At 36.4% G+C, this 57,671-nt stretch carries 48 protein-coding genes and 3 tRNA genes (2 of these 51 cut by a window edge); 23 read left to right on the top strand and 28 right to left on the bottom strand.

Annotated elements, in window-relative coordinates:
- On the top strand, positions 1-313 hold the final stretch of the coding sequence (locus tag LQV47_RS15670) for a sigma-70 family RNA polymerase sigma factor (RefSeq protein WP_230038465.1). Its footprint begins 314 nt before the window's first position; the window shows 313 of its 627 coding nt (coding positions 315-627); its start codon lies beyond the left edge, outside the window; its stop codon occupies positions 311-313.
- Positions 314-410: 97 nt separating this feature from the next.
- Here LQV47_RS15670 and LQV47_RS15665 read toward each other — a convergent pair whose 3' ends face one another.
- Positions 411-1,031 carry a metalloregulator ArsR/SmtB family transcription factor gene (locus tag LQV47_RS15665; protein WP_230038463.1) on the bottom strand — a complete coding sequence of 207 codons (621 nt, stop codon included), beginning with the start codon at positions 1,029-1,031 and terminating at the stop codon, positions 411-413.
- Positions 1,032-1,225: 194 nt separating this feature from the next.
- On the opposite strand from LQV47_RS15665, the gene LQV47_RS15660 reads away from it, so the two are divergent.
- From LQV47_RS15660 to LQV47_RS15645, 4 genes are all read left to right on the top strand, one after another.
- Positions 1,226-1,852 (top strand): superoxide dismutase, encoded by a 627-nt coding sequence (locus LQV47_RS15660; RefSeq protein ID WP_230038461.1) that lies wholly within the window; start codon positions 1,226-1,228, stop codon positions 1,850-1,852.
- A gap of 16 nt (positions 1,853-1,868) precedes the next feature.
- On the top strand, positions 1,869-2,363 hold the full coding sequence (locus LQV47_RS15655; protein WP_230038459.1) for a DUF2480 family protein: 495 nt from the start codon (positions 1,869-1,871) through the stop codon (positions 2,361-2,363).
- A 6-nt stretch (positions 2,364-2,369) separates the two neighbouring features.
- On the top strand, positions 2,370-2,939 hold the full coding sequence (locus LQV47_RS15650; protein ID WP_230038457.1) for an NAD(P)H-dependent oxidoreductase: 570 nt from the start codon (positions 2,370-2,372) through the stop codon (positions 2,937-2,939).
- 220 nt (positions 2,940-3,159) lie between these two features.
- On the top strand, positions 3,160-3,510 hold the full coding sequence (locus tag LQV47_RS15645; protein ID WP_230038455.1) for a 4Fe-4S dicluster domain-containing protein: 351 nt from the start codon (positions 3,160-3,162) through the stop codon (positions 3,508-3,510).
- Between the two features lie 218 nt (positions 3,511-3,728).
- Here the strand turns inward: LQV47_RS15645 and LQV47_RS15640 are convergent, their stop codons facing one another.
- Together LQV47_RS15640 and LQV47_RS15635 are read right to left on the bottom strand one after the other, a co-directional pair.
- Positions 3,729-4,664: a 2-dehydropantoate 2-reductase gene (locus tag LQV47_RS15640; protein ID WP_230038453.1), complete on the bottom strand. Its 936-nt coding sequence runs from the start codon at positions 4,662-4,664 to the stop codon at positions 3,729-3,731.
- Between the two features lie 64 nt (positions 4,665-4,728).
- The gene (locus tag LQV47_RS15635) at positions 4,729-5,310 is read right to left on the bottom strand and encodes a Crp/Fnr family transcriptional regulator (protein WP_230038451.1); all 582 of its coding nucleotides are present in this window, start codon (positions 5,308-5,310) and stop codon (positions 4,729-4,731) included.
- A 743-nt stretch (positions 5,311-6,053) separates the two neighbouring features.
- Here LQV47_RS15635 and LQV47_RS15630 point away from each other — a divergent pair.
- A complete protein-coding gene (locus LQV47_RS15630; RefSeq protein ID WP_230038449.1) occupies positions 6,054-6,833 on the top strand; it encodes an AraC family transcriptional regulator in 780 nt (259 codons plus the stop codon).
- Between the two features lie 27 nt (positions 6,834-6,860).
- Entirely contained in the window at positions 6,861-8,015 is a 1,155-nt protein-coding gene (locus LQV47_RS15625) for an NAD(P)/FAD-dependent oxidoreductase (protein ID WP_230038447.1), read from the top strand.
- Between the two features lie 93 nt (positions 8,016-8,108).
- Here LQV47_RS15625 and LQV47_RS15620 read toward each other — a convergent pair whose 3' ends face one another.
- The 4 genes from LQV47_RS15620 to LQV47_RS15605 form a co-directional block, all read right to left on the bottom strand.
- Positions 8,109-9,554: a tetratricopeptide repeat protein gene (locus tag LQV47_RS15620; RefSeq protein ID WP_230038445.1), complete on the bottom strand. Its 1,446-nt coding sequence runs from the start codon at positions 9,552-9,554 to the stop codon at positions 8,109-8,111.
- 134 nt (positions 9,555-9,688) lie between these two features.
- Positions 9,689-11,110, bottom strand: a complete 1,422-nt coding sequence (locus LQV47_RS15615) for a tetratricopeptide repeat protein (protein ID WP_230038443.1) — start codon at positions 11,108-11,110, stop codon at positions 9,689-9,691.
- Positions 11,111-11,243: 133 nt separating this feature from the next.
- Complete coding sequence (locus tag LQV47_RS15610) at positions 11,244-12,668, bottom strand: tetratricopeptide repeat protein (protein WP_230038441.1); 1,425 nt, start codon at positions 12,666-12,668, stop codon at positions 11,244-11,246.
- A gap of 144 nt (positions 12,669-12,812) precedes the next feature.
- Positions 12,813-14,258, bottom strand: coding sequence for a tetratricopeptide repeat protein (locus tag LQV47_RS15605; protein ID WP_230038439.1), 1,446 nt, complete (start codon positions 14,256-14,258; stop codon positions 12,813-12,815).
- Between the two features lie 993 nt (positions 14,259-15,251).
- On the opposite strand from LQV47_RS15605, the gene LQV47_RS15600 reads away from it, so the two are divergent.
- Together LQV47_RS15600 and LQV47_RS15595 are read left to right on the top strand one after the other, a co-directional pair.
- Entirely contained in the window at positions 15,252-15,737 is a 486-nt protein-coding gene (locus tag LQV47_RS15600; RefSeq protein ID WP_230038437.1) for a GNAT family N-acetyltransferase, read from the top strand.
- A 10-nt stretch (positions 15,738-15,747) separates the two neighbouring features.
- A complete protein-coding gene (locus tag LQV47_RS15595; RefSeq protein WP_230038435.1) occupies positions 15,748-16,191 on the top strand; it encodes a hypothetical protein in 444 nt (147 codons plus the stop codon).
- A gap of 540 nt (positions 16,192-16,731) precedes the next feature.
- Here LQV47_RS15595 and LQV47_RS15590 read toward each other — a convergent pair.
- A tRNA-Lys gene (locus LQV47_RS15590) sits at positions 16,732-16,807 on the bottom strand.
- Between the two features lie 837 nt (positions 16,808-17,644).
- Between LQV47_RS15590 and LQV47_RS15585 the strand changes: the two genes are divergently transcribed.
- Positions 17,645-18,472 carry a matrixin family metalloprotease gene (locus tag LQV47_RS15585; RefSeq protein WP_230038433.1) on the top strand — a complete coding sequence of 276 codons (828 nt, stop codon included), beginning with the start codon at positions 17,645-17,647 and terminating at the stop codon, positions 18,470-18,472.
- A gap of 266 nt (positions 18,473-18,738) precedes the next feature.
- Here LQV47_RS15585 and LQV47_RS15580 read toward each other — a convergent pair whose 3' ends face one another.
- Positions 18,739-19,623, bottom strand: a complete 885-nt coding sequence (locus tag LQV47_RS15580; RefSeq protein ID WP_230038432.1) for an MBL fold metallo-hydrolase — start codon at positions 19,621-19,623, stop codon at positions 18,739-18,741.
- Positions 19,624-19,872: 249 nt separating this feature from the next.
- Between LQV47_RS15580 and LQV47_RS15575 the strand changes: the two genes are divergently transcribed.
- Positions 19,873-20,550, top strand: coding sequence for an alpha/beta hydrolase (locus tag LQV47_RS15575; RefSeq protein WP_230038430.1), 678 nt, complete (start codon positions 19,873-19,875; stop codon positions 20,548-20,550).
- 303 nt (positions 20,551-20,853) lie between these two features.
- On the opposite strand, the gene LQV47_RS15570 is transcribed toward LQV47_RS15575, so the two are convergent.
- From LQV47_RS15570 to LQV47_RS15520, 11 genes are all read right to left on the bottom strand, one after another.
- A tRNA-Lys gene (locus tag LQV47_RS15570) sits at positions 20,854-20,929 on the bottom strand.
- Between the two features lie 211 nt (positions 20,930-21,140).
- A complete protein-coding gene (locus tag LQV47_RS15565; RefSeq protein ID WP_230038428.1) occupies positions 21,141-22,940 on the bottom strand; it encodes a hypothetical protein in 1,800 nt (599 codons plus the stop codon).
- A 293-nt stretch (positions 22,941-23,233) separates the two neighbouring features.
- A tRNA-Lys gene (locus LQV47_RS15560) sits at positions 23,234-23,306 on the bottom strand.
- Between the two features lie 511 nt (positions 23,307-23,817).
- On the bottom strand, positions 23,818-27,303 hold the full coding sequence (locus LQV47_RS15555) for a DUF2723 domain-containing protein (protein WP_230038580.1): 3,486 nt from the start codon (positions 27,301-27,303) through the stop codon (positions 23,818-23,820).
- 150 nt (positions 27,304-27,453) lie between these two features.
- Positions 27,454-28,242 (bottom strand): SDR family oxidoreductase, encoded by a 789-nt coding sequence (locus LQV47_RS15550; protein ID WP_230038426.1) that lies wholly within the window; start codon positions 28,240-28,242, stop codon positions 27,454-27,456.
- An 89-nt stretch (positions 28,243-28,331) separates the two neighbouring features.
- A complete protein-coding gene (locus LQV47_RS15545) occupies positions 28,332-28,721 on the bottom strand; it encodes a RidA family protein (RefSeq protein WP_230038424.1) in 390 nt (129 codons plus the stop codon).
- A 99-nt stretch (positions 28,722-28,820) separates the two neighbouring features.
- A complete protein-coding gene (locus LQV47_RS15540) occupies positions 28,821-29,384 on the bottom strand; it encodes a Crp/Fnr family transcriptional regulator (protein WP_230038422.1) in 564 nt (187 codons plus the stop codon).
- A complete protein-coding gene (locus LQV47_RS15535) occupies positions 29,378-30,091 on the bottom strand; it encodes an SMI1/KNR4 family protein (protein WP_230038420.1) in 714 nt (237 codons plus the stop codon). The genes LQV47_RS15540 and LQV47_RS15535 overlap by 7 nt, the downstream gene beginning before the upstream one ends.
- Before the next feature lie 111 nt (positions 30,092-30,202).
- On the bottom strand, positions 30,203-30,691 hold the full coding sequence (locus LQV47_RS15530) for a hypothetical protein (RefSeq protein ID WP_230038418.1): 489 nt from the start codon (positions 30,689-30,691) through the stop codon (positions 30,203-30,205).
- An 87-nt stretch (positions 30,692-30,778) separates the two neighbouring features.
- The gene (locus LQV47_RS15525; protein WP_230038416.1) at positions 30,779-31,366 is read right to left on the bottom strand and encodes a TlpA disulfide reductase family protein; all 588 of its coding nucleotides are present in this window, start codon (positions 31,364-31,366) and stop codon (positions 30,779-30,781) included.
- Between the two features lie 45 nt (positions 31,367-31,411).
- Positions 31,412-33,220, bottom strand: coding sequence for a serine hydrolase (locus LQV47_RS15520; RefSeq protein WP_230038414.1), 1,809 nt, complete (start codon positions 33,218-33,220; stop codon positions 31,412-31,414).
- Positions 33,221-33,527: 307 nt separating this feature from the next.
- Here LQV47_RS15520 and LQV47_RS15515 point away from each other — a divergent pair, with 307 nt between their 5' ends.
- Together LQV47_RS15515 and LQV47_RS15510 are read left to right on the top strand one after the other, a co-directional pair.
- Positions 33,528-35,858, top strand: coding sequence for a TonB-dependent receptor (locus tag LQV47_RS15515; protein ID WP_230038412.1), 2,331 nt, complete (start codon positions 33,528-33,530; stop codon positions 35,856-35,858).
- A 3-nt stretch (positions 35,859-35,861) separates the two neighbouring features.
- Complete coding sequence (locus LQV47_RS15510; protein ID WP_230038411.1) at positions 35,862-36,680, top strand: DUF4249 domain-containing protein; 819 nt, start codon at positions 35,862-35,864, stop codon at positions 36,678-36,680.
- Between the two features lie 138 nt (positions 36,681-36,818).
- Here the strand turns inward: LQV47_RS15510 and LQV47_RS15505 are convergent, their stop codons facing one another.
- From LQV47_RS15505 to LQV47_RS15490, 4 genes are all read right to left on the bottom strand, one after another.
- Positions 36,819-38,117, bottom strand: a complete 1,299-nt coding sequence (locus tag LQV47_RS15505; protein ID WP_230038408.1) for a TolC family protein — start codon at positions 38,115-38,117, stop codon at positions 36,819-36,821.
- 52 nt (positions 38,118-38,169) lie between these two features.
- Positions 38,170-40,584 carry an ABC transporter permease gene (locus tag LQV47_RS15500; RefSeq protein ID WP_230038406.1) on the bottom strand — a complete coding sequence of 805 codons (2,415 nt, stop codon included), beginning with the start codon at positions 40,582-40,584 and terminating at the stop codon, positions 38,170-38,172.
- A 45-nt stretch (positions 40,585-40,629) separates the two neighbouring features.
- Entirely contained in the window at positions 40,630-41,352 is a 723-nt protein-coding gene (locus tag LQV47_RS15495) for an ABC transporter ATP-binding protein (RefSeq protein ID WP_230038404.1), read from the bottom strand.
- A gap of 78 nt (positions 41,353-41,430) precedes the next feature.
- Positions 41,431-42,672 (bottom strand): efflux RND transporter periplasmic adaptor subunit, encoded by a 1,242-nt coding sequence (locus tag LQV47_RS15490; RefSeq protein ID WP_230038402.1) that lies wholly within the window; start codon positions 42,670-42,672, stop codon positions 41,431-41,433.
- Positions 42,673-42,864: 192 nt separating this feature from the next.
- Between LQV47_RS15490 and LQV47_RS15485 the strand changes: the two genes are divergently transcribed.
- From LQV47_RS15485 to LQV47_RS15475, 3 genes are all read left to right on the top strand, one after another.
- A complete protein-coding gene (locus tag LQV47_RS15485; RefSeq protein ID WP_230038401.1) occupies positions 42,865-44,208 on the top strand; it encodes a sigma-54 dependent transcriptional regulator in 1,344 nt (447 codons plus the stop codon).
- A 113-nt stretch (positions 44,209-44,321) separates the two neighbouring features.
- Positions 44,322-45,635 (top strand): ATP-binding protein, encoded by a 1,314-nt coding sequence (locus LQV47_RS15480; RefSeq protein ID WP_230038399.1) that lies wholly within the window; start codon positions 44,322-44,324, stop codon positions 45,633-45,635.
- 175 nt (positions 45,636-45,810) lie between these two features.
- Positions 45,811-46,206, top strand: coding sequence for a VOC family protein (locus LQV47_RS15475; RefSeq protein ID WP_230038397.1), 396 nt, complete (start codon positions 45,811-45,813; stop codon positions 46,204-46,206).
- 170 nt (positions 46,207-46,376) lie between these two features.
- On the opposite strand, the gene LQV47_RS15470 is transcribed toward LQV47_RS15475, so the two are convergent.
- Complete coding sequence (locus tag LQV47_RS15470) at positions 46,377-46,877, bottom strand: GNAT family N-acetyltransferase (RefSeq protein ID WP_230038395.1); 501 nt, start codon at positions 46,875-46,877, stop codon at positions 46,377-46,379.
- 158 nt (positions 46,878-47,035) lie between these two features.
- On the opposite strand from LQV47_RS15470, the gene LQV47_RS15465 reads away from it, so the two are divergent.
- Positions 47,036-48,064, top strand: coding sequence for a rod shape-determining protein (locus LQV47_RS15465; protein WP_230038394.1), 1,029 nt, complete (start codon positions 47,036-47,038; stop codon positions 48,062-48,064).
- Between the two features lie 38 nt (positions 48,065-48,102).
- Positions 48,103-48,564, top strand: coding sequence for a hypothetical protein (locus LQV47_RS15460; protein WP_230038392.1), 462 nt, complete (start codon positions 48,103-48,105; stop codon positions 48,562-48,564).
- Between the two features lie 222 nt (positions 48,565-48,786).
- On the opposite strand, the gene LQV47_RS15455 is transcribed toward LQV47_RS15460, so the two are convergent.
- The 3 genes from LQV47_RS15455 to LQV47_RS15445 all read right to left on the bottom strand — a co-directional run bounded on the left by LQV47_RS15455 (position 48,787) and on the right by LQV47_RS15445 (position 52,299).
- A complete protein-coding gene (locus tag LQV47_RS15455; RefSeq protein ID WP_230038390.1) occupies positions 48,787-49,185 on the bottom strand; it encodes an ACT domain-containing protein in 399 nt (132 codons plus the stop codon).
- 875 nt (positions 49,186-50,060) lie between these two features.
- Complete coding sequence (locus LQV47_RS15450) at positions 50,061-50,714, bottom strand: response regulator transcription factor (RefSeq protein ID WP_230038388.1); 654 nt, start codon at positions 50,712-50,714, stop codon at positions 50,061-50,063.
- A complete protein-coding gene (locus tag LQV47_RS15445) occupies positions 50,698-52,299 on the bottom strand; it encodes a HAMP domain-containing sensor histidine kinase (RefSeq protein WP_230038386.1) in 1,602 nt (533 codons plus the stop codon). The genes LQV47_RS15450 and LQV47_RS15445 overlap by 17 nt, the downstream gene beginning before the upstream one ends.
- A gap of 566 nt (positions 52,300-52,865) precedes the next feature.
- On the opposite strand from LQV47_RS15445, the gene LQV47_RS15440 reads away from it, so the two are divergent.
- From LQV47_RS15440 to LQV47_RS15420, 5 genes are all read left to right on the top strand, one after another.
- A complete protein-coding gene (locus tag LQV47_RS15440) occupies positions 52,866-53,825 on the top strand; it encodes a helix-turn-helix domain-containing GNAT family N-acetyltransferase (RefSeq protein ID WP_230038384.1) in 960 nt (319 codons plus the stop codon).
- Positions 53,825-54,235: a DUF2000 domain-containing protein gene (locus tag LQV47_RS15435; protein WP_230038383.1), complete on the top strand. Its 411-nt coding sequence runs from the start codon at positions 53,825-53,827 to the stop codon at positions 54,233-54,235. The genes LQV47_RS15440 and LQV47_RS15435 overlap by 1 nt, the downstream gene beginning before the upstream one ends.
- 264 nt (positions 54,236-54,499) lie before the next feature.
- Positions 54,500-55,639: a VWA domain-containing protein gene (locus tag LQV47_RS15430; protein ID WP_230038381.1), complete on the top strand. Its 1,140-nt coding sequence runs from the start codon at positions 54,500-54,502 to the stop codon at positions 55,637-55,639.
- A gap of 85 nt (positions 55,640-55,724) precedes the next feature.
- Entirely contained in the window at positions 55,725-57,179 is a 1,455-nt protein-coding gene (locus tag LQV47_RS15425) for a sigma 54-interacting transcriptional regulator (protein ID WP_230038378.1), read from the top strand.
- Positions 57,180-57,441: 262 nt separating this feature from the next.
- Positions 57,442-57,671, top strand: the 5' portion of a protein-coding gene (locus LQV47_RS15420; protein WP_230038376.1) for a hypothetical protein. Its footprint extends 1,507 nt past the window's final position; only the first 230 of its 1,737 coding nucleotides appear in the window; it begins with the start codon at positions 57,442-57,444; its stop codon lies beyond the right edge, outside the window.

Raw genomic sequence — 57,671 nt, 5'->3', positions numbered from 1 at the left:
TCTGGAAACAAACCTTACAGATACTGAGTATTTTGAAATTCTTGAAGAAAATGAAATTTCTACGTTATTATCCATGATTGACGATGTAGTTTCGCAACTTCCCTCCACAGAGCAGCAAGTCTATGATATGAGGATCCGGAGAAATATGTCGGTGAATGAAACAGCAGAAGCTTTAGGAATAAGCAATAAAACCGTTAGTAATAAATTAAGCAAAGCATTGGGTGAAATCCGGGAAAAACTGAATCCTGAGTATCAGTCCTCCAAAAAGCTGGTATCTATCCTGATGCTTATAGAAATGATGACAAGATATTGATTAAGTGAATAGCCAATTTGCTATGCAGCCAATGCTCAATTATGTGCGCCTTATAAATTCATAGCAGAGCGGATTTACTTTTTCACTATATCGTCAATTAATTGCTGATCTTGTACACGCAACGCTGACCCCCTGAAATAATATGATCTACCCTTTCTACGGTATAGTTTTTTCCGATCAATGATTGAAAATTTGATAATTCAGCCCGGCAAAACCCTTGGCACTCGGTGGCTGCAGCACATATTGGGCAATGGTTTTCAATCAGGAAATAGTCATGTCCTTCTTTTTTCCATTCTGCCATATACCCTTCATCACTGCGGACCTTTACCAGAATTTCCAGCCGTTGTTCAAGAGATTTTGATTTGGCAAGTGCTTTTTCGTACCGGTTATGTGTGTTTTTTTCGCGGTCACTGATCAATAAGTCTAAAGCATTTTCACCTAAAAGATTCTTTACAGACTTTAAAAGCTGGACGGTAACGTCGGCATGGGTATCCGGAAACCGACCCAATCCTTTTTCGGTGAGTATATAATAGGTAGATGGGCGGCCAACTCCCTCACTTTTTACAGTGGATTGAATCAATCCTTCCTGGGCAAGGTTCAGCAAATGCTTTCTCGCACCCTCTTTTGTAACAGTCAGTTCTTCAGCAATAAGAAGTGAAGTTGCCTCTCCCCTCATCTTTAGAAACATCAGGATACGATCTGCTGCCGACTTTTTCATTTGACAATATTTAGGTTGTTTTATTTTTCAACAACAAAGATAGTCATTTTCTATAATCTCAAATAAACAACAATAAAACATTGATTTAAAACATATTATTACAAAAGTATGTCAATTCTATAAAACAACTAAAAAGTTGCTTTATTCAAATATATGTTTACCTTTGTGATACAATAATCAAAAAAATAAATACAATGAAACTGTTTACACTACCTCAGCTTTCTTATGCTTATGACGCTTTAGAACCTTTTATCGATAAGGAAACAATGACCATCCACCATCAGCGCCATCACCAAGCATATGTAGATAATCTGAATGCAGCCCTGGAACAAACCAGTGAAGTCAACCCTGATCTGGATTCACTATTACAAAGAATCAGTGAATATAGTCCGGCTGTAAGAAACAATGGTGGTGGGCACTATAATCATTCTTTATTTTGGAAAATTATTTCCCCGTCACCAAAATTAAGTCCTGAAGGTCCACTGAATGATGCTATTACTGCAACATTTGGAAGCCTTGAAAACCTTAAAACAGAAATGAAAAAAGCCGGACTGGGTCAGTTTGGTTCCGGATGGGTTTGGTTATACATGAAATTCAACGGGACCCTGGCAGTAAGCTCTACCCCTAATCAGGACAATCCAATGATGGATGTTTTATCAATGAACAGAGGCTTCCCAATTCTTGGAATAGATGTTTGGGAACACGCTTATTATCTGGCTTATCAAAATAAAAGAGCAGACTACCTTGATTCATTCTGGTCTGTGCTGGATTGGTCTGCAGTAGAGAAAAAATATGAAGAAGCCCTTTTAAAAATAAGATAATTGATTACAGAAGATTATGGAAACTTTCATCAATAAAGCAGAAGCTTCAGGCATTATTGCTTTAGATCTTTTGGATTATAAACCTACTACAGAAATTGTAGAACTGGATATCAAGGATTATCTTTTTATGGGAATGGTTGTCAAAGAGAAAGAATTTAAAGAATCAATTGCAGCAATCGACTTTTCCGTGTACAACGAAAAAGCTGTCGGAATCATCTGTTCCACCGATGCTATCATTCCACCGTGGGTATATATGTTCCTAATGGAAAAGTTATCACCTTATGCCGTTTATGTGGATTTAAACAATGCCGAAGCTGTTCTTCTTGATCTTTGGAAACGCCGTCTCACTTATGCAGACCTGAAGCATTATAAAAATCAGAAGGTAGTTGTCCGGGCAAGGGCTGACCATGATTCTTCGCTCTATTTACTGGCTGCCGGACTTCTGAAACCTCTTGTTAAAAGCCTGATGTATGGAGAAATAGGGCTACCTAAAGTAATTTTCAAAACATAAAACAAAATGAAAGCACTCATATTCAACGGATCACTGGAAAGAAGAGCGGAATCCACATCAGGACATATTTCCAATTATTTTGCAGATCATCTGAAAACGATGGAAATTCAAACTGAAATTTTCACACTCGCTGATTCCGGGATTCCTTTATTTGATCTCAGTCTTACCAAAACACCCTTGGCTGTGGAGCGAATGGCTCAACTATTTACGGATGCAGATCTTCACATCTGGCTCGCTCCCTTATACCATGGAAGCATTCCCGGAGTTATGAAAAACTGCCTGGACTGGCTTGAAGTAACAGCCGGCAGATATGAACCTTACCTTACAGATAAAACGGTTGGCCTGGTATGCTGGGCCGACGGACTGCAAGCTATGCAGGGAATCAATGCAATGGATGCCATTGCCAAATCACTAAGGGCCTGGCCATTGCCGTTCAGCGTACCTATCGTCCGGTCCGCCTTATTTGACAGTGACCATAAGACAGAAATTTCACCTTTATATTCGGGAAAGTTTGACAAGCTTATCGGCATTGCCACTTCAAAAAGAATAGAAAAAACTACAATAGATCAATCATAACATGATAGAACAAACAGCAGATTAGCCAGCCAGATCTACTTAAACGCAGACATGGATGGACTTGCTGTGAAGATTGCTAAAGATTAACAGCTTCAAAATAAAAGTTTGCACAGTTTATGATGTATAAATTACTGAAACTGTTTTAATTAAGTTTGTAGGGGATTTCTAAAACAGGACAACGTTGAAGAAATCCCTTTTTAAACATATAAATAATAAAAAAATGGCCATAAAAATAACGGATGCCTGTATCAATTGTGGAGCCTGCGAACCTGAATGTCCCAACTCAGCCATTTATGAAGGAGCTATAGACTGGCGCTGGCAGGACAAGACAAAACTTTCAGGCAGAGTAACATTTCCTGATGGTACTGAAGCTGATGCCAATGCCTTTAATCCCGCTGTATCGGATGAGGTATATTATATTGTCTCTGGAAAATGCACCGAATGTAAAGGCTTCCATGAAGAGCCACAGTGTAAGGCTGTATGCCCGGTAGACTGCTGTGTTGATGATCCTGATCACCGTGAATCGGAGGAAGTTCTTTTGAACCGACAGAAATTCATGCATGGAACCTGAGCTGTATATACCGTTTACCACTACAATTCATTTTTATAACATTATTTAAATTTCTTCTAGCTGATACTTTTTTTAAAACAAAATTCAGAACCATCAAAGACAGGGATCGTGAGTTTTAGAATCAAAGAAAATGAAATATAAAATTTCAAATAAATAAGGCGAGTTAAAACCCGCCCTATTTATCAATCATCCACTGGTTTTATCCAAATTTTTTGATATTATTTTGTCTTAATCTCAGTATATATTTTTTGAGTAAATGGAGTCTTTATACCGAGCTCAGCTCCATATTTTAAAATTGCTCCTGCAAATAATTCCAGTTCATTATCTTTTTTCCCGGAATGAATATCCAGCTGTAAAGAAGTTGGGGTTTCAAAAGGAAATGTAGATGCCTTGGCAAAGGTTGCCTCAATAATATCGTCCTGCAAAGGAATTTCCTTCTGAACGGCAATCTGTTGTATTTCTTTCATGATTTCAGAGGCTTCAACTTTCTGCTGCTCATCGGTACACACTGTTCCGATAGATGAATTATGCTTTGCAGTTACCATTCCAAAGCTGGCGATAAAGAAAAACTTGGTCCAGATATCCGTTAACGAGTTGTCTTTAAAATCAAAATCAATTTTACTTTCTTTCAATAGATCAACTATCCAGTTCACATCGCTGGAAAAATGGTCAGGATCCCTACCCACGATCATTTTACCGGCTTTTCCCTTATGTTCTACCGTTCCCCTTTCTTTAATATGGGAAGCTACGTAAATACAGGTTGGCAATACCGTATGATCAGGGATTACCTGTCTGATCCTGTCATAAATATCGGCTCCGTTCATCATCGGAAGCAGTACAGTATCTTCGGTAATGACTTCTTTAAGCTGCCTGCAGACATTTTCAAGGTCATATTCCTTGACACAGATCAGCACAAGATCAGGATTTTTTATATTACTGATATGCTGCTCTACAGCATCAGGATGCGTGCTGTTGTCAGGGTGTTCCGGAGACACTAAGATCAGTCCGTTTTCTTTTACCTTCTTATAGGTTTCTCCCCTGGCCACAAAGGAGACTTTATATTTTCCGGAAATTTCATTAGCCTTATTTATTTTAAATCCAAAATAACCGCCTACACCTCCTAATCCAACAACAACAATATGTTTTTTATTCATGAAATTATTTTTTAGCAAAGATCAGGGATAAGGTATGAAATACCACTTGACAAATGAAAAGAAATTACTTTTTATGGATATCTCTTCTGATCCGGCTCAGTGAACTGTCTTTAATTCCCAGGTAAGAAGCAATTACTTTCAACGGAACATGCTGAAATATATTGGGATCTTTCTTCATCAGATTGAAATACCTTGTAGAAGCCTTTTGACTGGCCATTTCTATCAATCTGTCATGAATATGATAATAGTTAACCACAAAAAGAAGCCTACTGAACTCTCTGAATTCCGGGATATTATGAAAATTGTGTTGTACATTTTCTAAACCTGTCACCCAAAAACTACAGTCTGTCACTGTCTGGTAGACCTCCTTAGTGGGCTGTTGCCTGAAAAAGGATAAAAAGTCATTCACAAAACACGGCGCCGAAAAAATATTAGTCGTAATTTCTTCATTATCTTCATTTAAAATATAAGAACGGACATAGCCTTTTTCCAAAAAATAGGTTTTGGTGCTGATGGTATTTTTATCCAGCAAAATGGTATTCGCCTTTAAATCAAAATGACTGAAGGTTTCTGTAATTTTCTCGACCACTTCTTCTTTGATACTGAATAAGGAGTGAAAATAATTGTTGATTGATGATTTGTCCATTCAATAAGTACTCAACACGAACATTAGGTATTCGGCTAAAGCAAAAGTAATACTTATTAAAGTTTTTTAAAGAAAAGACTGTAGTGAGTTTATCATATTGAACTTGTTTAAGCTTTTATTTTAACTACAAATCGAAGATTCGACGTAGTCAAAAGTCACAATGTTTCCTGAACACTTAAGATTTTTTTTAGTTAATATCATACTGCTGAAAAGTACACATAAGTTTTATGAAAATCTCTGATTTTCTCCTAAAGTGAACTTACTTATATGCAATGATTTTTACACTTGCTTAAGTGAGCTAAAGTGTTAAAATATATGGCATTAAGGTTCTTTTATACGATGTAGTAATAAAAATCTGCTTGATTTGCTGAATCAGCGAGAGAAATATTAACCACAAAAGTCATAAAAGATTTAAACACTTAATAAAGCTGGGAAAATAAGCTCACATAAGTTTTTAAAAAATCAAAGATTTTTTTGCTTAAGAATACTTTTATTTTCAATCCGTTTAAACTTAAAATAACTAAAGTGTTTATAGCTTTTTACTCAGCTTTTGTTACTAAATTTTTAATTAGTTTAAACAGGCTTATTATTAAAACCGCCCCGTCAAAAATTCTTTGAATTTTCACCACCCTTCCAAAGGGAGGTGAATACGTAAACGTAAGAGTCTTCCCGTTTTCCAATATCTATTACGGTATAAAAATTCAACAAATTGGCTTCTGGCTGTCCATTTTTTGTATCTTCATGTGGAAAGCTTATTAAGAACAATCATGGGTAATGACTTCCATTATAACTTCATAGAACCGGATCAGGCAATTGCCGATTTTGTAGAAAATCTGGGGACATTTCAAAATCTTTCTGGCGAACCTAAGGAAGTTGTTATCATTCCTGACGGGCGGGTTGATCTATTTTTCATGCAATCGCCGGCTGAACCTTTTTGTGTTACACTTCTCGGTTTGGAGACCTATCCGGAGCAAAGAGAAATACCTTCGAAAACTACTGCTTTTGTGGTCAGTTTTAAGCCTATCGCTGTGGAATATATTTTAAATACTTCTATTGCCGATGTATTAAATAAGGGAAAAGTACTTTCCGATGATTTTTGGGATTTTAAAGCTGAGGATCTATATGATTTTGAGCTTTGCTGTAAAAAAGCAACGCAAAAAATAAAAGAACTGCTGCCTGAAAAAACAGATGAAAGAAAACGGAAACTTTTTGAACTTATTTATCTATCAAAGGGTGAAATGAGCGTGAAAGATCTTTCAGAAAAAACAGGCTGGAGCAGCCGTCAGATCAACCGCTATTTTACAAAACAATTAGGGTTATCCTTAAAAGCCTATTCTACTATTTTACGCTTCAGAACTTCACTGGAACATATCGCACAGGGGAAACTCTTCCCTGAACTCAATTATACAGACCAAAATCACTTCATCAAGGAAATTAAAAAATTCTCAGGAGTTGCCCCCAAAGAATTATCCAAAAACAAAAATGACCGATTTGTACTATTATCAGTGTTGAAAGGAAAATAAATTTGCATTGTATAATTTAAATTAACAATGCTGATAGACAATACATCAATAGCTATCGTTGGGGGCGGTCCTGCAGGACTTACCCTGGCAAGACTTTTACAATTGAAAAACGCGAACGTAAAAGTATATGAAAGGGATTATAATAAAAATGCACGGGTAAAAGGCTCTCCTCTCGATATGCATGAAAATTCCGGGCTGGCGGCCTTACGTAAAGCTGATCTGTTGGATGAATTCAAAAAGACATTCCGTCCCGGTGCAGATAAGACCCTTATTATGAATGAACAGGCTGAAGTATTTTTCAGCGATCATGAACTAAAGCCTGAGGAAGATTTCGGAGCTGAACACTTCCGTCCGGAAATAGACCGTGGGCCTTTAAGAAATATGCTGCTGGAGTCCTTACAACCTGAAACAGTAGTTTGGGACAGCCATTTTTTATCGATGGAGGCTTGGCAGGGAGGCTGGATGCTTCATTTCAAAAATGGCACTTCCGCTTATGCTGATCTTGTGATTGCAGCAGATGGTGCCCATTCTAGAATACGTCCTTACCTCACAGAAATTAAACCTGTTTATTCCGGAATTATCATGCTTGAAGGTAATGTTTCGAAGGAAGCAGCCCCGCATATTGATGCACAGATCAAAGGTGGTAAAATAATGGCTTTTGGAAATTCTAAAAATATACTGCTTGGTCAGAAAGGCAACGGAGACCTCGGATTTTATGCCAGCTTTAAGGCAGATGAAAACTGGAGTATACACAGTGGCCTGGACTTTTCGGATAAGCTACAGGTTTTGGAATGGTTTAAAACAGAATATGCTGAATGGAACAATATCTGGGATGAATTATTTGAAAATGCCCAGACTCCTTTTATTCCACGCCCGATCTACTCTATACCTTTGGACCAGACCTGGGAAGCAATGCCTAACTTGACTCTGCTGGGTGATGCAGCGCATGTGATGCCTCCCTTTGCAGGAGAAGGCGCTAATATGGCCATGCTGGACGCTTTGGAGCTTAGTGAATGCCTTACAGACAATACGTACCCTACTTTACGGGAAGCCATTTCTGCCTATGAAATCAATATGCGCAAAAGAGCTGCCATTGCCACCCGGGAATCCCTTGAAAATGGTGAACAGATGCATTCTGAAAAAGCCCTGGCAACCATGCTGGCATTTTTTAGCGGACACTAAACCAGCCTAAAAGCTTATTCAACATTCAAATTTTGAGGAAGTACCATCAAAAGCCTGTAAAAAATAGTTCACAAAAACAGCCTGATGGCTTCATCAGGCTGTTTTTATGTCAGTATTACCCAAACCATCAAAAAAATGATAGATATCTGTTTCTGTTGGGATATGGAGTCTTTTTCTGATCCGGTATTTTTTCTGCTGAACAGTCCGGTGTTGGATGAGCGTATAAGCAGCAATTTCTTTGGATGTAAAATGTAATTTGATCATTGCGCAGAATGTAAGTTCAGAAGTTTCAAGATTAGGATTGATATTTAAAAGTCTGTTGATAAAGTTCGGATAAGTTTCTTTAAACCGGTTAAAAAATTCAGGATCATTTTTCCTTGCCAATTCTAGAATTTCGTCCTGTTTACTACCATCTACTCGGGCTTTTAATTTTTCAGTTTCCGTTGTAAGCGCTTCTTTTTTCTTTCGCAATAAGTCTACAATTCTCCAGGTATATATTCCCACCACAGAGAAACCAACAAACGATAAAAGGATCACCCATTGTATATTTTTATCATGTTGTTCGGTATCTTTTTTTGTTTCGCTAATAAAAGACTCCATATCCTGATTAATCGTTTTCATTAACGCAGCATTGGTTTTGCTTTTTGCATTAGCAAAGGTCTGGAGATAAAAATAGGCATTGACATCATCATTTCTCTCTTTATGCAGCCATTTAAAATCATTATAAATATATTTGGTATAATAGGTATAAACATCTCTTGTTTTTTTATCAATTTCTAAAGCACGTTTAAGATTTTTTTCTGCTTTATCATACTGTTTATCCCAAATATAGCATTCAGCTAAAATAGTATGGGCAGTAAGGGCATCAATATCCATTGCCTTTTCTTTATCCGGATCATCAACTACTTTTCTTAAATATATTTCAGCAGAATCCAATCTCTTTTCACCCCATATATAATGTTCTCCAAATATTACATTCAAACGTCTTGAATCATTCAATAATCTGGCTTTATGCAAATAATATAAAGATTTATCAGCCTGTTTGCTAATATCAAGGTAGGCAGCCTTGTTGGTATATATTTCTGACAGTAATTCTTTTTTGAATGGGGATTCATCGATTCTTTTTGAATAATCAAGTGCATAACTATTATATTCGAGCGCTCTATTAAGTTTATGCATCTCTACATCCAACTTGCTGTAATTATTATAAAATATTGCTTTATGAAGATTACTTTTTGAGTCTTTTAAAATTTTTTCGGCCTGATTAAAAAGAACATCCGCTTGCTGGTAATTTTCTGTTGACGTATTTATTTTTGCTAAATTCGTATAACACAAAGCTTTACCTTCCTGATAGCCTATTTTATTAGCTTTTCTATAATAGTTTGTATTCAGGTTAACGAGAGAATCATATTCTCCTAAAAGCCTGAGCCTTTCATTTTCATGTAATAGAGGAATATCAAAACTTTTTTCATACTTCTTATAATTGCGAGTACATGAAACTAAAATAATGAGCAAAATAAATAGAAAAGGACGAATCATAATACTTTTTAATTTTTCATGTATAAATTACAATTAAAAAGTGGTTTTCATATATTTTAACCTTATTATTACTCTTCTCATTTCACAATGAATAAAACTCTTTTTTAAAATTCATCTGACGGCATATAATTTTTTTACCCCAACTCATCAAAAAAATGATAGATATCTGTTTCTGTTGGGATATGGAGTCTTTTTCTGATTCTGTATTTTTTCTGCTGAACGGTCCGGTGTTGGATAAGCGTATAAGCAGCAATTTCTTTGGAGGTAAAATGCAACTTGATCATGGCACAGAATGTAAGCTCAGAAGTTTCAAGATTAGGATTGATACTTAAAAGCCTGTTGACAAATTTTGGATAAGTTTCTTTAAACCGGTTAAAAAATTCAGGATCATTTTTCCTTGCCAATTCTAGAATTTCGTCCTGTTTACTACCATCTACTCGGGCTTTTAATTTTTCAGTTTCCGTTATAAGTGCTTCTTTTTTCTTTCGCAGCAAGTTTATAATTCTCCATGCATAGATACCTAACAGTGAAAAGCCTGCAAGCGTTAAAAGGACTATCCATCTTACTTTTTTTTTCTGCTTTTCCGAGTCTTTTACAGTTTCTTCTATAAATACCTGCATATCCTGATCTATTGTTGCTGATAAAGAATCGAAGGTTTTATTTCTTCCTTCTGTATAGGCATTTAAATAAAAATAAGCTTTTTCCTGATCTCCTTTTTTTTCATACAATCTCCTGAGATCATTATAAATGTATTTTGTATAACCAGCAAAAATACGCCTTGTTTTCTTATCTATTTCCAGAGCCCGGTGAAAAGCATCTTCTGCTTTATCATATTGCTGATCCTCAATATAATACTCCCCCAGGATAGCATATATATTAAGGGTGACACCATCCTTTTTTGTGGTGTCTATTTTGTTATAGGCTCTGAATATATATTTTCTGGCCGAATCTTTGTTTCTATGCATATAAATGTAATCACTTATAGCGCAATCAACAATACCGGACTGATCAAATTTTCCTGCTTTCTGAAAATATTCTAAAGCAATTTTATATTGTTTTCTAATGACATGATATTCTCCTGCCCTGATATATATTTTAAAAAGAATCCTGTTTTTTAATTCAGGATTTTCACTCTTTTTGATATAGCCCATTGCTTTATTATTATACTCTAAAGCTTTATCAATCCTTTTTAATTCTCTATTGAACATGCTATAATTATTATAAAATATAGCTTTGTGTGTATTATCTTTTGAATCTCTTAAAATAACTTCTGCTTTATCAAAAAAAACCTCTGCTTTCTGATAGTTATCACGAGACATATTAACCTGCGCCAGATTTATATAACATAAGGCCTTCCCCTCCTGATATCCCATACTATCTGCTTTTTTATAATATTTTGTATTAAGATTCATAAGAGAGCCATAGTCACCGGCAATCCGGAATTCTTCATTCCGGATCATCAAAGGGGTATCAAATTCTTTTTCATATACTTTAGAATCAGGACTGCATGAAACTAAAATAAGGAACAAAATAGAAAGGAAAATACGTATCATCATGCTTTTTAATATTACCACTATAATTTATGAGTTAAAAATTTTTCTTCAATAAGTAGCATAATATTTACTCTTGACATTTTACCATGAATAAAATTCTTTTTTAAAATTCATCTGACAACATATAATTATTTTTTTAGCCCAACTCATCAAAAAAATGATAGATATCTGTTTCTGTTGGGATATGGAGTCTTTTTCTGATCCTGTATTTTTTCTGCTGAACAGTCCGGTGTTGGATGAGTGTATAAGCAGCAATTTCTTTGGAGGTAAAATGCAACTTGATCATCGCACAGAATGTAAGTTCAGAAGTTTCAAGATTAGGATTGATACTTAAAAGTCTGTTGATAAACTCCGGATAAGTTTCTTTAAACCGGTTAAAAAATTCAGGATCATTTTTCCTTGCCAATTCTAGAATTTCGTCCTGTTTACTACCATCCACTCGGGCTTTTAATTTTTCAGTTTCCATTGTAAGCGCTGCTTTTTTCTTTCGCAGCAAGCTTATAATTCTCCATGCATAGATTCCTAACAGTGAAAAGCCTGCAAGCATTAAAAGGATTATCCATCTTACTTTTTTTTCCTGCTTTTCCGAGTCTTTTATAGTTTCTTCTATAAATGCCTGCATATCCTGATCTATTGTTGCCGATAAAGTATCATAGGTTTTATTTCTTGCCTTTGTATAGACATTTAAATAAAAAAAAGCTTTCTCCTGATCTCCTTTCTGTTCATACAGCATCCTGAGATCATTATAAATGTATTTTGTGTAATTGGCGAAAATACGCCGCGTTTTCTTATCAATCTCTAACGCCTGTTTAAATTCTATCTCAGCTTTATCATACTGTTTATAGGTAAGGTAATATTCTCCCATAATAGTATATATATTAAGGGCATTGGCATCATTTTTTTTCCCCGTAATCATTTTATTATAGGCACTTGATATATACTTATAGGCAGAATCCTTATTTTTACGCATATAGAAATAATCACTAATAATGCAATCTGCAATACCGGTTTGATCAAGCTTTTTCATGTTGTGAAAAGATTCTAAAGCAAGATTATACTTTTGCCCGATCATATAATATTCGCCCTGTGCGAAATAGATGTTAAAAAGAATTCTATTTTTTAATTCAGGATTTTCACTTTTCCTGATATAGTTCATTGCTTCATTATTATACTCAAAAGCTTTATCAAAATTCTTAAATTCTCTATTGAGCCTACTGTAGTTAGCATAAAATATAGCTTTGTGCGTATTATTTTTTGAATTTCTTAATATGATTTCAGCTTTATCAAAAAAAACCTCTGCTTTCTTATAGTTTTCCAGCGATATATTAACCTGTGCCAGATTTATATAACATAAGGCCTTCCCCTCCTGATATCCCATACTATCTGCTTTTTTATAATATTTTGTATTAAGAGTCATGAGGGAGTCATAGTCACCGGCAATCCGGAATTCTTCATTCCGGATCATCAAAGGGGTATCAAATTCTTTTTCATACACTTTAGAATCAGGGCTGCATGAAACTAAAATAATGAGCAAAATAGAAAGGAAAATACGTGTCATCATGCTTTCTATAATTAAACTGTAAAATTATCCGTATCGGTAATCATTAAAACTCGCTTTTTACTTGTCAGTGTTAGATCTTGTATCTCATAAAAACCAAGTGGTCATACAATAATCTTTAATGCCATCTCCATTTTTACAATACTCTTATTCTTTATCTTTTAATTGATCAAAAAAGTCATAAATATCCATTTCCCCCGGAATATTCAGTCTTTTTCTGATCCGGTATTTTTTCTGCTGAACAGACCTGTGCTGTACAAAAGTATAATCAGCAATCTCTTTGGATGAAAAATGCAGTTTCAGCATCGCGCAGAAAGTCAGTTCAGAGTTTTCAAGATCGGGATTAATCTTCAGGAGCGTCTGTACAAAATCCGGATATAATTCCTTGAAATTCAGTAAAAAAGAGGAGTCATTTCTTTTCGCAAGCTCAGTTACTTCCTGAAGCTGCCGGGTAAATACATTGCTTTTCAGCTCATCTGTTTCCTTCACCAATGTTCTTTTTTTCAGCCTCAGCTTATTGATGATCTTCCGGACATAGACTCCTGAAATAGTAAGCGCCGCAATAGACAAAGCAACCCAAAATGGCAGTTTATTTTTGTGCCAGTCTGAATCTCTCTTTACTTTTGAAATAATCTCATCTGTAGCATTATTCATTGTTCTGAATCGCGCACCTGAAAAATTTTCTTCCTCTTCCATATACTTCTTCAGGTAGTAATAGGCTTCTCTTCCTTCATTTTTCTTTTTGTACAGCGTTGCGAGCGATTTATAAACTTCTTTGATGTGGGAAGCATTGGTATATCTTGTTTTTATATTGATTTCCAACGCTTTTTTAAGATTTTTTTCGGCCTCATCATAATTATTAATTTCATTATAATAATAGCCCATCACATAATATACCCAAAGGGATTCTGTATTGCTAATCTTCTGATTCTGTATTTTTTCGCTGGCGTTGGAAACATATATTCCTGCATTATCTATTTGATGCACAGATAAGTAGTATTCCGCAACCAGACTATTACTGAAAGCTGAATTTTCTAATGCATTACCTTTCAAATAACATTTCAAAGCAGCCCCAAGCCATCCTTTCCGGGCTAGAAAGATTCCCTTCTTCAAAAAGAGCTTTGAAAGAAGTTTATCACTGAGTTTAGATTTTTTTGCACCTTTTAAATAACGGAATGCCCTGTCATTATATTCTAAAGCTTTATCATAAAGCTTTAGATGATAGTAATACTTACTGTAAATATCATAAAATAGCGCTTTATGATATGCATTTTTGGAATTAAGCAGATCTTTTTCCGCTTTTTGGAAAAAAAATAGAGCCTTTTCATAATTTCCTGCAGAAACATTCACCCTTGCTATATTCATATAACAAAGCCCTCTACCATCTGTATACCCCATATTTTCCGCTTTTTTCAAATACTCTATGTTCAGACGAACAACAGATTCGTATACACCGGATAACAATAAAGTATCATTTTTGGTCAGTAAAGCAGTATCAAAGGATTCTTTCTGTTCTTCACTTATATTCTGTCTGCATGAGAATAAGACAAGCAATAAACCTATACAAAGGGTATAGATTTTAATATTTTTCATGACTTTTGAATATATAATTTTACTTCTGATAAATTTAACCTATTAGTATTAGTTGAAAGAATTTTTTTCATCCGTTAAGCATTTTATTCCTTTTCAAAATAGTCCATTATTTTTTTCAATTTTTAAACTCATTTATCCGTAACGATATTATTTTTTTCTCTATACCTACCTACACATTATAAAAAATAAATCCGAAAACAGAAATCCAATTAACATAGTATCATATCTTTAGATTATTAATAATTCTCTTTCATAAATATACATAATTTATCGTACTAAGTTGAGATAAGATATTAATTTAACAAACATCATCATTTAAGGTTAATTATTTTCCATTTTTCCTTCTGTTTAATTATAAAATAAACTAAAAACACATCTTTTAACTTGACGGAAAAGCAGGCTATAAACATTAATTTTTTACCAAAATCAAGCGTGAAAGCACAAACATTCTGAAAACTATTCTGTTTTATTATTTGCAGCAGAGTATTTTATAATAGAATGCAACCTATTCAATATAGTTTTTTACTGTGAATTTAAATAACACCGAATGCAGACAATTCTCACACAACACATAAAGCACTACAATTCAATCAACTACAATTTATTATTTTTTAGAGATTTATGTAAAAGTCTGGTTAAACAATTAAAAATTTAGTCACAATGCTGAATGAAACGCGATAAACACTTTAGTTTATTTTAAGTTTAAACTGATTGGAAACAAAAAGAACACTTAAGCAAAAAATCTTTGATTTTTTAAAAACTTACATGAGCTTTAGTGAACTTATTTCCACAGCTTCATTAAACTTAAGTGTTCAAGAAACTTTGTGACTTTTGATTACGTCGAAATAACATTCATCGACTGAAAGGAGATAATCTTCGATTTGTGGTTAAAGTAAAAAGTGTAAACAAGTTCTAAGAAAAAGTATATAACATTTGATTTTAATTGTATCCAAAACTATTTGCATCTTTGTTACTACAATTAAAAACTTATCTATGAATATTGAATATCGAAAACTTCTTTCCGGAGAGAGTACAATGTACAGGGCTATCAGATTGGAGAGCCTGGAAAGGTTTCCTGAATCATTCGGAGCGACCTATGAAGAGGCCAGGAATACGGAAAAACTAAGAATAGAATATGATATAGAAAATCAGACACCGGAAAGGTTTGTCTGGGGAGCATTTGCAGCGGGGGAGCTTATAGGAATCTGTGTTTTTGTGAAAGATGCCGGTTCTTCCGGAAATATCTACCAGATGTATGTAAAAGAAGGATTTCAGGGTAAAAATATAGGGTATGGATTGATTGACGCTGTGATTCGTGAGGCAAGAAAATTATTTCATAGCATCGATATTTTCCTTGATGTGATTCCCACCAATGAAAGAGCTTATTATTTATACAGAAAGATTGGCTTTAAAGAAGTGGAAAAAGAAACAGAAGACAGAAAAAATGATTCTAATATCATTATGCAATATCAACATTAAAACCTTTAGTATGAAAAAAATACAATTTTTACTCTTTTTGTTTTGCTTTTCAGCTGCTTTGGCACAAAAGCAATATAATATAGAACTGCTTTTCCTTACTGACAGCAATGAAGTAGCTCCTCATGTTGAAGTAACTTTTATAAAAGAAAACAAAACCGGCGCTGTAATGGTAAAAAAAGTAAAGGCCGATGATAAAGGTCTTTTAAAACTCAGTCTCTCTGATGCCTATTTTAGTAAAAAAGACTCATTAATTATTCAGAGCTATTATTATACTAAGGATACCTATTACTTTGACTATCATGAAGAGTTGGCAAAAAACCAGTTTCCTTTTAAAAAGACTGTTATCCTTGAGCATATTGTTCCTCCTACACTTGAGGAAATTAACAGTTCCAATGTTCCACCTCCTCCTATGCTTCCCAAATCTTCAAAAAAAAGATCAAAAAATAGCCGGTAGAATGGTTGAATTTTTAGGTTAGGCCTGGACGAAAATCTAATAGAACTCAGCCAGGTTCGCTTTCTGCTGAACGAAATACCACTGCAAACAGAAAATTAAAATCTAAATGAAGCATTGGAAACCCAGCATTGGCATATAATTGGGATCAGGTTGTAAGCTTGGGGACTAAGCAAATTGGATTAAATCTAAAAACCTCTTGTTTGGATAACATTCAGAAATCTATGTATTAAATAAAATATGTGATTTTATATTTGACTTGAAAATAGGATGTAAATACCCTTTTACTTCATGCAAAGGAATGATAATTGGGGTGTTCTATGGTAAGAAAGCAAAGAAAGGCGACTTTGTCGCTGATAAGCGATATAAAAAGTTAGCTTCATCAAAATCGATTTCTAATCGATTCATTCTTGGCTCACTTACAATCAAGCATAATAAAAATAGAACTTGGCGTCAACTTTTTCACAAATCCTAAAATTGCCTCATCGTTTTATTTATTCACAAAAAATGCCATGCAGAAGCCTTTATTTCTACATGGCATTTTGGTGACCCGGCTGGGATTCGAACCCAGGACCCATACATTAAAAGTGTATTGCTCTACCAGCTGAGCTACCGAGTCGGTTATTTACTTTTCTATGTTTCCATTTTCAAGTAAATCCCTTTGTTTAAGGGACTGCAAAGATAGAAAAATACTTTTTAACTCCAACTTTTTTATACATTTTTATTCAATAAATTTCACGGAACAGAAGACGTTCGTTGGTTGATATCAATTCACTGACGAAGTATTTATTTCTAAGTAATTATTTATTAGATAATTACTCAAAAAACACCATGTGAAAGACAGCATATGATATTTAATCAATTGAAACCATTATCTTCTTTCAATCCTGAAAAATTACCAAGATAAGGTGCTTTGTGGTCTTATTTTCCATATCCTATAGCGGAGGGCGATATTTGAGAAAGATAGGTAAACTCGGGCTAGCAATGTTCCATCAGCCAAATCCGATTTTATATGATAAGGGGTTTTCGCTTCCGGTTGCCAATGCTACATGGAAAAATAATCCCTCGAAACATATCTAGTGCCTGCCTCTCACAACATGAAATATATAACAAGGGATCACCAAGTATATCTATCGGTGTGCTGAGAAACTGGATATAATTTCGCTTTATGCAGCAGGTAACTATACTTAAAAAGAAAAAAACTGAGATATTTCAGAATTGGAATCAGGTTCTTGTAAATCCATCAATATATGGCAATAAGAAGCAATCAAGCCAAATGTAGTATATAAGTAGTACCAGCTAATCTTAAAATAAAGGCCGTACCTAACTTTTTATTATATATTTGATAGTCAACAATAATGCAATTAATGTACCGATATGACAAAGATTATATCATAACAAAATGCATTTTGCTTTTTATAGTCTAAAAGACTAATTAACTTAAACACTTAAAATTATGGAATTACACAAGAAAATTCTGCTTGGATCATTTATTTCGATGGCTATGGTATCATGTAGCACTACAAACGACAATGTAGAAGAAAACAGCCCACAAGTACAAGCTGCATCAAACGCAGATACTTCTGCAGGTTTCGAAAACACCCGAATGTGTAAAGATGTTTATCTTCCCGGAGAAGGTTATATTCCCGGAACCGCCTCAAAGGGAGCCGTCCTTACCAGTAAAAAATGGCCGAATGGCAGTGTAATTACTGTAAGCTTTATTGGAGGGAGTACCACAGTTCGCAACAAAGTAATGCAATATGCTCAGGCATGGTCCCAATATGCCAACATTACCTTTAAATTTGTTACCAGTGGAACCGCACAGATTCGTGTTTCCTTCAAATCCGGCCCCACAGATGGATCTTACTCCTATATAGGAAAAGATGCTCTTGGCATCCCCGCTAATCAGGAAACAATGAACTTTGGCTGGTTTACTGATACAACATCTGATACTGAGTTCAGCAGAACAGCCACTCACGAATTTGGACATGCACTTGGTATGATACATGAGCACCAACACCCTTTAGCTGCTATCCCTTGGGATAAACCAAAGGTATATGCCTATTACGCAGCTGCTCCAAATTATTGGACTCAAGCTCAAGTAGACACTAACTTTTTTACAAAATATTCAACTACACAAACGCAATATAGTGCTTATGATAAATTCTCAATTATGCATTATAGCATCAGTTCAACCCTGACAACAAACGGATTTAGTGTTGGCAACAATACTGTTCTATCCCCTACAGATAAGCAGTTTATTGCAACAGTGTATCCAAAATAATAACTCAATCCATTGCAAAAAAGTCTACCTTGTATGCCGAGGTAGACTTTTGCTATGGACTCCATTAACTAACGGATAAATAAATCTTTATTATACTAATTAAATAAGATGACTTTGTAACTTATATATAGCATTGCTCTAAAAAATCAATTATTTCCATCCCATAACTACCTGATCAAGTGGTGACTATTCCAGATCAGCACAGGCTCAACAATTATTTTATAGTCTTACATTATCTTATTCTCAGTCTTATACTAAGATCTTAATTATAATTTTGCTTTAGCTGCTGTTGCTCCACCCCAAAGTGAGCCTGGATTAACACGGTCTCCATGTAGCTCCATCATCCGGTCAAAGAGTTCGCGTGCCGTAGCTGTTTCTTTATTAAGGCGCATAAAATCCTGAAAATAAACCTTGGTTTCCTGAATAATCTTTGGATGGTTTTCAAGTTCCGGACGCCCATGGCCGGCAACTACAGAATGGGGAGCCAGTGATTCGAGTTTGTCAAGTGCTGCAATCCATTGAAGCCAAGTTTCCGGGTTACCTTCTGCCATATAAGGGTGAACACCGTTATACGCTGCATCTCCTGCTACAATCAGACCAATGGACGGTACATGCAGACCTGTTGAAAGAGCTGTATCTGTATAGCCGGTGTCAATGAGAATCAATTTGTTACCTTCCAGTTCAATGAAATTTTCTTCAAGAGGCTCCGGGAGTGTAATTTGTTCAGGAAGTTGACCAGGAAAACGCGTAGTCCAGAAATTATTAAAGAAAGCAGGATTGAGCTCACCGCGCATATGCTCTATAATATCCGGCCTTGCAACGGCCTTTGCCTGAGGAAAATGCTGCCTGAGAAGCTCTATACCAAAAAAATGATCACCATGGCCGTGGGTGATGTAGATTGTAGTAAGGTTCTTACCACTGGATTTTACCCATTCTACTAAAGCCTGTGAAGCTTCAGCAGTAAGGAATGTGTCCACTAATACGGCATCCTTTTCTCCATAGATGAGAGTTGATGAATTGGGCACCCACGCCAGAGATTCATAGCCCGAAGGCAGTTCCCGATTGAGACCGGGACGTTTGGTAATAAATACGGAATACTGTAAAGTTCCGTATTCTGTAATGTTGAAGTTTTCTTTTTGATCTTTTTCCATATTCCTGATGTTTTTTACGATCACAATATAGTATAAATCGTCTGTAAAAAAATGAATAGCCAGGGATTAAATTTTATTTTAAAATATCAATATAACAATGAAATAAATTAACCTAATACACAGCCTTTTAGGATATAGAAAACTATTAAAGTAATTTCAGATAATGCATGCTGTAAAAAGCATTAAAGCGTATATCTGTCCGAATAAAATTTTTATATTAGGATCGAAAATAATTTAAAAAAACACCTTATGAAAAAAGCAAACATTGTATTTGTACACGGGCTTTGGGCAGATGGCTCATGCTGGAATGATGTAATCCCTAGTCTTCTTGCTGAAGGGCATGATGTAATTTCTGTTCAGAATCCTCTCTCAACTTTAGCAGATGATGTAGCTGCCACCAACAGGGCACTGGACAAACTTGAAGGTCCCATTATTCTTATCGGACACTCCTGGGGTGGTGTTGTCATTACCGCAGCAGGGGTCCATCCAAAAGTACGGGCTTTGGTATATGTGGCTGCTATGGCCCCGGACAAAGATGAAACACTTGGCGGATTGACAGAGCATTATCCAACTGCAGCCTTACAGCATTTAGACATCGCTGACGGCTATATCCGGCTCACCAAAGAAGGCATTCAGAAATATTTTGCAAGTGATGTCCCAGAGAAACAAACAGCATTGATGTATACGACTCAAGGTCCTGCCAATGCAGCATTATTTGGTGAAAAAATGGGCACACCGGCCTGGAAAGAAAAGCCAAGCTGGTATATTGTTGCCAGCAAAGACGATGCTATCAGCCCAGAGCTTGAAAGAATCATGGCCAAAAGAATCAATGCAAAAATAACGGAACTGGACACAAGCCATGTCCCTATGATCTCAAAACCCGAGGAGGTGCTGAAGGTCATTAGAGAAGCTATTGCATCTGTATAATGTGAAAAAATTCAAACATTTTAACATTACAATAAGCCAAAATAAATCATGATATAATCAACCTGAGCTTAACAGATAGGCAACTGCCCTTTGATGTTCTATTGTAAGAAAGCAAAGAAGCGACTATAAAAAGTTAGCTACATCAAAATCGAATTCTAATCAATTCATTCTTGGCTCACTTACAATCAGGCATAATAAAAATAGAACTTTGCCTCAACTTTTGCACAGATCCGAGAATTGCCTGATCATTTTATTTATTCACAAAAAAAGCCATGCAGAAGCCTTTATTTCTACATGGCATTTTGGTGACCCGGCTGGGATTCGAACCCAGGACCCATACATTAAAAGTGTATTGCTCTACCAGCTGAGCTACCGAGTCGGCCATCTACTTTTTTATGTTTCCATTTTCAAGTAAATCCTTTTGTTTAAGGGACTGCAAAGATAAAAACTTTTTCTTTATCTCCGTTATTTTATTTAAAAAAAATCATTTTTTTCACCTGATTACAATGGATGCAAATAAGTCTTTCTTCCCTTACCTTTTGGAACAGATTCAAAATCAATATATTTAGAGTTTAAAAACCAAAAAACGTTTAATTGGAAAAATTAACAAAATGAGGAATATCTGTTGCAAAACTATTCATTGGCAAAAGATTATTCCGATTGCTGTTAAAGTCAAAAACTGAATTATTATCGAAAGGAACACGGGGATAATACATGAAAGAAATTTGAATTCTGTTGAAAACCAGAAACGGATTATTGATTAAAACACCAATTCCTATTTTCGTGTTTGCTTTTGTTTTCAGCAGTGTATCATCAGGCATACCCAGCCAGCCGACTGCCGCCGTTAGATAGGGACTGAAATGAAAATTCTTCCAGGTTTTATTGATAAACAGCTGAAGCTGATATCTTAAAACCAATTTTTTTGTTCCGATATAATCCGAATTGTAAACAGGAAATTCGTCTGCAGCAGAAAGATTGATTCTGTCTTTATAAGAATAATTATGTTGTGGATTTCCCAAGGCTAAAGTGGGAGAAAAGAAATGTCTTGCTTTGGCAAATTTCCAATCCATAAGATTCGTAAAATAAGTTCCATCCAGCCGGAAAGATTCACGGTTAGGGTCATCCTCATTAAAAAATCTTCCAAACTGAGCTTTAAGATTGAAATATCCCAACTTTGTAAAGGTACCGTATGACGCAGAAATGCCAAGATAAGGCTTCACATCACTATTTCTTGACAAAGCTCCTGCTGTGAGATTCAACGAGTTACCATATGCAATATCCTCCGGCAAATCATATTGAAAAATATTCTTCTGAACCGAGAAACTTCTGTGAATATATCCTACAGACATCAAAAAACTGTTATAAGAACTGAAATATTTATACTTGTCTATTTCCGGGCTGTCTTTATACTGATAATTCTGAAACCTCCCTATCACGGCAATATTACCGGAAACCTTTTCTTTTGGATCCGATGAAACAGGAATCTGATAACCACCCCATACATCCTGGCTGTAAACTTTGATTTGAACTTCCGGAAAAGTGGTGTCAGTTTCTGTTGGAAGTAAAACATTTCGCATAAAATATTCGAAACTAATACCACCGGCCCATTTCGTTAAGGGGGAGAAAAAATCTCTTCTGACATTGAAATTGATTCTTTCATTTTTAAAAAAATCCCGTTCCCCAAGAACCTGAGCATTGATATAGGTACCAAAAAGATTATAGGCTGTATAGCTCCCGAAAAGATAATCCTGCTTTTCTTTGGAATCATTTCTATACAGGAAATTCAGTTCATGACCTAATCCAAGTACATTTTCTTCCGTCATTCCCAACCCAATTTTACTTCCTGAATAACTGACTCTGGGTTTCAGACTCCAGGAATCGAGAACTTTTACAATAACATCAATAGAATCTTTACTGGAAGTACTGTCGGAAACACTGATATTAACTCTGTTTATAAATGGCATTGTTCTCAGCAAACGCTCAGATTCATAGAGTTTCTGGGCATTATATTCTTCACCTTCCTGAAAAAGCAAATAATTATTAACCGTGGAAATTCTTGTATTAGAATGAAGGTGATTAGTGATCCAATCATACCATTTGGATTTTACTTTATCATCTTTAGAGCCATATCCAAAAGGGTCAATTGTTTCTATCCGGATATTTCTGATGTATTTTTTATTATAAGCTTCCTGCGACAGTTTTTCAGTCCTGCTTTTAACAGAAGTAGAATCTGCCTCTCTACGGAATATAAAACGATGAATAAATTTGGTCACTTTCCTTTGATCTGAAAATTCCTCTATCTTGTAATAGAGCGAATCTTTTTTCTCTTGTGCATTTAAAAAGAAAAAACCACCTAGAAAGAAAAATAAAATTACAATTGATTTAGTCATTAGTCATCAAAAATTCAAAGTTTACAATATCAATTTATAAGCCAATATAGGTTAAAAATACACTAATATCCAGAAAATATCCGTGTAAAAAATAATATGATTACTGCTGTTTTTACATGACTCATCTTCTTACAGAAATATCTTCGGTACAACGGGGTATTTTTACTGTTATTTTCTCTGCTGTTTAAAATTTCAGAACTAAGTCCTGATCCGAACATATAGTACTAATTGGCCATGCTTTATAAAACAAAAAAACGGATAAAGCAGTTATAAAAACGCTTTATCCGTCCAAGTGACCCGGCTGGGATTCGAACCCAGGACCCATACATTAAAAGTGTATTGCTCTACCAGCTGAGCTACCGAGTCGGTCATCTGCTTTTTTATGCTTCCATTTTTAAGCAAATCCCTTTGTTTAAGGGACTGCAAAGATAGAAAAATACTTTTTAACTCCAACTTTTCCCGAGGATTTTTAGCACATTTTTTCTTGTAGCATTCACAAATATCTGTCTATAAATAATTTACACTATTTATTATTTTTCATAAAAATAAAGAGTTCTGCTTTTTGGGGAACATAATAGTAAAAATGCTTTTGTAATCAACATCTGTGATGATTCTTATTATTCTATTATTGTCGTTTTTTAAGACTTCATCCATGATTTCTGAAAAAGAAGGATTAAAAATCTATTTCTAATCCTTTCGCATTATATCAAAGGTAAGCAAGTTTTAAAAAATCTGCGTAATCTGTGGAATCTGCGAGAAAAAAATCCATTTCTAATTATCTCGCTGATTGAGTGGATGATGGTGATAAATCTTAGCGACTTGCATAAGTCTTCGAAACAGGTATTTCGGAGACTTTTCTATTTTTGTAAGCAGCAGATTATTGGGTTGCTTTCATAATTGCTGTGGTAATCTGGTTTTCTTTCTTTTTGGCGTACGTAGAATCAAAAGGTTCCATAATATCGAATAAATACTGGTAAAAAGGGGTAATTCTTTGTACATTTTCAGATTCTTTCACGGCCTTTTCTTTACCCATCTTCTGAAGTCTGCCGGCAAAAGTACTGAACTTCTTATCGATCGGTTCAACAGATTGTAAGATATAGGCATAAGCTTTTTCTTTCTGACCCAGTGTTTTATAAGCCTCTGTAACAGCAGAAACCACAAGAGCATATTCCATAGGTTTTGTCCTCATCTGTTTTCGGGCCGCCCTCTGGAATGGAGGTGAAAGATTCAGGTAATAATCATATTCTTTGAAAATTTCATTCTTAAGATTTTCCGCAAGCTGTAATCCTTTCTGTTCCTGACCTGCAATAATATATCCTGATACAATTGAACTTAAGGAACGGGGATCATTATATTTTTCTGCAGGAATTTCTTTGGCTGCAAGTTCTAAAAGTTCAACGGCTTTAGCTTTCTGATTATTTAGTACCAATGCCGAAACCGCCCTGCTTACAGACATCCTGTAGCCGATGATATTGGATGTGGCTGTTTCGTCATAATAAATGCTCTGGTCTTTAAAGTTCCCCCACCTGAAGTTTTTCACTACATGATACAATGAATTGGGATCTACCCTTCCTTTATCTCCATCAGGATGCTGAGGGGTATGGATAGGTATTAGCCTGTAACTGAATCCGTCAAACTGAAGATATTCATCAAGGTAGAAAATATTCTCACTGTCATAGATTCCTCCTGAAGAGAAGTTAATTGGACGTTTCCAGTCGAAATTTGCCAACAGGTCCATCATCATCAGGTTATTTTTATACAGTGTATTTCCTTTATAGGTAATCATAATCTGACTGACAGCATTGGGAAGGTCTTCCGGGTTAATGATTCCTGCTTTCACAGCATTTTCTTTATTGACGGGAAGGATAAATTTATTAACCGGAAGAATATTATATTTCTCATATTTCTCTTCTCCGAAATACATTTTTAAAAGCTGGTCTTTTTCAGGAGATTTGAACTTAATAAAATCAATAGCCTGCTTCAATGTTAAAGAATCCTGTGTAAGGTATTTTCTGAATGACTGGAATTCCGTTTCAGGAGCTCCCTGTTCTTTCAACATAGAGAAAACCCCTTCCCAATCTTCTTTCTTCATCATATAGACCTGCTCATTGACACCGTCTCTGTAGTCATCATGTGTTAATTGGCTTGGAATTCCATTTGCATTGTAGGTTTTCCTCTTTACCTGATCTATACTCCAGGGAGTAGCCAGCAGTGTAAAGTTTACTGTTTTTACATCATCCCGGAACCTTTCTGTTTCCTGAATTGCCCAAACCGGAAAAGTATCGTTATCTCCATAAATAAAAATAATATCTTCTTTCGGTAATGATCTTAGGAATGAATAGGCGTAATCATGTGCCGCAGATTTCCGGCTTCGGTCATGTGATGTATAGTTCTGGAAACCCATCATAAAAGGTATTCCCAACAAAACGATTCCTAAAGCAATATTAGCTCCGTTAGATTTTATTTTGGATTGTAAGAACCATAGAATAGCTCCGGCTCCCAATCCTATCCAGATGGCGAAGGCATAGAATGAACCTACCATGGCATAATCTCTTTCTCTTACTTCAAAAGGCTTTACTCCTGTATAGAAAACAATTCCAACACTGGTCAGAATAAATAATGATAATAAGGCATAAAACCTTCCAAAATCACGGTTTAGTTGGAAGAAGAACCCTATTAAACCTAAAATCAAGGGGAGGAAAAAGAATTTTACGGTACTCTCATTTTTGAATTGAGCTGGCATTGCATCCTGGTTTCCAAGCAAAGCATTATCTATAAAAGAGAAGCCTGAGATCCAGTTTCCATGAGTATTCTCCATATGTCCCTGAAGGTCATTCTGCCTTCCTACAAAGTTCCACATCAGGTATCTTACAAAGTAATACCCGTTCTGGAAAGAAAAGAAGTAATCCATATTCTGGGCAAAAGAAGGTCTCTGAACCTTTATCAGATTGTATGGTTTTACTTTCAGATAATCTGCCGCCGTAATTGATTTGTCCTCATATTTAGCTCTTAGCTCATCGAAGATCTGCTTAGCCTGTGGGTTGTCTGCAACATCCTCATTGTCATAGTTAAAGGTGAAATCCGGAGCTCCATACAGGGCAATATAGTTGGCCGCCACATCTTTATCTTCACTGAACATTCTGGGCATGAAACTTATATGGGATTTACTGAACACATAGTTGAATCTTTCCCCTGTTTTTCTATAGGTTCCGGACTTTTCATCTTTTTCGTATATGTCTCCTGTTTTCTCCGTTTTATAACTTCCGTCTTCATTTTTTTCAATCCCTTTCGCATCAAGGAAAGCCGTATAATTTTGTCCGTAAGTCGTTGGCCAGTCACCATATTGTACTCTATTATAATAATCTCTCATTCCAATGGCTGTATCAGGATCATTAAGATTCATGGGTGGATTGGCATTCGCCCTGATTGGGATTACCATCCAGCATGAAAATCCAATAATCATATATACCAGGGATAAAACGATGGTTTGATATATCTTTTTTTTAGTCTTCCCCGCATATTTTATCAGTATATACGAAATGGCTACCATGAGTATAAATGCGACAATAGTTCCAGAGTGAAAAGGTAGCCCCAGCCCGTTTACGAAGAAAATCTCCAGTCTTCCGAACATGGTCATAATCAAAGGGAAAATAATCTTAAATACCAATGCCAGAATCACCAGTGTTATAAAATTGGCCAGTATAAAACTTTTCCAGGTAAACGTATAATTTCTTGCATAATATATGAGGCATACGGCAGGAATAGCCAGCATACACATCATATGCACCCCAACAGAAAGTCCTAAAATAAAGAAGATAAGGATGATCCATCGCTCACTGTCTGCTGCTTGATATTCATTTTCCCATTTTGTGATCAGCCAAACCAAAAGCGCTATAAACAGCAAAGCCATCGAGTACACTTCTCCTTCTACTGCCGAAAACCAAAAGGTATCTGAGAAAGTAAAACATAAAGCACCAACCACTCCGGCAAACAGAATAGAAAATTCCTGTTTCCTGGTTATTTTTTCAACATCTTTATATAAAAGTCTCCTTAGAAAATGAGTGATTGTCCAGAATAAAAACAAAATGGTAAATGCACTGAACAAGGCAGACATGGCATTGATCACAATAGCATAGTTCTGCTCATTTCCCAAAGCAAAGATACTGGCTACCGCTCCCATAATCTGAAATAAAGCAGCTCCCGGGGCATGCGTTACTTCAAGTTTTACTGCTGAGGAAATATATTCTCCGCAGTCCCAGAAACTCAGGTAATGTTCTATCGTTGAGAGATAGGTAATTAAGGCAATACCGAAAAGGAACCAACCCAGAACGGTGTTCCATTTTTTAAAAGACCAGTTTTTCATATAATATTCTCCAATAAACAGTAAGACAACCGGGAAAAGAAAAGTATTACACAGCATTGTGAAAATATTGTATTTTCAAAATGACATTATGTAAAAAGCCTTCAGATCAGAGATCTGAAGGCTTATATTTTTATAAGAAAAATTCTTTCTTTAATACGTATTATTCAATCCACCATCCAAAGGAATACTGGTTCCGGTAAGATAAGCTGAATATTCTGATGCCAGAAAAGCCACCAGGTGACCATATTCTTCCGGTTTTCCCAATCTTTTCATTGGGATCTTATTTTCTCTGGCTTTTTTTATCTCTTCAGTGGAAGCTCCGGTTTGCTGAGCTTCATGATTAATAAGGTTCTGGATTCTTTCTGTATCAAAATATCCGGTGAGAATATTGTTCACTGTAACATTATGCTGTGCGATTTCATTTGATAATGTTTTTGCCCAGGCGATTACTGCTGAACGGATGGAGTTGGAAAGGGTCAGATTATTAATAGGTTCTTTCACTGATAATGAAGAAACATTGATGATACGGCCGTTTTTCTGCTGAATCATATGAGGTAAAGCCAGCAATGTGGTTTCACAGACTGTTTTAAAGAGCAGATCAAATGCTTTTTGGTAATCTCCTGCATTTTTGTCCAGGGCCAAACCCGGCTCAGGGCCATTAGTGTTGTTGACCAAAATATCGATGGAATGACTGCTGAAATAGCCTGTTATAATTTTCTTATAGCTGTCAAAGTCAGAAAAATCAACAACCAGGTACTCATGTTTCTGATCCGCATTTACCACCGGTAATGAAGAAACAAAATCTTTAAGTTTCTTCTCATTGCGGGCCATTACTGTGACATTGGCCCCGCATTTTGCCAGTTCTATGGCAATTCCGGCTCCTATTCCCTGCGTTGCTGCTCCTACCAGAGCATTTTTTGAAAAAAGTTGAATATTCATAAGCTCTTTGCTGAATTATATTGATTCATATAAATGTAAGAAAAAACCTTCAAACAGATTTTGAAGGTTTCTCATTCTGCAGTCAATAATTATTTAACCACTGTAGCTTCCAGTTCTACTTTTAATGTTTCAAATAGCCCGTTTACTTCCAGCATAGTGACGGCCTGTTCAATCTGATGTTTTGCAATCCATTCCTGAAGAACCGGAAAATCAGGCCAGAGCTCCTGTGTAGAAGTGGTATATATGTTTAGCCTGACAATTTCTTTATATTCATACCCTGCTGCGGTAATAACTTCTTCTAAATTTGCGATAGCCTGCATCAGCTGGGATTTCATGTCTTTATCACTTGAAGTTCCGTCAGGATCAATAGCCGCCTGTCCGGAGCAGTATAATGTACTTGTTGCATTCTTCACCTCAACGGCCTGGGAATAACTTCTTTCATCCTGCCATTTCCACGGGTTTACTGTTCTTTTTTCCATTGTTTCAATTTATTAAAGGTTACTTTGCAAAATTGAAGAATAGAGGCTTTACAATTCTGTGATCGCGATCACGATTATGAAGTGAGGGAAATCACAATTTTAGAGCGGTAACCTGCTTAGTGTTTCTCTGGAAACCCCTAAATAGGCTGCAAGAAGAGACTTTGGAACACGTTGGACGAGTATCGGGTATTTCTCAAGCAGTTGCTCATAGCGGTCTTTTATCTCAGTGGTCATCGTAGAAATAATCCGTTGTTGTGCTGCAATAAAACCCATATATGCTTTTTCCAGGAAAAAATGCTCTAGCTTGGGTAGCTGGGCACATAGTGTTCTGTAATCGGGCAAACTAAGACATAATACTTCAGTGGCTTCCACACACTGCAGGGACATGGTAGCCTTGGTTTGTTTATAATACGCCTGAAAATCTGTTTCCCACCAATCTTCCATGGCAAATCCTACAATATGCTCCTTTCCCGATTCATCGGTATACACCAGTTTCAGCAAGCCTTTTAATACAAAATAGTGATAGGCTACGGCTTCCCCTTCCTGCACTAAGAACTGATGCTTTTTATATTTTTTAAAAGAGAAGAAAGAGGAAACTATTCTGAACTCTTCGTCGGTAAGGGGTACTATTTTTTCAAGATGGATTCTTAGCTGCTCTAGCATTTTGTATAATTAAACTTCTTATGTAAATGGTCAAAAGTAATCTCTCTGTTTACAATTTCTGCAACCTCGTCAAACGTAAGCAGTCCTTCTGCTTCAAATGAGTGGCCATTAGGAGTTTTATATGTATATTCAAAAATATCCCGCTGATAAATACTGTTTAGAATGGCTACCTGCGCCGGCTTTAAATACGGTTCATGGGTTTTCAGCTGATTGTATAAATTCTGTTTCAGCTCTTCATCATCATCTTCATAAAACATAGAATCTTCATCTATTTCCATTACCGCTTCCAGCAATTGACGAAAAATGAAATCCTGTAAATTTCCGGCCAACACTTCTGCCTCTTCGTCATCATGAGGAATAAATGTTATGGGAACTTCGCCATTATTCTGCAGATCAAACTGAAAAGCATATAAATCCCCTGCCCCATTTTTAGCAAACGGAACAAATTGATAATCAGGATGAACATTTCTGTAATCATCATCATCAGACATTTCTTCAATGGAAGCTGTGACAAAATGATGATCATTCCAGATCTCAATATCATATCCGAAGAGCAATAACGGAGGGTTCTTTTTTAGTTCAGGAAACACCGTGAGATACCAATCCGGTCCGGTTTCCCCCCAATCCAACATTTTGTTTTCAGCCAGCTGGTTATATATTTCAGGATATTGAAAATTATATTTCTGTTCTAGTTCTTCTCTATTCATTGTAGTTATGTATTACGTTCTATGCAAGTATATAGTAGTGATCTTAGTTTTACAATATGCTTTTTATTCAAAAATAAGCCTATTTACCGGAGTTTACAACCTTTAAAAGATTTATACTGAAAACGGATAATGCTCTCCCAGTTTGGGATGAATGGTATTCAAGGCTTGATAAAATCCCAGCTTAACAGATTTCGGGATATGTTCATGTTCCTCAAAATACGTATCCAACTGCTGAATGATGAATGCCATCTGCAGCCACTGTTGAAAACTGATATACATGGGCTCTATCTTCTCATCATAATCGTGGTCATAGAAGAAAACCTCATCCTGTGTATCCAGAAACCACCGGTCACTCTGCCCGTTTCCGGCAAAACACCAATAATCATTTAGTTCAAATTCTTTATTTTCATTGACTGCTTCCACAGCATTATATACAATTGTTTCCGAAGAAACCTCTGTTGTTTTAATGGAAGTCACCAGATTTTGGTAATATTCAGGAAAAGAAAACGCCACAGCCTTCGGAAAGTTTTGCAGGTCATTTTCCCATTTCAACATCTCAGCTTCTATTTCTTCAATCGTCAGTATTTTAAACTTCATCATAGCCCCTTAATTCTTAACTCTTAACTCTTATCTCTTGGCTCTTGATTCTTGATTCTTTACTCTTGTCTCTATAAAGCTCTCTCACCATCACAGCTTTCCGTTTACCAGTTCATCAACTTGAGTATAAAAAGAATCTTTACTGTAATCTGCCAGTCCCTGATGATGAAGACGGATTCTCCCTTTTTTATCCAGTACAACTGTAGTCGGTAACGAACCGTTATATAACTCCTTTGGAATAGCGCCGGCAGGGATTATAAAAGGAACCGTAAAATTCTTCTGTTTTAAGTAGGCTTTACCAAGCCCAGGATTGTCATCCAGATTTACAGTAAGAAATACTATATCCTGATGATTCCTATACTTTTCATAAAATTCCTGAATAGAAGGAAATTCTGCCCTGCAGGGAGGACACCATGAGGCCCAAAAGTTAATAAAGACTACTTTTCCTTTCAGATCAGCAGTATTGATTGTAGTTCCATCTTCATTCTTAACCATAAAATCTATGGAAGGTATCTGTGAAGTGGTAGATTCCGATATGTTAGAATTAAGAATTCCAGCAGAAGCCATTTGTCTCATCAGCCAGGCCTTTGCATCCGGGCTCACCAATAAAACAACCAACAGAACTGCAAAAATTACAGTAAACCAATTATTTTTCATCCATTTTTTCAGATCTTCCATATTTCTTATTTTTCAGATAAAAATCCTTTGAAAAGCATTTCTATATTATAATGTTTTTAAAGCCTTAGCAGCATTTTCATTTTTAGGATTTATTTCCAACAGTTTCTGATACGTCTGCTTTGCCTTATCTTTTTGACCAGCTTTCACATAGGCTTCTCCTAAACTGTCATATACATTTTGACTGTTAGGATACAATATGGAATTTACGCGAAAAAAATCAATTGCTTTTGTGAAATCTTTTTTACCAAGCAATGCATAACCGGTATTATTCAAATAGTCTTCGGAAAGAAAATAATGATCCATATCTTTGACCTTGCCATTTTTATAGGCTTCTAATCCTTTGTCAAAACTCCCTTCCATAATCAATTCTAGCGGTGTCTTTTCATCACTGCTCATTTGTGGGCTTTTTGAGCGTATCGTTTTATCCTGTAATACCTGTACAAGTTCGAGTTTCCCTGTTGAAGCATTTTTTACAAATTCTGATGTGAAATCCCAATTCTGTGTTACATATGTATTCTCTCCCACTTTAATGAGTTCCATTGGGGTTTCCAAATTATTAATATTCAGTAGTAACTTTCCGTTTTCACGATAAATCCTGTAAAGTCCGTACTGGTCAAATTTGTAACGCCCGATACTTTCATTAAAGTCCTGCTCGGTTAGGGATAAAGCTTTATAAACAGGGGGAAGATAATTGGGCCATTGATATACAGATGCTACTGCACGAACCAGCTCTTCTATAAAGTCGGGTTTATTGGTATTGGTTAAAATGACAACTCCGTCACCACTGGTTTTACTTCCTATAAATCTGCTGGAAAATCCTTCATTCCAGCCCCCGTGATTGAAATAAACCTGCCCGCTTTTATTCTCAAGAAAAACTCCTAATCCTTCAAATTTATCGATGAAAGGACTTGTAAATTCCTCTGCGGTTTTCTGAGAAATAACGATGTGGCTTTTATTATGCAATGTATTTTGAATATCAATTACAAATCTGGCCAGATCTTCAGCGGTAGTCCACAGCCCTGCAGCCGCCATTTCAGGATAAGTATGATACTTTCCCTTCACTCTTTGCCCATCCATCGTATAGGCTGTAGCTGCCCACTGAGCCTGACTTTCAGGTAGTGGCTGACTGAATGTACTGTTTTTCATACCCAAAGGCAAAAGCACATTTTCCTTTATAATGGTTGGAAAGTCTTTCCCTTTAGTATCTATGAGCATTTGCTGCATCACACAATATCCACCACCAGCATAGCGGAAGGGAGTTCCGGGAAGCTTATCCACTATAATAGCAGAAGTATTAGACGGGCTTTCTCCCTTTAAAACCTGGAGTAGCGTTGGTATAGGTATGCCGGCTTCATATCCGGGAAATCCACTCACGGTAAAGCCTGCGGTATGACTAACAATATTTTTGAGACTGACTTTTTTTTCTTTCGTAAATTTATTTTCAGGAATTTTCCAGGAAGTCAGATAGGAATTTACATCAGCATCCGGGTTTATTTTTCCTGCTTCCACTTCCTTTAGTGCAGCATAAACACTTACGGGTTTACTCATAGAGGCTGCCTGAAACAAAGTTCCGGAATTCACAGGAGTTTTGGATTCTACATCTGCCAGGCCGTATGTTTTGCTCCAGATCACTTTGGAGTTTTTGATCACTGCAATGCTTACTCCCGGAACATTATAATGTTTCATCCGGGATTCCAGCGTCCAGAGTGGCTTACCCTCAAAACGAATGACAGGCATTAATCCTGATTCTACACTGGAAATCTCTTTGGCTAATTTGGTTTGGGACTGTGCCAATACGGAATTCCCTATTATTCCGAAGACAAATGCAATATAAAAAGACGTTTTAACGTTCATGGTATTGAAGTTTGGTTCCTCAAAAGTATAACTTTACCGTTACTAAATAGAATGTATTTTGTAGATTCCTGCTTAATTACCTAAAAATTAAAAAAATAATAAACCAGCACAATACTATGTTTCACATAAGTTCTATTATCTTTGCCAGCGAAGTTTCCGAGTATTTTTTAGAATAAAAGGGTTGGTTAAAAAATTAATTTATTCAATAACAAGTTTTTGTGTAACTAATCCTCGGTCTCTTCAACTAATCTTACATCAATAAACTATTTTAATATAGAAAAGATCTACTTCTTTTTAAACAAAACTAATGCAAACATCCTTTTTAAAGATTACCGCAGCCACCGCTGCGCTCTGTTTCAGCACCTTTGTAATAGCTCAACAAACCTATTCTGTAAGCGGAACGGTTAAAGATAAAAAAAATGGCGAGCTACTAATCGGAGTCACGGTAAAAGTAAGTGAAGATCCTTCTATTAACGTTGTTGCCAATGAATATGGCTTCTATTCTTTATCCTTACCGGAAGGCAATTATACGATCATTATTTCCAATTCAGGATACAAAGATTTTGAACAGCAGATAAAAGTTGATCAGAATATAAAGCTTGACCTTCCTCTTATCCAACAGGAAGCCATCTCCAAATCGATTGATGAAGTAGTGATAACGGGTATAAAAAAAGACAAGAATCTTTCCAGTGCTCAAATGGGAACTGAAACACTAAGCATCAAAAATATTGAAAAACTCCCGGTTTTATTCGGTGAAAAAGACGTTATGAAAACTATACAGCTTTTACCGGGTATCAAAAGTAACGGTGAGGGAAGCAGTGGATTCAGTGTAAGAGGTGGGGCTACAGACCAGAACCTGATCTTACTGGATGAAGCGCCGGTTTATAATGCGTCTCACTTACTGGGCTTTTTCAGCACCTTTAACAGTGATGCTCTGAAAGATGCCAGTATTATCAAAGGAAACAGCCCTGCCCAATATGGAGGACGTCTTTCTTCCGTATTGGATGTAAAGATGAAGGACGGAAATAACCAGGATTATAATGTCAACGGAGGAATCGGGCTGATCAGCAGCAGGCTGAGTGTAGAAGGCCCTATCCAGAAAGAGAAATCATCATTCATTGTTTCCGGAAGAAGAACTTATGCTGATTTATTCCTTAAGACCAATAAAGACTACAAAGACAATAAGTTATATTTTTATGACCTTAACTTAAAGGCCAATTATCAGCTTAATGAAAATAACCGCCTCTATTTATCTGCCTATTTTGGAAGAGATGTCCTTGGATTAGGAAATACATTCTCAACAGATTGGGGAAATACTACAGCCACACTGCGTTGGAACAGCATCATCAACAGTAAATTATTTTCCAATACATCCTTCATCTACAGCAATTATGATTATAAAATCAGCCTGAAGAGCAATGATAATGTATTTGATTTAAATTCTAAAATACAGGACTGGAATCTTAAGCAGGACTTCACCTGGTTTGCAGGAAATAAACATTCTATACGTTTTGGCCTTCAGTCTATTTATCATACCCTTACCCCAAGCAGTGCATCAGGGACCAGTGTGAGCAGCTTTCCAAGAAATCCAAGATATTCATGGGAGAATGCCCTGTATATCAATGATGATTATAAGGCTACAGAGAAACTTACCATTAATTATGGGGTAAGACTTTCCCTATTCAGTGTATTGGGAGGTGATACTTTCAACACGTATGAGAATGGAAATCTTACAGAAAGCAGGTTTTTAGAAAAAGGAAAACTTGGGAAAACCTATATAAATCCTGAGCCCCGTATTACCGCCAATTACCGTATCAACGAAGTCAGCAGTGTGAAAGGAGGATATTCTCGTAATACTCAAAATCTACACCTTTTAAGCAACTCTAACAGCGGAAATCCTACAGACCAATGGATTGGAAGCAGCTATACGGTAAAACCGGAAATTGCAGACCAGATCAGTGCTGGCTACAGCAGGAACTTCAAAAACAATAATTATGAAATCAATGCTGAAGTCTATTACAAATCCATGCAGAATCAGATCGATTTCAAAAACGGAGCTCAGATTGGATTTGATACAGGATCAGATGTAGAAAATGAATTGCTGTTCGGAAAAGGCAGAGCCTACGGTCTTGAGCTTATTGCCAAAAAGAAAAGCGGCAAGCTTACCGGATGGATTTCTTATACCTTATCCAAAACTGAAAGAAAAATAAACGGGATCAATAATAATGAATGGTATAATGCCAGAATGGATAAAACGCATGATCTATCCGTAGTAGCGACTTATCAGTTTAATGAAAAGTGGTCCATGTCCGGACTTTTCCTGTACAGTACCGGAAATGCAGTGACCTTCCCTACCGGAAAGTATGAACTGAACGGGCAAACGATCTTCCAGTACAGCAACAGAAATGCAGACAGAATGCCTGCTTATCACAGAATGGACCTGAGTGCTACCTATGAGCCAATCTCTAATAAACGCTTCAAGGGTTCATGGACTTTTGGTATTTACAATCTGTATGGTCGTGAAAATGCCTATACGATTACTTTTGAAGACAATCCAAATAATCCGGGAACAACACGTGCTATGCAGACTTCTCTATTCCGTTGGGTACCTAACATCACTTACAATTTCAAATTTTAAATCATGAAAAATACATTTTTTATCATATTATCCCTGTTTGCTTTAACATCTTGCGAGAAAGAGATCGATCTGGATCTTGCCGACCAAAGTGGAAATATTGTCATTGAAGGGAATGTTACCGATCAGGCCGGCCCTTATATCGTGAAAATAACAAAATCTGTAGGAGTTTCACAGCCTAATCAATATCCTGCTGTAACGGGTGCACAGGTTACTTTAAGCGATAATGCCGGTCAAACGGAAGTTTTACAGTACATAGGCCAGGGAAAATACCAGACTACCAATTTTGTGGGAGTATCCGGCAGAATCTATACCCTGAATGTACAGGCAGAAGGAAAGCAATATACCGCTCAAAGCACAATGCCTGAAGTAGTGGATTTTGAAGGTCTGTCACAGGATTCATTTTCTTTCGGGGACGAAAAAAGCTATACCCTTTTACCCATTTTTACAGATCCTGTTGCATTAGGCAACCGTTATCTTTTCAGCTTTACCATCAATAATTTAACAAAAAAATACATGGATGTCTTTTCAGACAATGTGAATAACGGGCTTGCCAATCAGCGTCCGATCATCCTTCCGAATGATGATAATGACGGCAGAGATCATAAAGTGGTTGTGGGAGATACCATTCACGTTGAAATGCAAAGCATTGACACCAATGTATTCACCTTTTACAGTGCTCTTCTTCAGATTTCCAATGGTAATGGCGGCAGTGTGACGCCAGCTAACCCTCCAAGTAATATCAGCAATGGAGCTTTAGGCTACTTTTCAGCCCATACACAGAGTGAGCAGAGTTTTGTGATCCAGGAAGTAACCACTCCATAATTTAAGAAAAAAATTACCCAGCAAATATCTTCTTCATGTGTATTAAACAGAAGGGTATATTCTGAGGATCTATTCAAAATAAAAGCAGCCTTCATCATTTTGAAGACTGCTTTTTTGAAAATGTACGAATATTCTGAATTAAAAACCTGATTCCAGCACCTTTAGCAGTTCTGTCTGCTGGATCACATCATTTTTGCTGCTGATAAGATTATAATTAGCCTGAAGCCATCCGTTGCGGACAACAAAAAATGTATAAGCATCCATTAATCCTTCTTTATATTTTTCTTCAGATTTCTGAAAAGACAGTTTTTGATTTTCAAAATTGGTGTCCAGCAAATTGTATTTCTCCTGGGCGTTTAAAAACTGTGCTTTAATTGAATTAATATTTTGGGTCAGGTCGTTGATGATTAGCTCCTTATCATACTTGGAATTGATGACATTCAGCTTTGCTGTTTCCACGTTCGTTTTTACCTGTAACTTATTAAAAATAGGAATATTGAGTCCCAAGATTACAGACTGGTTTTTGTTTTGAGAAAACTGATCGGAGAAACGAATACCGGAACCGTCATCCTTTCCCAGCACTTTATTATAAAAAGTAGACCAGCTGTAACTTGCATTTAAAGTTGGCAAATACCCGGCTTTCGCTATATCTTCTTTCTTCTCCTCTGCTTTAATCTCTGCTATCACAGATTGGTAAGCAGGATTTTTCTCCAATAATTTTTTTGTAAAATCCGGATCTCGAAACGCTGCTTCCGAAGAGAGATTTTCATCAGTCATCACGAACTCCAAAGAATCATGAGTAAAAGCCAATGCATTCAGCAGGTTAATTTTTGACTGATCCCGTTGATTTTTAGCGGACACCCACTGTTCCTGTAAAGTTCCCAGATTCGCTTTGATATCGTATACATCACTTTTGGGTCTGTTTCCAATTTCTACTTCTTTTTCAGTACGCTTAATCTGATCCTGCATTCCGGATATCTGGGTTTCCAGGACTTCCAGCCAGCTTTTCGCATTCTGGTAGGCAAAAAACATTTGAATAACATTCAGTTTTACCTTATTCTGTGCGAGCTTAAGCCTGTATGTACTGGTTTGTTTATTCAATGTAGACAAAGATATATCCAGCATATTTTTCCAGTTGAAAAGACTCCAGTCTGCCTGAGCCGTAAACTGGTCATACTGTGTATTAAGGGCTTCCCGCTGGTTACTCGACTGGTTAATGGAAGATCCAAAACTATAGGTATGTTTCACCCCGGCTTCTACAGAAGGCAGCAGCATCCCTTTTGATCCGGTAATCAGCTTATCATTTTTGGCAACATTCACGGTGGCTTGTTTAACCAGCGGATGATGAGCTGCAGCATAATCGAGACATTGTTGCAGGTTCCATGTTTGCTGAGCCGGATAAAGGCCAACAAAAAACAGGAAAATCATATTTTTCATGAGGATGTTCTGATTTAAATAATTAAGAAAATAAGATGATCGATGGACTCAGTTACTCATACTTCAGGTATTTGATGAGATCTACTTTTGTGGCTTTATAAGCTTTGATACTTACGACAGCAAATGTTAACCCCAATAAAACCAGGAAACTGACAACAAACGGCCACACCGGCATATCTATTCTATAGGCAAAATCTTTCAGCCATTCGTTCATCAGAAAATAACAGATCGGAATACTGATCAAAACAGCAATGACAGCAATCCAAAGGAACTGACGGGTGAGTCCGAAAACCAGAACACGATCTGAGGCTCCCAAGGTCTTTCTAATAGCTACATCTTTCAACTTCTGCTCTATCATCAAAGAGGAAAGAGCAAAGAGCCCCAGTAAAGCCACCATTAATACCATAGCATTCAGAATGGTAAATAAGGTCTGCTGCTTTTGATAGACTTCAAACGTTTTGGCAAACCTCTGATTGATAAAATAATAATCAAAAGGATAGCCCGGCTCTGCTGAAGTCTGCCAGAATTTTTTAATCCTCTCAACCGTTCCCTCAATGTCATCCGGTTTTATTTTCACCTGAACATTGTATACATTAAGCCTCTTCGAGGTAGATTGTTTGTAATGAAAAAACATAATAGGTTCTATCTTATATTGAAGGCTTCGAAGGTTAAAATCCTTAACAATTCCTACGACCTTATATTTCTTTCCTTCATCAAACCCCGGACGCAATTCACGCTGAAAAACCTGCTCATCTGTCCAGCCAAATTTTTTAACAAATGCTTCATTAACAATAATAGTACTGATTGTATCTGAAGCCAAATTCGGATCCAGCCAGCGTCCTTTTAATAATTTAACATCCAGAAACTGAAGATAATTATAATCCATTGCACCGGTTTCGGCATCAATACTCTGGTGCTCATAATCGATATTTGAACTGCTTCTCCGTCCGCTCCCAACCACTGCTTCTCCATAAGAAACCTCCTCTACACCGTTAATTTTAGTGAGTTCATTTCTAAGACGTTCATATTTTAACCATGACTTAGGAGTAAGTTCATTGCAGTAAATCATCATGATCTGTTTTCCGTTAAACCCAAGGTCTTTATTCATCATATGCTTTACCTGGCTATGTACAATCAGACCTCCAATGATAAAAAATGAAGAAATAACGAGCTGTAGCGTAAGAATTCCGTTTCTAAGCCAGACTCCGTGTTTGCTTCGGGAGAAATTACCCTTGAGCGTCTCAATTGCTTTAAAATTCGAAAGATAAAAAGCAGGAACCAACCCAGATAATAAGGTGACTGCCATGACCATTGCTAAGGAATACACATAAACATGCCAGTCGTTCAGCGCTATTTCCTTGTTAAAAAATTTATTAAAAGAAGGAAGCAAAAGCTCTGTAAGGGCCAAAGACAGGAAATAAGACAGCAGGCATATAATAAATGTCTCTAAAAAGAACTGAAGCATTAAAGAAAGCTTTGTCCCTCCAATCGCTTTTCTTACTCCCACTTCTTTTCCTCTTTGTGATGCTTCTGCCGTTTTCAGATTGATAAAATTGATCGCTGATAAAATAACAATCAGGACAGAAAGGGAAAACAAAATCATAATGGTCCTGAAATCTCCATTTCCAAACCATGAAGCTTTTGCATGAAGTTTAAGCTGATCCAATGGAACGAGAAATACTCTGTTAGGCCCATACATCTCAAAAAACTGTTGGGCGCTCATCCCTGCATTTTTCGCAGAACGAGCCGCTCTATGTTCCAGAATTTCTTTAAACTTATTTTCAAAAACCGAAGGATCACCTCCTTTTTTAAGCATAAAAAAGCATCCGTAGTTGAAACTATTCCATTGTTCTTTATCATTTTTAAACTGCTCTACAGGCTTGAAAATAAATTCCGGTTTGATCTGACTATTCCCTTCAGGGAGCTCATATACAGCGGTAACCATATAATCTTTATCATCAAATTTTATGGATTCACCGGCAGCATTAGCTGTTCCAAATAATTTTATAGCCACCTGCTTGGAAATGGCAATGGAAGCATCTGATTTTAAGGCATCTTTCGCCCGGCCTGAAATAATTTTAAAAGGAAAAAAATTAAAGAAACTTTCCGATGAGGTAAAACCACCCTGCTGAAAAGCAGTGGTATATTTGGTTATCATTTTTACTCCTATATCAGAACCGTTGAAAATAACATAGTCTTCCGTTTCCGAAATCTTTTTAAATGCCTCATAAGCCAAAGGGTAAGAAATATTATTTCCGTAGAAATTATCTTTTTTGTACAGGCTTTGAAAAGCAAAGATCTGGTCTTTTTTGGGATTCCATTTTTCATAGGATTCCTCATCGTTCCAATGCATCAGGATCAGCATGAATCCGGTGAGTCCTATGGTAAGTCCAAACAGATTGATAAAAGTAGACAGTCTGTTCTTTTTATAATTAATCAAGGCAATTTTGAGCCAGTTGGTAAGCATAATAATTAGATTACAGTTAATAATATTTGACAAAATACTTCTGGCTTATTCAAATGCTCCGGCATCTGCTTTTTCAAAAACATCTTTTCTTTGGGAAGCATGTTCCTCATTGAAGATTTCACCGTCCTTCATATTGATAATCCGTGAAGCAAAGCCGGCATCATATGAAGAATGGGTGACCATAACAATGGTAGATCCTTCTCTGTGAAGCTCTGCCAGAAGATTCATCACCTCATTTCCGTTGGAGCTGTCCAGATTTCCGGTGGGCTCATCAGCGAGGATCAGTTTGGGTTTTGTAACCAGTGCTCTTGCTACGGCTGCCCTTTGCTGCTGTCCTCCGGAAAGCTGCTGTGGATAATGTTTTGAGCGGTGAGCAATATTAATTTTCTCCATAATTTCTTCTACTTTTCTTTTTCTTTCTGCAGAAAAAACTCCATTGTAAATTAAAGGCAGCTCAATATTTTCATAGACAGTCAGCTCATCGATCAGGTTAAAATTCTGGAAAATAAAACCTATATTTTTTTTACGGACATCCGATTTCTTTCTTTCACTAAGCCCTATCATTTCTCTTTCTTCAAATTGATATGAGCCTGCCGAGGCACTGTCTAAAAGACCGAGAATATTTAAAAAAGTAGATTTCCCACAGCCGGAAGGTCCCATAATGGCCAGGAATTCGCCTTCTTTGATGCTCAGGCTTACCTTGTTTAAGGCATGGGTCTGTACCTCTTCTGCCCTGTATATTTTTGAAAGATTGTGTATATTGATCATGATAATTATGTTTGCTGTTACTGTTGATTATATTTTTTTATAAGCGATGCTAATGAAAGGTTAAAAATATTCATCTTTTTACTTTTTAATATCAAGGATTTCATATTTTTTCAGATCTGAATAATCTGATGTAATAATGGTTTCTCCAGGCTTCAATCCCGATACCACCTCATAGTATAGTGGGTTCTCTCTTCCAAGGCTGATCGTTCTTTTTTCAGCTTTATTTCCTTTCACTACAAAGATCCATTTTCCATTCGTTTCTTTGAAAAAGCTTCCCTTGGAGATCATTGTACTCTGTGTATCTGCTGAAAGCTTTAGTTTCAATCCAAAGGTCATCCCTATTTTCAGATTATCCGGTTTTTTATCCGTAAAATTCAGCTCCACCAGAAACTGGCCGTCTTTTACTTCCGGCAGTATTTTAGTGATCACCACTTCATAGGGTTGATTATTATTATCCAGCATTCCTTTAATGCCATTCTGCAGTTTATTGATGTAATATTCATCTACTTTAGCCACCAGCTTATACCCATCCATTAAATCGACCTTCCCGATACTTCGTCCACTGATAAGGTTTTCACCCAATGAAATAGCAAATGATGAAAGTCTTCCGGAAGCAGGGGCCATGATGAGAAAATTATTTTTATTGGAACGTAAAACCTGAAGACTTTTCTCCATCTGTCCTATTGATGTATTGATCGCAGAAATTTGAGCATTCCTTGAACTCTTTTCTGTAGAAAATCCCTTTTCAATAATTGATTTTCTCTGTTTCTGGTAGGTCAGATTCTGTATACTGATGTCGTAATCTGTTTTTTTTCCGATGTCCGCGTCATAGAGTCTCTTTTGCAGATTAAAGCTCTGAAGTGCCGTATTATAATCATTCTGGGCTTGTAAAAGCTCTTTATCCTGGGCGAGCTCCTGGTTTTTCAGTTCAAGAAGCGTACTTCTCATCTGGCTGACCTGTTGCATGATTCCCGTTTCCTGATTCATATAACTGAATTCCGTATTGGGATTGTACACTCTTGCAATAGGTTGGCCTTTGGTGACAATCTGCCCATCTTCAGCAAAAATTTCTTTCACCACCCCGCCTTCCAAAACATTGACTAATGAAGAATTGAGTGACTGGGTTTGGGCCGTTACCATCAGCATATCTTCAAATTTTCCCTGGGTAACTGCGTCAGTCTGAATATCTTCAGCGGAAACATTGTATGTTTTTTTCTGCCTGATAAAATACAGACTGCAGACTCCTATCATCCCCAATATGACCAGTCCGCCAAAAACAAATTTTAATTTCGATTTCTTTTTTACTATTTTCGTATCCATATTAAAGATAACTCATTTTATTACAATAGATTACACAAGGCAGATGCCAGAAAAACATAAGTCTGTAAGTCCTTGAAAATCTGCAATAGAGTTTGTAATAAGAGACAAATTACTGTTCATTATCGAACACTTTCTGTACGAAAATGAACATTTTTAATCATAAAGAATCCGTTTTTAATAAAGTACACTATCATGCGTAAAAAAGAAGCTCATATTCTGATCGTGGATGACGATGAAGATATCCTGTTCTCGGCAAGAGTCTGGCTGAAAAAGTTTTTTTCAGAAGTAAGCTGCCTAAGCAAGCCGGCAGAAATTTTAAAATTTATGACTGAAAATCAGGTTGATTCCGTGGTATTGGATATGAATTTCAGAAAAGGTTTTGAAAACGGACAGGACGGCCTTTACTGGATGAAGGAAATTAAAACACTGGAACCTCAGCTTCCAATTATTCTGATGACTGCTTATGGTGAAGTGGAGCTCGCTGTAGAGGCTCTGAAAAATGGAGCATCAGATTTTATCCTGAAACCCTGGAACAACGAAAAGCTCTATGCCTCGGTGAATCTGGCGGTAGACATCTCAAGGAAAAACAGAAAACTCAGCCAATGGGAAAATGTACATCAGAAAAATAACCAATATCAACTGCAAAGCCACTCCCCGAAAATGCAGGAAGTTCTTGAGCAGATCAGAAAAGTAGCTCCCACCGATGCCAACGTATTGTTATTAGGGGAAAACGGAACAGGCAAATATGTACTTGCAGAATCCATCCATGAACAGTCGGAAAGGAAAAACCAGCCGTTTGTACATATTGATCTGGGAAGCATTTCGGAAAGCCTTTTTGAATCTGAACTGTTTGGGTATAAAAAAGGAGCCTTTACCGATGCCCATCAGGATTATGCAGGAAAAATTGAAAATGCCCAGAATGGCACTGTTTTTCTGGATGAAATCGGAAACCTGCCACTCCATCTTCAGACCAAATTGTTAAGTCTGATTCAAAACAGGAAACTATCCCGGTTAGGGGAATCCAAAGAGCGTGTATTGGATGTGCGCTTCATTTTTGCGACCAATGAAAACCTGAAAAAAGCCGTTGCAGAAAATCGTTTCAGACAGGATTTATATTACAGAATCAATACTGTTGAAATTCAGATTCCGGCTTTGCGGGACAGACAGGAGGATATTGGATTACTGGGCCTCTACTTTCTTGATCGTTATAAACAAAAGTATCACAAGCCTAATCTTGAACTTACAGATGATTTACTGATGGGGCTTACTCATTTTCCATGGCCGGGAAATATCCGGGAACTGGATCATTGCTTGGAAAGAAGTGTTATTTTATCCAATGACAGCAAGCTCCAGTTACTGGTGCCTCAACTGGAAGAGTATGACAGTACCATCACCAATCTCAATATTGAAGAAATGGAGGAAGTCCTCATCAGAAAGGCACTGAAAAAACATACCGGAAATATTTCTTTAGCTGCAGCAGACCTTGGCCTTTCACGGGCGGCTCTCTACAGGAGAATGGAGAAATTTGGATTATGAGTTAAATAATAGATAATAGACACCAGACTTCAGATATCAGACATTAGAGTTTCGGTATATTAGGTTTAAAAAGTATCATTAAGTTTATGATCAATAAAATATAGGAAAAACTCATGAGTAAAAATAATATCCTATGGTTGCTGTATAATCTGCTTGCTATAACAAGTGGAATTACCACTTATCATTTCTTTTTGGAAGAAAAATGGTTCAATATGATGCTTTTCATACTGCTCATGATTGTTTTTGTGGCTTTGATGTATTTTTCATTAGCTGCTCAGGACTCAAAAGTAGAAAAGGTCATCTCCTCCATCAGGAATAAAGACTTTTCTTTATTTCCTCAGGAAGAAGGATGTCCACTTCTCGACAGCAGTATCCGTCTGTATTACCAAAGTAAAGAGGAACAATTGTCTTTATCCTCTTATAAATTGCTGTATGAAAGTATCCTGGACCAAATGGAAACAGGGCTGATCATCCTATCCGAAAATAAAACCCGGGAAGTATTTTATGTGAACAATGCCTTTCTCAGTATTTTACAGGTTCCCAGATACAACCGTTGGGACCTGTATGCATCAAAGGTCCCGGAATTCTATAAAATTATTGAAGACACTAATTATCAAAGTTCACAGGAGTTTTTCGATATTTCTATCCATAGCAATTCCAGGCAGTCTTTTTCACTCAGAACCCAACAGGTAAAAAACACGCAGCACAACTTTTATATTATTACTCTCGAATCTGTTCAGAAAATTATTGAACAAAAAGAGAAACTGGCATGGAATAACCTGATGAAAGTGATTTCCCATGAACTGCTCAATACCCTGACTCCCGTGAACAGCCTGATCCAGAACCTGGAATACATCAGCAACCAGGAGACCATCGATCATGAAGATCAACAGGATATGAAAGAAAGTCTGATGGTTATCAATTCCAAATCCAAACAGCTTTTGAGTTTTGTAGACCATTACCGTCAGGTTGCAGAATTACCCAAACCTGTTCTTGCCCCTGTTTCCCTGAAAAAAGTTATTGAATCCGCAGCCCGCTTTTTGAAATCCGAATTTGAAAAACATCATATCCAAATGATTGTGAATATTGAAGATTATAGGGTATCAGCTGATGAAAAAATGATTGAGCGAAGTCTGATCAACCTTTATCTCAACGCTATTCATGCTGTTTCTGAAAAGGAATACAAACTCATTACAACTACTGTAAAATCCCAAAACAACCGCATTATCGTAAGTATTACCGATAACGGTTCCGGGATTACTCCTGAGATCAAAGACAAAATTTTCCTGCCCTTTTTCACCACAAGAGCCAACGGTTCGGGAATTGGGCTCACACTGGCAAAAAGTATTATGGAAGCCCATGGTGGTTATCTTAATTATAAAACATTGGAGGAAGGAAGCAGTTTTGAATTGTGGTTTTTGGAATAAACAGTCTGTTTGTAATGGTAAAATGACGTAGAACAGAGACTATTGAAAAGCATAAAAAATAATTTTCAGGCTTAATCTAAGGCGCAAAAAAAATCAAAACCCTTCCTGACACCCTGTTGTCATAAGTCTGGTCTATCTTTGTTTAAAATTATCCAACAATACAATTTTAAACACTATGAAATTCACTTCATTAAGAATGATTACAAAAGACATTCAACAAACCGTAGCATTTTACGAAAAAGCCATTGGATTAACCGCTCAGTGGTATACTGAAGATTTCGCAGAGCTATCTGGTGATTCTATTACTATAGCCATTGGAAGCACGCGAACCATGAAGTTATTTGGTGAAAATTCCATCGAACCAGCGGGTGGCAAAAACACGATCATAGAATTCATGGTAGATAATGTAGATGAAGAATATGAAAGGGTTAAAAGTATAACCCGCGATATCATACAGGAACCTACCACCATGCCGTGGGGTAACCGATCGCTTTTGTTTTCTGATCCGGATGGAAATCTGATTAATTTCTTTACTCCGGTAAGTGCAGAAGCAATTAAAAAATTTAGCTAAAGCTTTCACTCAAAAAAAGTCTGTGTCACAACTCGTGAAAACGGACTTTTTTTTGATTTCTCTCGGCCTCCTGTCAGAGAATGGTTGTCAAATAGTGGATTCTCAACCCACATTATTTAGTTGTGAGATAAATTCTTTATATGTTTTCTTTTTTTAATTTCTGCCTGAGCTTATGATCTCTGTAGACTTAATTCAAATTCTATTTCATCATCAAGCTCTCCCATTTTCTTAAAGTCTAACCTCTCAAGGAGCTGTATGGCTTTAGTATTTTGTTTACTTGTGGCTGCCCAAATGCGTTTGAGCCCAATGGTATTCATTCCAAAGTCAATCGCTAATGTCATGGCTTCCATCATATATCCTTTTCCTTTATAGTGGGATAATAATACACAGCCCAGCTCGCCTTCTCCCTGTTTAAACCCTCTGTAATACCCACACGTTCCCACAATTTTATGAGTAGTGTTATCCACGACAGCCCAATGAATGGAGTCCCCACTGGTATAATCACTATTGATTTTGGTCTGCATTTCAGCTGCCTGCTCAATACTTTCTGCCTGAATGGCATCATAGAACGAAATTTCAATAAGCTCAGGGAGATCTGTATCCAAAACCTGCCGCAGTGATACCCTATCACCGGTTATGTTTGGAAAATTATCATATTGGGGAAGTGTCATGGTATTTATAGTTTGAGTTTAAAGGTACAAATAAACTCTACTGTTCCAAGGTCAATGATTACAGTAATTAACACAATTTTAACTTCCATTATGGATTTTGCTGTCGTTAATATCGATGGAGAAAGCCGTACTTTGCAGTCTAATAAAATAAGGAAAAGATGGGGTTATTTGATATGTTTACGCAGGAGATCGCAATAGATCTGGGGACCGCTAATACGCTGATCATACATAATAACAAGATCGTCATCGACCAGCCTTCCATTGTTGCTATTGACCGTATAACCGGAAAGCCAATTGCAGTGGGAGAACAAGCCAAACTTATGCAGGGTAAAACCCACGAAAATATTAAAACAGTACGTCCTTTAAAGGATGGAGTCATTGCAGACTTTCATGCTTCCGAGCATATGATTAAAGAATTTATCAAGCAGATTCCGGGGATCAGAGGGAGATTTATACAGCCTGCCCTGAGAATTGTAATATGTATTCCTTCGGGGATTACTGAGGTTGAAAAAAGAGCTGTTAAGGATTCTGCCCAAAAGGTCAATGCCAAGGAAGTAAAACTGATCTATGAGCCCATGGCAGCCGCCATTGGAGCAGGAATTGATGTTCAAAGTCCTGAAGGAAATATGATTATTGATATAGGGGGCGGAACTACCGAAATAGCGGTGGTGGCACTTGGAGGAATTGTATGTGACAAATCCTTAAAAATTGCCGGCGATGTATTTACAAATGATATTGCTTATTTTCTAAGGTCGCAGTACAATTTATATATTGGGGAAAGAACTGCTGAAAGAATAAAAATTGAGATAGGTTCGGCACTGGAGGAACTGGACTACCCGCTGGAAGATATTCCTGTACAGGGAAGAGATCTGATTACAGGTAAGCCGAAAGAAATCATGGTCAACTATAAAGAAGTGTTCAAAGCACTGGATAAATCACTGATGAGAATTGAGGATGCCGTTTTGGAAACGCTTTCTCTTACGCCACCTGAGCTTGCAGCAGATATCTACAAAACAGGTATTTATCTTGCCGGAGGCGGTGCTCTTCTGAATGGACTGGCCGATAGAATACACAGAAAAACAGGACTCCCTGTATGTGTTGCCGAAGATCCTCTAAGAGCTGTTGTCCGTGGAACCGGCATTGCCCTTAAAAATATAAATAAGTTCAGATTCCTGATGAACAGCTAATCTCTGTATTTTCTTATGACAAAACCGTTCAGTTCGTAATGAAACTCCATGAAAAGAAATTCAATGAAATTCTTGAACTACTGAGATCTAAATTAGCTTCAAAAATCAGTGTTTCAGAGGAGCATGGAACAACATTTCTTTCTATAGAAAATTCAAATTACTGGCTATCTGTGGATGCGAATGAATTGACGGTTGGATTTTCATTGGATCACCAACATTTCAGTGAAGAATATGGAGATTTAAAAAAGGGAATTGAACAGGCTTTTAAGCTATTAACCTGTGAAATACGGATAACAGAATACAAAAAAGGAGAAACGGCCTTTAAAGTAATAACGGATGTCAAAAATTCTGATTCCTCTATAGAAAATGTAGGGGTTACCGGTGTTTTAGTTTATTCTTTCTGGAAGAAAACCAAGATTGAAATTACTTATTTTGAAAGAATACTCAATCCTGAAGAAATAGCTTCTGAAATGAATCAGATTCTCAATTTCAATGAATAAGGTTCGGATACTTTTTCCATAAAAATAACAAACAGCTTACCTTGCATAAGCTGTTTGTTGATTATTTGCATTGTCATTTGATTACAAAACACCTAAAAAACATCTTTGCTCACTCAAAATATAACCGCCTTATACCTTAAAGACTTTGAGTCAAAAAAAATATGATCTACAGTGAAACTTAATTACCTTTTTTATCACTTTAAAAACTTAGGAACTTAAATATTACACTTCACTTAAATTGTATAATGCTTCCATAGCTTTTTGTGCGTCTTGTTTTGCCACAAAAATGTGATCATGAAAATAAGCAGCCACTACATTACAACTGATGTTTTCCTGTTTCAGAGCATTGGCAAAAGCTGCAGTAAGCCCTACCGCTTCCAGTGAAGAGTGAATATTCAGGGTAATCCAGGAAGAAATATATGCATAATCCAAGTTCCATTCATCTGCTGTTGTTTTTTCTAAAACTATAGTAACAGCTTCAGCTTCGCGAAAGAAAAACAGAACCTTATCAAGATCAGCAATCTTTTTAAAATTTTCAACTCTACAGAAAACATAGTCTCCTGAGTTCAATACAGGCTCCATATTTTTAAGCAGAACCTTTAATTTTTTTTCCCCTGACATTTTTTGTTTACAAAATTAGGGGACTGTATTGATTTATCATTTATCATTTGATAAAAATAAGATAAGGAATCGCTGGCTGTTGAAGAAGTGATAGTTTTTTTAGGATCATGTTATAAACTTGTGGACTAAGCAAATGGGATTAAATCTAAAACCTCTCGTTTGGACATTCAGAAATCTATGCTGCATTAAATAAAATATGTAATTTTTATTTGACCTTTTATTTAACGCAAAAGAATAATTATTTGGATGTTCTATTGTAAGAAAGCAAAGAAAGGCGACTTTGTCGCTGAATAAAGTTAGCTTCATCAAAATCGATTTCTAATCGATTCATTCTTGGTTCACTAAAATCAAACGTAATAAAAATAGCACTTTGCGTCAAAGAGAAGGTCTATTGATGTAAGCTTATATTATCCCAACTTTTGCACCTGATCCGTTTTTTACTATCTTATAATTTTTTGTATACTCCCTTTCCAGCCTGATCTTTAGAATTTACTATTGACGTAAACAAAAAAAAGGAGATCCCCATCTCCTTTTTGTATTAAATAACCTAACAAGACCTATTTAACTTCTTTATATGTGTTTGTGTTTTTTTGGAATGCTTTCAAGAAGCAGGTTTGAGGATATTCATACGCTTATTTAATTTCATCACTTGGGTTTTTATATAACTATAGTTTATTATTGGTATAGTTATATTCTTTTTCTCATTTGTGTAAAAATTCAAAGTTTAAAAGATTTTACTTTTTCATTCCCTGAATTCTATACTGCAAAGTAACAACATTAATGAATAAACTTCCTCACATTTCCCATCGATACACGTCTAAAGAAGCATCGATATTTATCGATAAATATACTGGCAGGAATAGTTTTTATAGGTTCTATAATTTGTGATGCGTTTTGATAAGATCAATCAGCTCAACAATATTTTCAATTTTTAATTTCTCAAATATATTTTTCTTAATGGTACTCACTGTATTCTGCCTGATATCCAACTGGTTTGAAATTTCCAGATTTCCCAGCCCTTCCGCATACATTTCGGCAATCTGCAATTCTCTCTTCGTTAACCGGGCAAGAGGATTGAGCAAATCCGGATTAGAAACAAGCTGTACCAAAAGGTTACGGGAAATAGCAGAAAAGTATTCGCCTTTCTGTATGAAGTGTAAGATAGCTTCACTTACTTCGTCCTCTTCGCTTAGCTTACTGAGATATCCATTGGCGCCGGCTTTAATAAACTTAAGTGCATGCAGGTCTTCTTCAAGACCGGAAAAGATCAGGATTTTAAGATCAGGATTCGCCGTTTTCATTTCAGACAAAATGTGCAGACTGTTTCCGTCGGGAAAATGTGCATCCATAATTGCTATTTCTATTTCCTCTGATTTGACCAGTTCCATAACTTTCTGTAATGAGGAAGCATGATAAATTTTAGCATCCGGAATCATATCACTGATGATAATTTCTATTCCCTGCCTTACAATACTGTGGTCATCAGCTAAAAGGAAGGTCGTTTCTTTATTTTCAATTGGTAACTCCATTATTATTAATGTTTAAATTGATCCTGAATGTTATTTTTGTTCCTTTATGTAATTTGCTTGTGGCAGATATTTCACCATCAAAAAGTTCCACAATTTCTTTACATAAACTTAATCCCAGCCCTGCCCCAAGATTGTCAATTTCATCAGAAATAATCCCCTGGTAGTAAGGTTCAAAAATTTTCTTAACATCTGATTCTGAAATTCCAACTCCCGTATCTGCTACTATTGTAATCAGGGATATTTTATTTTTATCTATAGGTTCAGTAATTATACTGAGATCAATCTGTCCGTTTTCTGTGAATTTATTGGCATTCCCCAGAATATTCATAAATACCTGGTTAATTTTTATATTATCAGCATATACTATTATATCTTCAGGAATCCTGTCTGTGACTACAAACTTATTGTTCCTGGTTTCTATATACGGAGTAATCACTTTTGCAATAGAATTGAGCTCATTTTTGAGATTAAAGACCGTATTGACCATTTTTTTCTCAGCATCCTGATTTTTTGTGTATTCCAGAATCTGGTTAGATTGCAGGAGAAGTGTGCTGTTAGTAAACTTGATAGACTGAAGGTAGTCTTTTATGGTGTCATCTTTCGTCGTTCTGTGAATCTTATCGATAAAAATATTGATAATTTTCAACGGGGACCTCAGGTCATGGCTCAACATTCCTAATATCCTGTTTTTAAAATTAAGGTTATTCTTAATTTCCTCATTCGCTGCATTAAGCTTTCTTTCATAGATAAATGCAACCCTTGTAAAATACATGATCAGAATAGATACAATGAACATTAAAATCATTAATCCAAGCACCAGATAAGTTCTGATTTTATTGTTATTTGAGCTTTGTTCGTTATACTCTCTTTCTAATTCAGACTTAAAATCTTTAATAGCATTCTCATACACTTCTATCAATCCATTACTGTATACCAATAATTTACTGAAATTGCCATAAAACTGCAGATTATCTCTTTGGGTTTTAGCTGCTTTTAACTGTACTTTTTTTATTTCATCAGAGTAATGCTTGTCCATAGACTTCATCGCATTATTCATTTTAGATTTTACCTGAGAAATATCTATCGTTTTATTATTGGTTAGGGTAACCACCGTACTTTCTTTCTGAACATTCACCTTACCTGTTATGGCATCTTTCAAACGGCCCATAAATCCCTTCTTTTTAACCGTATCGGCATACGTTCGGGTCTGTATATTGAAATCTTCAAAATCATTCTTATACTTTTCCGGCTCATATTCCTTATCCTGAATTTTCGCAGGTGAGTTCAGAGAAGACTGATATGCAGAATCAATCAGTGTTTTCAGCTTGTAAACTTTAAGAGTATCTTTTTTACGCAGTTCAATATTGTTTTTCAGCCTCGGGCTTGTTTTTTCATATTCCCCTATTTTATCAAAATTCCCTTTAAGCTTTCGAAGAGACTGAAAATAAAGCTGCAGGTCTTTATCATCCTGGCTGACCATATATTTCTGAAGGTGATCCTGTGCATCCATGAAATCTTTCCTTGAATTATCCGTTAATCCTCCCAATGCCCTGCTTTCTTCAAGCTGACTTTTAATGAAATTCAATTTCTTTTCATTGACAAATTCATTATAAAAAAATATAGCTATAATCACCTGTATCAGCAAGATACAAAGGATTAATGAGTAATGAACAATTTTCCTCAACTTAAAATTTAAGAATTTATATTTCATATGTGTTTATCCGCTAAATTAATTTTCGCCATTATCTTAAGTTTATAGTTTTATTTTCACGTAGTAAATCTGTGTTAAAAAACCTAGTAATCGCTGTATATCATTCAATTGACAAAGGTAAAGTAATTTTTGGCTTATCATAATATTAATACCAGATAAAACATTAGGAATTTAATTTTTGGTGTACATATTTCTTGTAAAAGATACCAGAAATCAGATAGAAGACGCCATGCATAGATGAAGTTGAGAGATTGGAGACTAAAGACAACATACAGAGACCACCAAAATACCGTGTGGTGATAACTTTTTATTTTTATTCAACACATAACATATTATTTATCATTATTTTATATTGGTATCAAATATTTTTTTTAAGAATAAGCCTTAGTTTTAGAATAATATACTACATTTGCATAACCAGTTATATAATCAATTATATTATGAATTTATTTAAAAAGACCGGAAAAATCGCTTTGGGCAGCCGGCTGCGGTTTATGGCATCAAACATGACAGAGGAGGCTGCAAAAATCTATGAATTGTATGACGTTGATTTCTCCCCCAAATGGTTCCCTGTGTTTTTTGTTTTATCAGAGGACGGTTCCAGAACCATTACTGAGATTGCAGGGGAAATAGGACATTCACAGCCTTCCGTCACAAAAATAATAAAGGAAATGGCTGCAGCAGGATTGGTACAGGATAATCTTACCTCTCAGGACAAACGGAGAAATGTAGTGGGACTTACAGAAAAAGGGATCGAACTTTCATCAAAGATAAAAATTCAGTGTGCTGATATTGACGAGGCTATTGACGGAATAATCAGTGAGGCAACCCACAATCTATGGGAAGCACTTGCTGAATGGGAATTTCTGCTAGCCCAAAAGTCGTTATTAAAAAGAGTACAGGAACAAAAGAAAATCCGCGAAAGTAAAGAGGTGCAGATTGTAGAGTATGAACCCAAGTATCAGACGGTTTTTAAAGCGCTCAATGAAGAATGGATTTCCAGCTACTTCAACATGGAAGATGCCGATTATAGAGCATTAGACAATCCGGAGGAATATATTTTACATAAAGGCGGAAAAATAATGGTAGCCTTATACCATAATGAACCGCTGGGCGTATGTGCTCTCATAAAAATGGATGATCCTGATTATGATTTCGAACTGGCAAAAATGGCCGTTTCACCAAAAGCACAGGGAAAAAATATGGGTTGGTTACTAGGATGTGCAATGATCAATGCTGCCAGAGAATCCGGGGCTTCAAAACTCTACCTTGAAAGCAATACGCTATTGAAACCCGCCATCAGCCTGTACTATAAATTGGGATTCCAGAAAATAACAGGACGCTCTACTCCCTACCAACGATGCAATATTCAAATGGAATTAAATTTAAAAGATCAATAATGTACGATAAAAAAGTAGCCATCGTCATTAAGGACGATTTATTAGCCTGGCAAAAACTTAACGTTGTTTCTTTTCTGGCAGGAAGTATTGCTATTGAATTTCCGGAGACCCATGGTCAGGAGTTCATCACTGCAGACAATGAAAAATTTCTGCCATTCATCAAGCATCCCACTCTCATTTATAAAGCAGACACTGATGAAAAACTGCATAGAGCTTTCCGCCGTTCCAGAGACCGCGAATTAGCGATCGGAATTTATACCCGTCAGCTTTTTGATACCCGCTCAGGCGAAGAAAATGTTGCAGAAATTGCAAAACATCCCGCAGAAACCCTGGATTTAGTAGGTATTATTGTGTATGGTGATCGTAGAAAGGTAGATAAAGCTCTTGACGGTCTAAAGTTTCACGAATAAATAAAAATAGTTTTTATTGAATGTCATAAGTCCACCTACTTTAACCCTATTATATTCTGTTTTCATATCGTTATCATTAGTATTTTCTATCTTTCATCAGGAATCTTGATATGATAATTTCCTAACTTGTAACGTTTAAGAAAATAAAATTACAGAATATCCGGGGATCATTTCGAATGAAGTAAAACGTTACTCAGCTGTGTAACGATTCTGCATTTCAATTGCTATCTCAGATATTCGCAATCCAATACAGCTTCATCATTTATGACAAATAAAGATTTTAATTCTCAGAGAGGTTTTACGTTCAGTAAACATGTTCCGGAAGAATTATCACATTTTGACCGGGTCTTTGATGTTTTCAAAGATTTACTTACCCACACTTCCGGCGATATTGAGGAAGCCTTTGAATGGCTCGACATGCTTGATAAAGAATATGATATTTTTAGCGATGAATATTCTCTTCAGGATTTTGAAGAAGACTTAAAAAAGCGAGGATACATCAAAGAAGAAGATCCTGAAGAGGGTAATTCAGGACAAGGCAAAGGAAAAAATATACTGACTCCGAAACTGGAATCGGCATTGCGCGAATATGCCCTGGACCAAATCTTTGGGAAACTGAAAAAAAACGGAACCGGAAATCACCGTACCACCAAAGCAGGAACCGGAGATGAACGTGATGGTGAAAACCGTTCTTTTCAATACGGAGATGACCTTGCTACATTGAATTTAACGGAAAGTCTGAAAAATGCCCAGATCAATAATGGAATTTCAGACCTCCGCTTAACGGAAGATGACCTCATCGTAGAGGAAACCAAACATAAAGCACAAATGAGTACCGTACTGATGATCGACATCAGCCACTCCATGGTTTTATATGGTGAAGACCGCATTACGCCAGCCAAAAAAGTAGCCATGGCATTGGTAGAATTAATAAAGCGCAAATATCCTAAAGACTCTATAGATATTATTGTTTTTGGAAATGAAGCCTGGCCGATAAAGATCAAAGACCTTCCCTATCTAAAGGTCGGTCCTTATCATACCAATACGGTTGCCGGACTGGAACTGGCCATGGATATTCTTCGGAGAAAAAGAAATACCAATAAACAGATTTTTATGATTACTGACGGGAAACCAAGTTGCATTCAGCTACCCAGCGGCGAATTTTATATGAACAGCTATGGCCTGGACGAAAAGATTGTTTCCCAATGTCTCAATAAAGCGGCACAAGCCCGAAAACTGAAAATTCCTATTACCACCTTTATGATTGCCCAGGATCCATATCTCCGTCAATTTGTAGAAGCATTTACAGCTCAAAACAAGGGAAAAGCGTTTCTTACAGGCCTTTCAGGTTTAGGACAAATGATTTTTGAAGATTACGAAAAAAACAGAATAAAGAGAATATAATCAGACGGCAGAGGTTAATACCAACTATCAAAACCAACTGATAAAAGCGTTCCATTCTCATCCGATAAATAGTATTACTAAAAAAATGAAAAACGATATCACATTTAAAGAATTAAAAAAATCAGGATATACTGATAAAACGATTAATGAAGAAATTCAGGCTAACCTGATTGCAAAAATTAAAGCTAAAGAACCTGTATTTGAAGGTCTTTGGGGCTATGAAGACACTGTGATTCCCCAGCTGAAAAAAGCTATTCTTGCCGGTCATCATATTAACCTGCTGGGGCTCCGCGGACAGGCAAAAACAAGAATTGCAAGAAGCATGGTGAGCCTTCTTGACGAATATATGCCGATTGTAAAAGGATCTGAGATCAATGACAGCCCGTATCATCCTATCTCAAAATTCGCCAGGGACCTTATTGCAGAATTAGGTGATGAAACTCCTATTTCGTGGGTACACCGCTCTAACCGTTTTTTCGAAAAACTGGCGACTCCCGATGTGAATGTTGCCGATTTAATCGGTGATATAGATCCCATTAAAGCAGCCACCTTAAAACTACCTTATTCTGATGAAAGAGTGCTGCATTACGGAATGATTCCCCGCGCAAACCGTTCCATATTTGTCCTTAATGAGCTTCCTGATTTACAGGCAAGAATTCAGGTTTCCTTATTTAATATTTTACAGGAAGGAGATGTTCAGATCCGTGGATTTCAATTGAGAATGCCGTTAGATATTCAATTTGTCTTTACGGCGAATCCGGAGGATTATACGAACCGTGGTAGTATTGTTACGCCGCTTAAAGACAGAATAGGATCACAAATTTTCACCCATTATCCCAAAACAATCGCACTGGCCAGACAGATCACAGAGCAGGAAGCCATGATTTCTCCTGAGGATCAGTCGCAGATACAAATCAGCAGTTTGGCAAAAGATCTTTTGGAGGAAGTTGCTTTTGCAGCCCGTGACAGTGAATATGTGGATGCCAAAAGCGGAGTAAGTGCGCGTCTGACCATCAGTGCTATGGAGAATCTGGTGGCTGCAGCAAAATTACGCCTGATTGAATCAGATACAGAGAAAACTACAGTACGTTTGCTCGATTTTATGTCTATTATTCCATCCATCACTGGGAAAATTGAGCTGGTGTATGAAGGTGAGCAGGAAGGAGCAGATTATGTAGCAAAAATATTAATTGACAAAGCGGTGATGAGACAGTTTGAAAGTATATTCCCACGGATCCCTAAACTGGAAAAAGAAGATATAAAAACACCATACACAGATCTTATCAGATGGTTCAATAAAAATCATCTTGAGCTCAACTACAATGATACGGATGAAGAATTCTATGCTAAACTAAACAGTATAAAGCCATTAGTAACCCTTATTGAAGAAAATGCTTCAGAACTAAACATAGAAGATCAAAATTTCTGTAAAGAATTAGTTTTATGGGCATTAACCATCAGCAGTAAAATAGATAAGTCTGAAAACAAGTCTGTTTTTACTTTCGATTCTGTGGGAATAGGACAATTTTTGCGTAACTAGGAGAGAGTGTATTTCAAAGAAGAAATTAATTTAATATTTAAGGGAGCAAAGAAGGAATCAAATAACGTAATCCGTGAATTTGAAAACCTCTTTGCTCTCTTTAATAAAAAGAAGCCTCTACTCTCATAAAAATGTTATTAAGTATAATAAGCATGCCAGGAGTTAAGACTATACTTACTCATTGTAACTGTTAAAAAAATAATATTTTAATACGACTCCTTTTGTCGTGTTGCTGATCTACTTTTACTATAAAGAAATAAAAATGAACAACAGCAATCTTCAAAACCAGGACAAAACAGTACCGGCTTCAGAGAGTATTCAGGATAACTCTTTAAATAATACGTGTACTCCATGTGAAAGCTTATATAATGACAGTCAATCATCTGTAGCTTCGGATATCATAAAACGAATTGATAAAAAAACAGGTGAAAACGTAAATTACAGACTATTCGACAATTCTGTCTATAATTTTCCTATTGACGATAATATCTA

Source organism: Chryseobacterium sp. Bi04 (genome assembly GCF_918698085.1).
Lineage (GTDB): Bacteria > Bacteroidota > Bacteroidia > Flavobacteriales > Weeksellaceae > Chryseobacterium.
This window is presented reverse-complemented; position numbering and strand designations above follow the sequence as displayed.

Coding starts and splice junctions, on each gene's coding strand:
- LQV47_RS15665 (WP_230038463.1), bottom strand. CDS start 1,031: ATGAAAAAGTCGGCAGCAGATCGTATCCTGATGTTTCTAAAGATGAGG.
- LQV47_RS15660 (WP_230038461.1), top strand. CDS start 1,226: ATGAAACTGTTTACACTACCTCAGCTTTCTTATGCTTATGACGCTTTA.
- LQV47_RS15655 (WP_230038459.1), top strand. CDS start 1,869: ATGGAAACTTTCATCAATAAAGCAGAAGCTTCAGGCATTATTGCTTTA.
- LQV47_RS15650 (WP_230038457.1), top strand. CDS start 2,370: ATGAAAGCACTCATATTCAACGGATCACTGGAAAGAAGAGCGGAATCC.
- LQV47_RS15645 (WP_230038455.1), top strand. CDS start 3,160: ATGGCCATAAAAATAACGGATGCCTGTATCAATTGTGGAGCCTGCGAA.
- LQV47_RS15640 (WP_230038453.1), bottom strand. CDS start 4,664: ATGAATAAAAAACATATTGTTGTTGTTGGATTAGGAGGTGTAGGCGGT.
- LQV47_RS15635 (WP_230038451.1), bottom strand. CDS start 5,310: ATGGACAAATCATCAATCAACAATTATTTTCACTCCTTATTCAGTATC.
- LQV47_RS15625 (WP_230038447.1), top strand. CDS start 6,861: ATGCTGATAGACAATACATCAATAGCTATCGTTGGGGGCGGTCCTGCA.
- LQV47_RS15620 (WP_230038445.1), bottom strand. CDS start 9,554: ATGATTCGTCCTTTTCTATTTATTTTGCTCATTATTTTAGTTTCATGT.
- LQV47_RS15615 (WP_230038443.1), bottom strand. CDS start 11,110: ATGATGATACGTATTTTCCTTTCTATTTTGTTCCTTATTTTAGTTTCA.
- LQV47_RS15610 (WP_230038441.1), bottom strand. CDS start 12,668: ATGATGACACGTATTTTCCTTTCTATTTTGCTCATTATTTTAGTTTCA.
- LQV47_RS15605 (WP_230038439.1), bottom strand. CDS start 14,258: ATGAAAAATATTAAAATCTATACCCTTTGTATAGGTTTATTGCTTGTC.
- LQV47_RS15600 (WP_230038437.1), top strand. CDS start 15,252: ATGAATATTGAATATCGAAAACTTCTTTCCGGAGAGAGTACAATGTAC.
- LQV47_RS15595 (WP_230038435.1), top strand. CDS start 15,748: ATGAAAAAAATACAATTTTTACTCTTTTTGTTTTGCTTTTCAGCTGCT.
- LQV47_RS15585 (WP_230038433.1), top strand. CDS start 17,645: ATGGAATTACACAAGAAAATTCTGCTTGGATCATTTATTTCGATGGCT.
- LQV47_RS15580 (WP_230038432.1), bottom strand. CDS start 19,623: ATGGAAAAAGATCAAAAAGAAAACTTCAACATTACAGAATACGGAACT.
- LQV47_RS15575 (WP_230038430.1), top strand. CDS start 19,873: ATGAAAAAAGCAAACATTGTATTTGTACACGGGCTTTGGGCAGATGGC.
- LQV47_RS15565 (WP_230038428.1), bottom strand. CDS start 22,940: ATGACTAAATCAATTGTAATTTTATTTTTCTTTCTAGGTGGTTTTTTC.
- LQV47_RS15555 (WP_230038580.1), bottom strand. CDS start 27,303: ATGAAAAACTGGTCTTTTAAAAAATGGAACACCGTTCTGGGTTGGTTC.
- LQV47_RS15550 (WP_230038426.1), bottom strand. CDS start 28,242: ATGAATATTCAACTTTTTTCAAAAAATGCTCTGGTAGGAGCAGCAACG.
- LQV47_RS15545 (WP_230038424.1), bottom strand. CDS start 28,721: ATGGAAAAAAGAACAGTAAACCCGTGGAAATGGCAGGATGAAAGAAGT.
- LQV47_RS15540 (WP_230038422.1), bottom strand. CDS start 29,384: ATGCTAGAGCAGCTAAGAATCCATCTTGAAAAAATAGTACCCCTTACC.
- LQV47_RS15535 (WP_230038420.1), bottom strand. CDS start 30,091: ATGAATAGAGAAGAACTAGAACAGAAATATAATTTTCAATATCCTGAA.
- LQV47_RS15530 (WP_230038418.1), bottom strand. CDS start 30,691: ATGATGAAGTTTAAAATACTGACGATTGAAGAAATAGAAGCTGAGATG.
- LQV47_RS15525 (WP_230038416.1), bottom strand. CDS start 31,366: ATGGAAGATCTGAAAAAATGGATGAAAAATAATTGGTTTACTGTAATT.
- LQV47_RS15520 (WP_230038414.1), bottom strand. CDS start 33,220: ATGAACGTTAAAACGTCTTTTTATATTGCATTTGTCTTCGGAATAATA.
- LQV47_RS15515 (WP_230038412.1), top strand. CDS start 33,528: ATGCAAACATCCTTTTTAAAGATTACCGCAGCCACCGCTGCGCTCTGT.
- LQV47_RS15510 (WP_230038411.1), top strand. CDS start 35,862: ATGAAAAATACATTTTTTATCATATTATCCCTGTTTGCTTTAACATCT.
- LQV47_RS15505 (WP_230038408.1), bottom strand. CDS start 38,117: ATGAAAAATATGATTTTCCTGTTTTTTGTTGGCCTTTATCCGGCTCAG.
- LQV47_RS15500 (WP_230038406.1), bottom strand. CDS start 40,584: ATGCTTACCAACTGGCTCAAAATTGCCTTGATTAATTATAAAAAGAAC.
- LQV47_RS15495 (WP_230038404.1), bottom strand. CDS start 41,352: ATGATCAATATACACAATCTTTCAAAAATATACAGGGCAGAAGAGGTA.
- LQV47_RS15490 (WP_230038402.1), bottom strand. CDS start 42,672: ATGGATACGAAAATAGTAAAAAAGAAATCGAAATTAAAATTTGTTTTT.
- LQV47_RS15485 (WP_230038401.1), top strand. CDS start 42,865: ATGCGTAAAAAAGAAGCTCATATTCTGATCGTGGATGACGATGAAGAT.
- LQV47_RS15480 (WP_230038399.1), top strand. CDS start 44,322: ATGAGTAAAAATAATATCCTATGGTTGCTGTATAATCTGCTTGCTATA.
- LQV47_RS15475 (WP_230038397.1), top strand. CDS start 45,811: ATGAAATTCACTTCATTAAGAATGATTACAAAAGACATTCAACAAACC.
- LQV47_RS15470 (WP_230038395.1), bottom strand. CDS start 46,877: ATGACACTTCCCCAATATGATAATTTTCCAAACATAACCGGTGATAGG.
- LQV47_RS15465 (WP_230038394.1), top strand. CDS start 47,036: ATGGGGTTATTTGATATGTTTACGCAGGAGATCGCAATAGATCTGGGG.
- LQV47_RS15460 (WP_230038392.1), top strand. CDS start 48,103: ATGAAACTCCATGAAAAGAAATTCAATGAAATTCTTGAACTACTGAGA.
- LQV47_RS15455 (WP_230038390.1), bottom strand. CDS start 49,185: ATGTCAGGGGAAAAAAAATTAAAGGTTCTGCTTAAAAATATGGAGCCT.
- LQV47_RS15450 (WP_230038388.1), bottom strand. CDS start 50,714: ATGGAGTTACCAATTGAAAATAAAGAAACGACCTTCCTTTTAGCTGAT.
- LQV47_RS15440 (WP_230038384.1), top strand. CDS start 52,866: ATGAATTTATTTAAAAAGACCGGAAAAATCGCTTTGGGCAGCCGGCTG.
- LQV47_RS15435 (WP_230038383.1), top strand. CDS start 53,825: ATGTACGATAAAAAAGTAGCCATCGTCATTAAGGACGATTTATTAGCC.
- LQV47_RS15430 (WP_230038381.1), top strand. CDS start 54,500: ATGACAAATAAAGATTTTAATTCTCAGAGAGGTTTTACGTTCAGTAAA.
- LQV47_RS15425 (WP_230038378.1), top strand. CDS start 55,725: ATGAAAAACGATATCACATTTAAAGAATTAAAAAAATCAGGATATACT.